49 protein-coding genes, 1 pseudogene and 1 riboswitch (1 of these 51 cut by a window edge) are annotated in these 52,096 nt (G+C 65.3%); of the genes and pseudogenes, 22 read left to right on the plus strand and 28 right to left on the minus strand.

What is annotated here, in order from left to right; genetic code table 11:
- Both CN673_RS17265 and CN673_RS17270 read left to right on the plus strand, forming a co-directional pair.
- A protein-coding gene (locus CN673_RS17265; protein WP_099867628.1) for an indolepyruvate oxidoreductase subunit beta family protein crosses the window boundary here: on the plus strand, window positions 1–486 show its end. Its footprint begins 1,119 nt before the window's first position; only the last 486 of its 1,605 coding nucleotides appear in the window; its start codon lies off the left edge, out of view; the stop codon is at window positions 484–486.
- 64 nt (window positions 487–550) lie between these two features.
- A complete protein-coding gene (locus CN673_RS17270; RefSeq protein WP_099867629.1) occupies window positions 551–1,090 on the plus strand; it encodes a MarR family winged helix-turn-helix transcriptional regulator in 540 nt (179 codons plus the stop codon).
- Here CN673_RS17270 and CN673_RS17275 read toward each other — a convergent pair.
- Both CN673_RS17275 and CN673_RS17280 read right to left on the minus strand, forming a co-directional pair.
- On the minus strand, window positions 1,087–1,596 hold the full coding sequence (locus tag CN673_RS17275) for a MarR family winged helix-turn-helix transcriptional regulator (RefSeq protein WP_099867630.1): 510 nt from the start codon (window positions 1,594–1,596) through the stop codon (window positions 1,087–1,089). The two genes, CN673_RS17270 and CN673_RS17275, sit on opposite strands and share 4 nt — an antisense overlap.
- 118 nt (window positions 1,597–1,714) lie before the next feature.
- Window positions 1,715–2,875, minus strand: coding sequence for a mandelate racemase/muconate lactonizing enzyme family protein (locus tag CN673_RS17280; protein ID WP_198586032.1), 1,161 nt, complete (start codon window positions 2,873–2,875; stop codon window positions 1,715–1,717).
- Window positions 2,876–3,037: 162 nt separating this feature from the next.
- Between CN673_RS17280 and CN673_RS17285 the strand changes: the two genes are divergently transcribed.
- The 4 genes from CN673_RS17285 (at window position 3,038) to CN673_RS17300 (ending at window position 7,267) form a co-directional block, all read left to right on the plus strand.
- Window positions 3,038–3,997, plus strand: a complete 960-nt coding sequence (locus tag CN673_RS17285; protein WP_099867632.1) for a tripartite tricarboxylate transporter substrate binding protein — start codon at window positions 3,038–3,040, stop codon at window positions 3,995–3,997.
- 72 nt (window positions 3,998–4,069) lie between these two features.
- A complete protein-coding gene (locus CN673_RS17290; RefSeq protein ID WP_099867633.1) occupies window positions 4,070–4,549 on the plus strand; it encodes a tripartite tricarboxylate transporter TctB family protein in 480 nt (159 codons plus the stop codon).
- 55 nt (window positions 4,550–4,604) lie between these two features.
- On the plus strand, window positions 4,605–6,104 hold the full coding sequence (locus tag CN673_RS17295; protein WP_099867634.1) for a tripartite tricarboxylate transporter permease: 1,500 nt from the start codon (window positions 4,605–4,607) through the stop codon (window positions 6,102–6,104).
- Window positions 6,101–7,267: an alpha-hydroxy acid oxidase gene (locus tag CN673_RS17300; RefSeq protein WP_099867635.1), complete on the plus strand. Its 1,167-nt coding sequence runs from the start codon at window positions 6,101–6,103 to the stop codon at window positions 7,265–7,267. The genes CN673_RS17295 and CN673_RS17300 overlap by 4 nt, the downstream gene beginning before the upstream one ends.
- Window positions 7,268–7,273: 6 nt before the next feature.
- Here the strand turns inward: CN673_RS17300 and CN673_RS17305 are convergent, their stop codons facing one another.
- The 4 genes from CN673_RS17305 to CN673_RS17320 are packed head-to-tail and all read right to left on the minus strand — an operon-like array spanning window position 7,274 to window position 11,045.
- Window positions 7,274–8,041: an IclR family transcriptional regulator gene (locus CN673_RS17305; protein ID WP_099867636.1), complete on the minus strand. Its 768-nt coding sequence runs from the start codon at window positions 8,039–8,041 to the stop codon at window positions 7,274–7,276.
- Window positions 8,042–8,060: 19 nt separating this feature from the next.
- Window positions 8,061–9,383, minus strand: coding sequence for a TRAP transporter large permease (locus tag CN673_RS17310; protein ID WP_099867637.1), 1,323 nt, complete (start codon window positions 9,381–9,383; stop codon window positions 8,061–8,063).
- Window positions 9,384–9,404: 21 nt separating this feature from the next.
- The gene (locus CN673_RS17315) at window positions 9,405–9,929 is read right to left on the minus strand and encodes a TRAP transporter small permease (RefSeq protein WP_099867638.1); all 525 of its coding nucleotides are present in this window, start codon (window positions 9,927–9,929) and stop codon (window positions 9,405–9,407) included.
- Window positions 9,930–9,941: 12 nt separating this feature from the next.
- The gene (locus CN673_RS17320; RefSeq protein ID WP_099867639.1) at window positions 9,942–11,045 is read right to left on the minus strand and encodes a TRAP transporter substrate-binding protein; all 1,104 of its coding nucleotides are present in this window, start codon (window positions 11,043–11,045) and stop codon (window positions 9,942–9,944) included.
- Between the two features lie 177 nt (window positions 11,046–11,222).
- On the opposite strand from CN673_RS17320, the gene CN673_RS17325 reads away from it, so the two are divergent.
- From CN673_RS17325 to CN673_RS17335, 3 genes are all read left to right on the plus strand, one after another.
- Entirely contained in the window at window positions 11,223–12,974 is a 1,752-nt protein-coding gene (locus CN673_RS17325) for a thiamine pyrophosphate-requiring protein (RefSeq protein WP_099867640.1), read from the plus strand.
- A 297-nt stretch (window positions 12,975–13,271) separates the two neighbouring features.
- Complete coding sequence (locus CN673_RS17330) at window positions 13,272–13,805, plus strand: fasciclin domain-containing protein (RefSeq protein ID WP_370853070.1); 534 nt, start codon at window positions 13,272–13,274, stop codon at window positions 13,803–13,805.
- Between the two features lie 103 nt (window positions 13,806–13,908).
- The gene (locus CN673_RS17335; protein ID WP_099867693.1) at window positions 13,909–15,987 is read left to right on the plus strand and encodes an ATP-dependent helicase; all 2,079 of its coding nucleotides are present in this window, start codon (window positions 13,909–13,911) and stop codon (window positions 15,985–15,987) included.
- A gap of 3 nt (window positions 15,988–15,990) precedes the next feature.
- On the opposite strand, the gene fhuB is transcribed toward CN673_RS17335, so the two are convergent.
- From fhuB to CN673_RS17355, 4 genes are all read right to left on the minus strand, one after another.
- Window positions 15,991–18,030, minus strand: a complete 2,040-nt coding sequence (gene fhuB, locus CN673_RS17340; RefSeq protein ID WP_198586033.1) for a Fe(3+)-hydroxamate ABC transporter permease FhuB — start codon at window positions 18,028–18,030, stop codon at window positions 15,991–15,993.
- Window positions 18,031–18,960, minus strand: coding sequence for an ABC transporter substrate-binding protein (locus CN673_RS17345; protein ID WP_198586034.1), 930 nt, complete (start codon window positions 18,958–18,960; stop codon window positions 18,031–18,033).
- Between the two features lie 9 nt (window positions 18,961–18,969).
- A complete protein-coding gene (locus CN673_RS17350) occupies window positions 18,970–19,746 on the minus strand; it encodes an ABC transporter ATP-binding protein (protein ID WP_210200120.1) in 777 nt (258 codons plus the stop codon).
- Window positions 19,747–19,859: 113 nt separating this feature from the next.
- Window positions 19,860–21,950: a TonB-dependent siderophore receptor gene (locus CN673_RS17355; RefSeq protein ID WP_099867641.1), complete on the minus strand. Its 2,091-nt coding sequence runs from the start codon at window positions 21,948–21,950 to the stop codon at window positions 19,860–19,862.
- 199 nt (window positions 21,951–22,149) lie between these two features.
- Between CN673_RS17355 and coxB the strand changes: the two genes are divergently transcribed.
- From coxB to CN673_RS17390, 7 genes and pseudogenes are all read left to right on the plus strand, one after another.
- The gene (gene coxB, locus CN673_RS17360) at window positions 22,150–23,175 is read left to right on the plus strand and encodes a cytochrome c oxidase subunit II (protein WP_099867642.1); all 1,026 of its coding nucleotides are present in this window, start codon (window positions 22,150–22,152) and stop codon (window positions 23,173–23,175) included.
- Window positions 23,172–25,703: a cytochrome c oxidase subunit I gene (gene ctaD, locus CN673_RS17365; RefSeq protein ID WP_099867643.1), complete on the plus strand. Its 2,532-nt coding sequence runs from the start codon at window positions 23,172–23,174 to the stop codon at window positions 25,701–25,703. Before coxB ends, ctaD begins: the two co-directional genes overlap by 4 nt.
- Window positions 25,704–25,710: 7 nt before the next feature.
- A complete protein-coding gene (locus CN673_RS17370) occupies window positions 25,711–26,091 on the plus strand; it encodes a hypothetical protein (RefSeq protein ID WP_099867697.1) in 381 nt (126 codons plus the stop codon).
- Entirely contained in the window at window positions 26,088–26,723 is a 636-nt protein-coding gene (locus CN673_RS17375; RefSeq protein ID WP_099867644.1) for a cytochrome c oxidase assembly protein, read from the plus strand. The genes CN673_RS17370 and CN673_RS17375 overlap by 4 nt, the downstream gene beginning before the upstream one ends.
- Window positions 26,723–27,805 carry a c-type cytochrome gene (locus CN673_RS17380; protein WP_245409972.1) on the plus strand — a complete coding sequence of 361 codons (1,083 nt, stop codon included), beginning with the start codon at window positions 26,723–26,725 and terminating at the stop codon, window positions 27,803–27,805. Before CN673_RS17375 ends, CN673_RS17380 begins: the two co-directional genes overlap by 1 nt.
- Before the next feature lie 111 nt (window positions 27,806–27,916).
- Window positions 27,917–28,105, plus strand: a pseudogene (locus CN673_RS21590) (Uma2 family endonuclease); the annotation flags it as partial.
- Between the two features lie 16 nt (window positions 28,106–28,121).
- On the plus strand, window positions 28,122–28,493 hold the full coding sequence (locus CN673_RS17390) for a Uma2 family endonuclease (protein ID WP_157928936.1): 372 nt from the start codon (window positions 28,122–28,124) through the stop codon (window positions 28,491–28,493).
- 72 nt (window positions 28,494–28,565) lie between these two features.
- Here CN673_RS17390 and CN673_RS17395 read toward each other — a convergent pair whose 3' ends face one another.
- The gene (locus CN673_RS17395; RefSeq protein WP_099867647.1) at window positions 28,566–30,017 is read right to left on the minus strand and encodes an aldehyde dehydrogenase; all 1,452 of its coding nucleotides are present in this window, start codon (window positions 30,015–30,017) and stop codon (window positions 28,566–28,568) included.
- 137 nt (window positions 30,018–30,154) lie between these two features.
- On the opposite strand from CN673_RS17395, the gene CN673_RS17400 reads away from it, so the two are divergent.
- A complete protein-coding gene (locus CN673_RS17400) occupies window positions 30,155–31,024 on the plus strand; it encodes a helix-turn-helix domain-containing protein (RefSeq protein ID WP_099867648.1) in 870 nt (289 codons plus the stop codon).
- A gap of 4 nt (window positions 31,025–31,028) precedes the next feature.
- Here CN673_RS17400 and CN673_RS17405 read toward each other — a convergent pair whose 3' ends face one another.
- From CN673_RS17405 to CN673_RS17455, 11 genes are all read right to left on the minus strand, one after another.
- Window positions 31,029–32,159, minus strand: a complete 1,131-nt coding sequence (locus CN673_RS17405) for a M20/M25/M40 family metallo-hydrolase (RefSeq protein WP_099867649.1) — start codon at window positions 32,157–32,159, stop codon at window positions 31,029–31,031.
- A gap of 18 nt (window positions 32,160–32,177) precedes the next feature.
- The gene (locus tag CN673_RS17410; protein WP_099867650.1) at window positions 32,178–32,621 is read right to left on the minus strand and encodes a GNAT family N-acetyltransferase; all 444 of its coding nucleotides are present in this window, start codon (window positions 32,619–32,621) and stop codon (window positions 32,178–32,180) included.
- The gene (locus CN673_RS17415; protein ID WP_099867651.1) at window positions 32,618–33,979 is read right to left on the minus strand and encodes an aspartate aminotransferase family protein; all 1,362 of its coding nucleotides are present in this window, start codon (window positions 33,977–33,979) and stop codon (window positions 32,618–32,620) included. Before CN673_RS17415 ends, CN673_RS17410 begins: the two co-directional genes overlap by 4 nt.
- Window positions 33,976–35,028, minus strand: a complete 1,053-nt coding sequence (locus CN673_RS17420) for a histone deacetylase family protein (protein ID WP_099867652.1) — start codon at window positions 35,026–35,028, stop codon at window positions 33,976–33,978. The genes CN673_RS17415 and CN673_RS17420 overlap by 4 nt, the downstream gene beginning before the upstream one ends.
- A gap of 8 nt (window positions 35,029–35,036) precedes the next feature.
- Window positions 35,037–36,005, minus strand: a complete 969-nt coding sequence (locus CN673_RS17425; RefSeq protein WP_099867699.1) for an NAD(P)-dependent oxidoreductase — start codon at window positions 36,003–36,005, stop codon at window positions 35,037–35,039.
- The gene (locus CN673_RS17430; protein WP_099867653.1) at window positions 35,998–37,305 is read right to left on the minus strand and encodes an ArgE/DapE family deacylase; all 1,308 of its coding nucleotides are present in this window, start codon (window positions 37,303–37,305) and stop codon (window positions 35,998–36,000) included. The genes CN673_RS17425 and CN673_RS17430 overlap by 8 nt, the downstream gene beginning before the upstream one ends.
- Window positions 37,306–37,349: 44 nt before the next feature.
- Window positions 37,350–38,972 (minus strand): ABC transporter ATP-binding protein, encoded by a 1,623-nt coding sequence (locus CN673_RS17435; protein ID WP_370853067.1) that lies wholly within the window; start codon window positions 38,970–38,972, stop codon window positions 37,350–37,352.
- Window positions 38,973–38,979: 7 nt separating this feature from the next.
- Window positions 38,980–39,819 (minus strand): ABC transporter permease, encoded by an 840-nt coding sequence (locus CN673_RS17440; protein ID WP_099867701.1) that lies wholly within the window; start codon window positions 39,817–39,819, stop codon window positions 38,980–38,982.
- A complete protein-coding gene (locus CN673_RS17445; RefSeq protein ID WP_099867654.1) occupies window positions 39,819–40,787 on the minus strand; it encodes an ABC transporter permease in 969 nt (322 codons plus the stop codon). The genes CN673_RS17440 and CN673_RS17445 overlap by 1 nt, the downstream gene beginning before the upstream one ends.
- A 93-nt stretch (window positions 40,788–40,880) precedes the next feature.
- Window positions 40,881–42,434, minus strand: a complete 1,554-nt coding sequence (locus CN673_RS17450; RefSeq protein WP_099867702.1) for an ABC transporter substrate-binding protein — start codon at window positions 42,432–42,434, stop codon at window positions 40,881–40,883.
- 71 nt (window positions 42,435–42,505) lie between these two features.
- On the minus strand, window positions 42,506–43,285 hold the full coding sequence (locus CN673_RS17455; protein WP_099867703.1) for a class II aldolase/adducin family protein: 780 nt from the start codon (window positions 43,283–43,285) through the stop codon (window positions 42,506–42,508).
- 196 nt (window positions 43,286–43,481) lie between these two features.
- Between CN673_RS17455 and CN673_RS17460 the strand changes: the two genes are divergently transcribed.
- On the plus strand, window positions 43,482–44,207 hold the full coding sequence (locus CN673_RS17460) for a GntR family transcriptional regulator (protein WP_245409973.1): 726 nt from the start codon (window positions 43,482–43,484) through the stop codon (window positions 44,205–44,207).
- Between the two features lie 4 nt (window positions 44,208–44,211).
- On the opposite strand, the gene CN673_RS17465 is transcribed toward CN673_RS17460, so the two are convergent.
- The 6 genes from CN673_RS17465 to thiC are packed head-to-tail and all read right to left on the minus strand — an operon-like array spanning window position 44,212 to window position 49,334.
- Window positions 44,212–44,958: a hydroxymethylpyrimidine/phosphomethylpyrimidine kinase gene (locus CN673_RS17465; protein ID WP_245409974.1), complete on the minus strand. Its 747-nt coding sequence runs from the start codon at window positions 44,956–44,958 to the stop codon at window positions 44,212–44,214.
- The gene (locus CN673_RS17470) at window positions 44,955–45,560 is read right to left on the minus strand and encodes a thiamine phosphate synthase (protein ID WP_099867656.1); all 606 of its coding nucleotides are present in this window, start codon (window positions 45,558–45,560) and stop codon (window positions 44,955–44,957) included. Before CN673_RS17470 ends, CN673_RS17465 begins: the two co-directional genes overlap by 4 nt.
- Window positions 45,557–46,324 carry a thiazole synthase gene (locus tag CN673_RS17475; protein WP_099867657.1) on the minus strand — a complete coding sequence of 256 codons (768 nt, stop codon included), beginning with the start codon at window positions 46,322–46,324 and terminating at the stop codon, window positions 45,557–45,559. The genes CN673_RS17470 and CN673_RS17475 overlap by 4 nt, the downstream gene beginning before the upstream one ends.
- A gap of 3 nt (window positions 46,325–46,327) precedes the next feature.
- Complete coding sequence (gene thiS / locus CN673_RS17480; protein ID WP_099867658.1) at window positions 46,328–46,525, minus strand: sulfur carrier protein ThiS; 198 nt, start codon at window positions 46,523–46,525, stop codon at window positions 46,328–46,330.
- A complete protein-coding gene (gene thiO / locus CN673_RS17485) occupies window positions 46,494–47,489 on the minus strand; it encodes a glycine oxidase ThiO (RefSeq protein ID WP_099867659.1) in 996 nt (331 codons plus the stop codon). Before thiO ends, thiS begins: the two co-directional genes overlap by 32 nt.
- A 3-nt stretch (window positions 47,490–47,492) precedes the next feature.
- Complete coding sequence (thiC, locus tag CN673_RS17490) at window positions 47,493–49,334, minus strand: phosphomethylpyrimidine synthase ThiC (RefSeq protein ID WP_099867660.1); 1,842 nt, start codon at window positions 49,332–49,334, stop codon at window positions 47,493–47,495.
- A 101-nt stretch (window positions 49,335–49,435) separates the two neighbouring features.
- Window positions 49,436–49,555, minus strand: a riboswitch (TPP riboswitch).
- Between the two features lie 233 nt (window positions 49,556–49,788).
- Here thiC and CN673_RS17495 point away from each other — a divergent pair.
- The 4 genes from CN673_RS17495 to CN673_RS17510 all read left to right on the plus strand — a co-directional run.
- Window positions 49,789–50,658: an STAS domain-containing protein gene (locus CN673_RS17495; RefSeq protein ID WP_198586036.1), complete on the plus strand. Its 870-nt coding sequence runs from the start codon at window positions 49,789–49,791 to the stop codon at window positions 50,656–50,658.
- Window positions 50,655–51,044: an STAS domain-containing protein gene (locus CN673_RS17500; protein WP_099867662.1), complete on the plus strand. Its 390-nt coding sequence runs from the start codon at window positions 50,655–50,657 to the stop codon at window positions 51,042–51,044. The genes CN673_RS17495 and CN673_RS17500 overlap by 4 nt, the downstream gene beginning before the upstream one ends.
- Window positions 51,037–51,441, plus strand: coding sequence for an ATP-binding protein (locus CN673_RS17505; protein WP_198586037.1), 405 nt, complete (start codon window positions 51,037–51,039; stop codon window positions 51,439–51,441). The genes CN673_RS17500 and CN673_RS17505 overlap by 8 nt, the downstream gene beginning before the upstream one ends.
- Window positions 51,438–52,096 (plus strand): ATP-binding protein (locus CN673_RS17510; RefSeq protein WP_198586038.1); only part of this gene is annotated, 659 nt, incomplete at its 3' end. The genes CN673_RS17505 and CN673_RS17510, both read left to right, overlap by 4 nt.

The raw sequence follows: 52,096 nt of genomic DNA on the forward strand, positions 1-52,096 counted from the left end.
CGCCTCGGGCGCCGCGTCGAGGCCAGCCCGCGCGTCTTCGGCTTGATCGACCGGCTGTTCAATCGCGGAAGACGGGTGCGCACCGACGCCCCCCTTCCCTTCCTCATGCTATACGGGCTTGCCGGCATGCGCCGCTTTCGCCGCTCGTTGCTGCGTCACGAGATGGAATGCGACCACCGCGCACGCTGGCTGGCACGCGCCTATGAGGCGCTCGACCACGATTATGCGCTGGCGGTCGAACTGATCAATTGCCGGCGGCTGGTGAAGGGCTATAGCGACACCCATGCGCGCGGTCTTTCGAAATTCGACCGGGTGCTGGATGCAGCCCGCCTGGTCGAGGACCGCGTCGATGCCGCCGACTGGGTCCGCCGGCTGCGCGATGCGGCACTGAAGGACGAGAAGGGCACGGAACTCGACGGTGCGGTTGCGACCATCCGTTCCTTCGTGGGGGACGACGCCGATCGGACCACTTCCGCGCAGAGCTGAAGCGTTCTAAGGAAAGAGTTGGAAACAATGCCTTTTCGCGGCCCCTGCATCGATCGAGACAAGCATGAGCAGTCATCCCGAACACAACCGTTCCGCGCAGCAGGACTCCCAAGCGCGCGGTACGCGGCATGTCGAGGTCGAGGGCACCGGCGTGGTGCTGGAACGGATTCTGCCGTATCTGGCCAACCGGCTTACCTTCCGCATGAACCAGCTGCTCAACAAGGATTTGCGCAGACATGGTCTGACCATCGCGAACTGGCGCGTTCTTGCGGTGCTCGATTTCAACGAGAAGGCCTCGGTCAACGAGCTGGCGAACTATGCCATGATCGAGCAGTCGACGCTCAGCCGGCTGATCATGCGCATGGAAGCCGACGGTCTGTTGCGGCGCGAACGCGTGGATGCCGACGGGCGGGTGCGCTCCATCTCGATGACGCCGGCCGGGCGGCGCAAATACGAAACGGTCAGGGCGCTCACCCTCGCCCACGCCGAGCGCGCCACGATCGGATTGAGCGCGGAGGAGAAGGCCGTCTTCGAGCGTGTCATCTCGGTCATGCGCGCCAATCTGGAAAAGCATCCCCTGCCGCGCACCATCGAGCCGACCTAGCGCTCGCGCTGGCGCAGCGACACGATCAGCGTCTTGAGGACGCGCAGCAGCGCATTCTTGTCGTCGGCGCCGACGATGGTCTCCAGGCGGTCGGAATGGATCTTCGCCTTGGCGGCGATCCGGCCATAGACGGCCTGGCCCTTGGCCGTCACCTCGCTGGCGTAGGACCGACGGTCGTCGGGCAGCCGCCGGCGTTCGATCAGACCGTCGTCTTCCAGAAGGCGCAGCGCTGTCGTCACGCTGGACTTGTCGCGGCCGGCCGCGCGGCTCAGTTCGGTCTGCGTTATGCCGGGGTTTTCGACGATGAGCGAGAGAAGCGCGAAACTGCCCGGTTTCAGCGAATCGGCGCCGAGTTCCTGGGTGAAGTCCTGAAAGGCTTCCTCATAGGCGAGCCGAAGGTAATAGCCGATGAAATCGTCGAGCAGGCCGAGCTTGATCGCCTCGTTCTCCACCACGCGCAGTGATGGTGATGCCGTGTCCGCTACTCCCGGTCCGCTTCGCTCCATCCGGTCTCGTCCTTCCTGCTCGTGCCTGGTTCATCCGCATAGCACTGACGATCGGGGTCGTGCCACCGTTTCGGCACGTCATGCGTGTGCGGCGCGCGAAACGCGCCGCACGGATTGCTTACCCCTTGCCCGCGCCACGCGAGGTTTCGCGGCTCGCGAAATCCTTGAGGGCATCGCGATTGGCCTCGAAGCCAAGGCCGGGCGTGTCCGGCAGCGCCAGCATCGAGCCGTTGCGCTGCGGCAGGCCCTTGTAGAGTTCCTCGCACATCGCCACCGAAATGAGGTGCCATTCGACCAGGCCGCCATTGGCGAGGCCGGCATGCAGATGCATGTTGTGGAACGGAAAGGCGCCGCCATTGGCGATCTCGACATTGTGCGCCTGGGCCATGCCGGCGATCTTCGTGGCCGCGGTGAAGCCGCCGCAGATAACGACGTTCGGCTGGATGACGTCGACCGCGCCGCCGGCGATGAGATCGCGAAAGCGGAACAGCTGTCCCTCGTTCTGGCCGGCGGCAACGCGCATGCCGGAGCGCTCGCGCAGGTCGCGCATGCGGCCGATATCGTTGTCGCGCACCGGCTCCTCGAAGAAGCTCACGTCATGGTCACGCATCGCGTCGGCGAGCCAACGGGCCGATCCGGCATCGAGGCTGCAATTGGCATCGACATAAAGTTCGCCGTCGCTGCCGATCGCTTCGCGCACGGTCCGCACGCGCTCGACATCCTCCAGGATGACGCTTCTGAGCGAGCGGCCCTGGTCGCGCCGTGCCAGCGCCTGATGCCCGACGACCATCTTGAAGCGCTCGACTCCGTCGGCCTTGAGGTGGCGGGCCGCATCGCCGAGCTGGTCGCGGTCGAAAGCGCCGAAGCCGAAGGTCACATAGAGCGGGACCTCGCGGCGCGCGCCGCCAAGCAGGCGCCAGCAGGGCTGGCCCGTGACCTTGCCGAGGATATCCCAGAGCGCCAGGTCGATGGCCGAGGCGACGTGACTTGCGTATCCGGTCTGTCCGCGCGGCGTCAAAAGCCAGTAGAGCCGCTCGGCGATCAGTTCGCGGTCGAGCGCGTCGAGGCCGACGATATTGGGAGCGGCAACCTCCTTGACGATCGCGGCGGCGACCTCCTCATCGGTAATCGCGGTATAGCCATAGCCGGTGACGCCGTCGGCGGTCTCCACTTCCACGACCATGCAGGAAAGCGCCGTCGAGGCTTCCGCCGCGCCGAGCTTGAGGCTGGCAGGGATGAAGGCCGGATAAGCGGTGATCTGTTTGATTTCGAGGTTCACGCACGTCCCCATTTTCCACGCGTGGCAATGGTTGCCACAAAATCGTCTCGTTCAAGATAGTTGACATTGAGAAAGTTGGATATCAAACTGATTGCTGTTGATCAAGCAAGAGACCGGCAAATTCGGTCTCCGACATGCACAGAGAATTCTGGGAGGAATGACATGAGATTGGTGACAACCGCGCTTCTCGGCGCGATCGTAGGGCTGGCTGGTACGGCGGCTGCCCATGCCGAGTTTCCCGAAAAGCCGATCCGTCTGGTGATCCCGTTCGGGGCCGGCGGCGGCAGCGACGGCCTTGCCCGTGCCGTCCAGGCGGCGATCGAGAAGAACGACCTGCTTCCGGTCCCGCTGGTGGTGGTGAATGCGGAAGGAGCTGCCGGCACCGTCGGCTCGCGCCAGGTTCTCGATGCCGAGCCGGATGGGTACACCATCCTGCAGATCCACCAGGAAATGTTCGCCGTCTCGGCCGTTGGCCGCGTCGAGTACACGCCCGACGATTTCGAGCCGATCATCCAGGCGACGCAGGGCTGCATGTATCTCGCCGTGCCGGTCGATTCGGAGTTCACCTCGCTTGAGGACCTGATCGCGCATGCCAAGGAAAATCCGGGCGCGTTGAAGCAGGCCGACGATATCGGCGGCGTGACCCATTTTCCGTCCGCGCAGCTGATGCGCCAGGCGGACGCGGAATGGACCATCGTGCCGACCGGCGCGACATCGGCGCGCTTCGCCGCGCTCAAGGGTGGCTTTGCCGACATGGCGCTGATGTCCGCTCCGTGGCTCGACCGCGGCAAGGAAGACCTGCGCGCTCTGGCATCGCTCACCGAGGAACGCTTCGAGGCCGCGCCGGACCTTCCGACCGCCAAGGAACTCGGCTACGACGTGACCTCGTGCCTTGCCCGCCGCTACTGGGCGCCGGCCGGTACCCCGCAGGAGAACATCGACATTCTCGCCGATGCGATCGAGGCGGCCGTCCAGACCGACGAGGTTCAGCAGTACATCGCGGAAAGCAATGAAGAGACCGTGCTGCTGCGCGGTGAGGAATTGCGCGAAGCGGTCAAGGCGGACTACCAGAGCTTCGTCGACGTCGCCGACGTCGTGCGCGGCAGCGCCCCGAAGCAATAAGCCATCGTCGATCCGCTGGAGGGATGCCCTTGTGCGGCATCCCTCTTTGCCATTCTTTGAAAGGCTGCAGCGATGAACGCATTGCGTCACCGTCCCGCCGAAGTCATCTTCCTCGTCGTCGCCTTCATCCTCGGCGTCATGGCGCTTCAAGGCGCCTCGACCCTGCCGCCGCCTTTCTACGAAAAGCTCGGGCCGGCGGCCTTTCCCCGCGCGATCGGCGTCATCATCCTGGCTCTTGCGGGCATGAAGCTCATTTCGACCCTCGTTCGTCCGCTGCCCCCGGCGCCGGTTGACCCAGAGGCGGATGCAGCGCCGGCACGGGACTACGGGCGGGCATTCGGCATGTTCGTTCTGATGTGGGTCTATCTCGGCGCCATGTCCTATCGGCTTGCCGATTTCCGGATCACGACGGCGCTGTTCCTGTTCGCGGCGATGTGGCTTGCAGCCGGCCGATCGAAGGTGGTGACGCTGGTCCTGATGCTGGCGGCGTGTATCGCGCTCAGCCTCGGCATGGATTTCTTCTTCCGGAAGTTCTTCTTCCTCGACCTTTGACACCGCGGCGATCCCGATCGCACCAAGCAGCAGCATCGCGGAAGGTTTTCCCCTCATGCTCGACGTCTACGCTCACGTCTTCACAGCCGGTCTCTACTGGGTCTTCCTCGGCGCCGGGATCGGCATCCTGGTCGGCTCCATCCCCGGCCTGTCGGGCGCGATGATCATCGCACTGGCGCTGCCCACCACCTATTTCATGGATGGCGGGGACGCGCTCCTTTTCCTCATCTCGATCTATATCGGCGCAACGACCGGCGGGCTGATCAGCGCGACGCTGATGCGCATGCCCGGTACGGAAGCGGCGATCATGACGACGCTCGACGGCTACCCGATGGCCGCACGCGGCGAGCCGGCACGCGCGCTCGGCATCGGCGTCGCCGCGTCCTTCGTCGGCGGCATGGTGGCCTGGGCGATCCTGGCGCTCTTCTCGCCGCCGCTGTCGCTCATCGCGGTGCGTTTCGGCCCCTATGAGATCTTCGCCATGACGGTCGTGGCGCTGACGCTGATCGCCGCCGTTTCGCGCGGCAGTCTCTTGAATGGGCTCCTTGCTGCAGCCCTCGGGGCGCTGATCTCGATGCCGGGCATCGATCCGATTTCCGGCACGATCCGCCTCACCTTCGGGCAGAACGATCTCGACAGCGGCCTGACGCTGCTGCCGGCGATCCTCGGCATTCTCGTCCTCAGCCAGGTGATCGTCGATTGCGAGGACCTGAAGACGCGGCTGACCGCCAAGGCGGGTCTCGCCTTCGCCGTCATCAAGCTCAAGGATATCACCAACTACGCCTGGGCCTATGTCCGCTCGGCTTTGATCGGCACCTGGATCGGCATCCTGCCGGGCGTTGGCGGGACCACCGCGTCGATCGCCGCCTATTCTGTCGCCAAGGCGACGTCGCGCACACCGGAAAAGTTCGGCCATGGCGCCGAGGAAGGCATCATCGCGTCGGAAACGGCGAACAATGCAGGCACGGTCGGCGCCCTCGTGCCGCTGATCACGCTCGGCATTCCAGGCTCCGTCATCACCGCCATTCTTCTCGGGGCGATGGTGATCCACAATCTCAATCCCGGTCCGCTGCTTTTCGCCGAGAATCCGGAAATCGCCTATACGGTGATCGCCGGGTCGCTTGCCGCCAACATTGCCATGCTGATCATCATGCTGGTCGCGACGCCGTTCCTGGCCAAGCTGATGTATGTCAACAAGGTCTACCTGCTGCCACCGATCGTCGTCTTCTGCTTCATCGGTGCGTTCTCGGTCTCCAGCCGGTTCTTCGACATCGGCGTGATGCTCGCGTTCGCGGCGCTCGGCTACCTGATGGACAAGGCACGCATTCCGCCCGGCCCGTTCATCATCGCCTATGTGCTGACGCCGATGGCGGAGCGAAATCTCAGGTCCGGCCTCGTGACCTATGACGGCAGCTTCATGCCGCTCCTCACCCGCCCGCTCTGCGCCTTCTTCCTCGCCGTCGCCGTCATCTCGGTCGTCTGGTCGGTCTGGGCGGAGATCAAGGCCTTTCGCGCCCGCCGCGCGGCGCAGCAAGCTTCCGGAGCTTCAGCATGAGCACGCTTCTGCCCATTTCCATCGACGATTTTCGTGACCATGCGCGTCGCCGCGTGCCGCGCCTGTTCTTCGACTATTGCGATGGGGGCGCCGGCACGGAGAGCGCGCTGCGTGGCAATGTCGAACGCTTCGGCGCCATCAAGATGATGCCGCGCGGGCCGCGCAACATCGCACACCGCTCGAGCCGGGTGAGCCTGTTCGGCCGCGATTATGCCATGCCGCTCGGCATCGCGCCGATCGGTCTTGCCAACCTCTTCTGGCCGGGCACGGACATCGCGTTCGCCAAGGCCGCGCGCAAGGCGGACATCCCGCATGTGCTGAGCACGGCGGCCAGCACGATGATCGAGGACGTGGCACCCGTCGTCGGCGACAATGGCTGGTATCAGCTCTATACCTCGAAGGACGACGCGGTCACCGAAGACCTGTTGTCGCGCGCGGAAAAGGCCGGCTACCATGTGCTGGTGGTGACGGTCGACGTCGCCCTGCCCGGCAAGCGCCGGCGCGACCTTCGCAATGGCTTCCGCCTGCCGATGCCGATGGGCCCGAAATTCGCCCTCCAGCTGGCGCGCTGCCCGGCATGGTCCTTCGCCTCGCTTGGCAAGCCGATCCCGCGCATCGTCAACCTGGAGCGCTACGCACCGGCATCCAGCGCGCAGTCGCTTGCCGCCTTCATGGCGGCGCAGATCTCGCCGATGGTGGATCTCGACCAGATCTCGCGCATCCGCGAACGCTGGAAGGGGCCCCTCGTCGTCAAGGGAATTCTCGGTCCGGCCGATGCGGCTGCGCTGGCCGAACGCGGCGTTGACGGGGTCATCGTCTCCAATCATGGCGGCCGGCAGCTTGACAGCGCGCCGGCAACGATCGACGCCTTGCCGGCGGTGGTCGCGGCGGCCGGAGAGCGCATGGCCGTGATGGTCGACGGTGGGGTGCGCACCGGCGAGGATGTGGCCAAGGCGCTGGCGCTTGGCGCGCGCTTCGTCTTTGCCGGCCGGCCGTTTCTCTATGGGATGGCAGCGACCGGCAGCGGCGATCCGGCGGTCGAGGTTCTCAAGGACGAATTCGACCGGGTGCTCGGCCATCTGGGATGTCCGAACGTCGCCGACCTCGATGCCAGCTTCATCTGGCGCGACGACAAGGGCCACCGCGAAAGGCAGACCGCCTGACTGGGATCAAAGTCCTTCCTCGCCGTAAAGGTCGCGCTCGGCCGACGAGGCGGCGCATTGAAGGACGCCGAGCGCCGCCATCATCGACGGATCGGTGAACCGGCTGGCCGGCCCGAAGGCCGACAGCCCGGCGATCATCTTGCCAGTACGCGTGAGCACCGGGACGGCGATCGCCTTGATGCCGTCTTCGCGCTCGCAATTGTTGATGGCGTGGCCGCGCGCGCGGACCGCATCGATCTCGCGCTCCAGCGCATCGGGATCGATCAGGGTCGTGTCGGTAAAGCGCTTTCGCTCGATGGCTTGCAGATAGCGCCGCAGATCGTGCTCCGGCATGTGCGCCAGCCACAGTTTTCCATGTGCCGTGCAATAGGCTTCGAGCTGCGTGCCGACGCGAATGTCGACGGAAAGCGAGCGTGTGGAGACGGCACGCGCAATGCAGAACACCATGTCCGAGCGGAACACCGTCGCCATGGTCGCCTCCTTGATCTCGGCGGTCATCGCGTTGAGACGGGGCTGGAAATAATGCGCCAGGGCGTCGTTCTGCAGCACCCTGTCCCCGAGATCGGCAAAGACGTAGCCGAGCCTGTAGACACCCTTCGACACGGCAATGATGGCGCCGACATGCTGCAAGGTTCGCAGGAAGCGGTGCGCTGTCACGCCGTTCATGTGAAGTTCGCTCGCGACCTCGGACGCGGTGATCTCTGTCCTGGCTTCCGAAAAGAGCTTGAGGACCTGGAATGCCTTGACCACCGATCCGTTGATCTGCGCAGCCATGGCGCCTCCCGCCTCCTTGTCAGCCCAGCAGCGCCGGAAGGGCGAGGACGAGCGAGGGGAATGCCACGAGCAGCGCGACGCGGATGAGCTCTACGCCGAAGAACGGCAGCGCGCCCTTGAAGGTCTCGCTCATCGGCACGCCCTTGGCCATCGCGTTGATGACGAAGACGTTCATCCCCACGGGCGGTGTGATCAGCCCGAGTTCCACCACCACCAGCGCAAGGATGCCGAACCAGATCTTGGTCTCGTCCGGCGTCAGGCCGAAATCGAGCCCGGAGATGACGGGCCAGAAGAACGGGATGGCGAGTAGGATCATCGACAGGCTGTCCATCAGGCAGCCGAGGAAGATCAGCGCGATGAGGAGCAGGATCAGGATCATGTGCGGGGAAAGCCCGCTTTCGGCCATCATTTGGGCGGCGGCCTGCGGAACCCCGCCGCGCGACATGAAGATTTCCAGGAGCTCGGCGCCGATCAGGATCATGTAGATCATGCCGGACGTCTTGGCGGTCGAAAGGATCGCCGCGCGCAGCCCGCGCCACGAGATGAGCCGGCGGGCCAGTCCGTAGACAAGGACGAGGAACACGCCGATCGCGGCGGCTGGCGTCGGATTGAAGAAGCCGAGATAGATCCCGCCGATCACCAGGCCGAAAATGGCGACCACGGGCAAGACACCGAGCGATGCGGCGATGAATTCCTCGCGGTCGACCGGATCGGCGCGCGGGCCGGAATTGGGGAAGACGCGGACATAGACCGCGATGGTCAGGATGAAGAGCGCGACCGCCATGAGGCCCGGCAGGAAGGCAGCGGCGAACATGTCGACGATGTTCGCCTCGACGATGACCGAATAGACGACGAGCACGACGGAGGGCGGGATGAGGATGCCGAGTACGCCACCGGCAGCCAGCGTTCCCGTCGCCAGCGCCGGGGAATACTTGTAGCGTCTGAGTTCCGGCAGGGCGACCTGACCCATCGTCGAGGCCGTGGCGAGCGAGGAGCCGCAGACCGCGCCGAAGCCGGCGCAGGCGGCGACAGCCGACATCGCGACACCGCCCTTGAACCGGCCGAGCCAGGCATTGGCGGCGCGAAACAGGCCCTGCGAAAGTTCCGCCTGGGTCGCCAGATGCCCCATCAGGACGAAGAGCGGCACCACGGACAGGTCGTAATTGGAGAAGATGCCGTAGGCGAGCGTCTTCATCTGCGACATCAGGATCGCCGGTCCGAACAGCATCATCGTGCCGGCGCCGCCGACGATGATCATGGAATAGGCGATCGGCATGCGGATCGCGATCAGCACGACCAGCAGCACGAGACCGGACACGCCGAGCGTCAGTTCACTTCCCATGGGTAGCCTTCCGGGCGTTCGTCACAGCAATTCGCCGCTTTCGGAAACGCGCCCCTTGAGCGCGTCGACGAGCGTGATCGCAGCGGCGATCACATAAAGCACGAGCGAGATCAGGATCGGGATGTAGGCGATCCAGAGCGGGAACTGGTAGATCGCGGTGGTCTCGCGATAGGTCCGCATGTCGAGAAATCCGCCATACATGCGCCAGAGCAGGAACGCGGCAAAACCCGTCGCCGCGAGGGAGGCAAGGACGGCGAGCACCTGGAGAACGCGCGGCCCCGCGCCGGCCGTGAAGATGTCGGCCGTGACGTTGGAGCCGGTCAGCTGACAGTAGGGCAGAAACGCAAAGACCGTGATCGCGACACCGACCTCGACGATCTCGAAATCGCCGGGAAACGGGCTCCCGGCGAAGATGAGGCTGACGAGGCTGAAGGCGTTGATGAACACGACGGCGAACAGCACGAGCCCGCCGGCGATCGCCCAGTATTCGATGATCCGGCGGGCCAGCCCCGCCGGATGGTCTTGTGCTTCAGCCTCTGTGCTCATCGGTCCTGCGGCCTATTGCGCGTCTTCTTCTTCGGCATCAGCGCCCGCATCGGCGGCGGCGCCGCTCGAATGCGATTCAATGGCCGCGCGGGCCGCATCGACCAGTGCCTGGCCGTCGATGCCGCTCGCGGTCACTTCCTCGACCCAGCGATCGACGACAGGTTCGAGAACGGTGCGGAAGGCTTCGGTTTCCTCGTCGCTGAGCGTGATGTGCTCGTTGCCGGCTTCGGTTGCGAGCGCGATGCCGCCATTGTCGATCTCGCGCCAGATCTCGCCGACCTCACGCAACCACTCCTCGCCGGAATTGTCTTCGAAGATCTGCTGGATGTCTTCCGGCAGGCCATCCCAGGTGGCCTGGTTCATCGAAACCTGGAAGGTCGTCGTGCCGAAGCGCGTCATGTCGGCGCCTTCGATCTGGTAGTCCGTCAGATCCTGCAGGCTGAGCGCCGGAATGATTTCCCACGGGATCAGCGCGCCGTCCACGACCTGGCGCGAAAGTGCCTGCGGCAGGTCCGGCACGGGCATGGAAACGGGGCTCGCGCCGAGCGCCTCGACCACCCAGGCGCCGGTGCGTGTGGGGATGCGAACCTGCATGCCTTCCATGTCTTCCGGCGTGCGCACTTCGGTGTCGACGGTGTGGATCGCCTGTCCGGCATGGACGTGGGTGAAGAGCACCTTGATGCCCTCATATTCCTCGGCAAGGTACTCGTCGAAGAGGTCGCGCATGGCAAGGTTCGTCGCCACCGGATCGTTGGTGTGGATAAACGGCAGTTCGAACACTTCCGAGCGCGGGAACAGGCCAGCCGTGTAGCCGTTCACCGTCCAGACGATGTCGACGACACCGTCACGTACCTGGCGGATCAGCTCCGGCGGGCGTCCGCCGAGCGACATGGACGGATAAAGCTCGATCTCGACCCGGCCTTCGGAGGCTTCCTCGATGCGCTCGGCCCACGGCTCCAGCATGTCGGTCTGCGCCGGTGCCTGCGGGCCGAGGAAATGGTGAAGGGTCAGCGTGATCGGCTCGTCCTGAGCCGATGCGGCACCTGCGAGCATGATGGTTCCGAGCGCGGCACCTGCACACAGCGCGGCCGACCGGACCTTGAAAGTCTTGTGCATCGTTTTTCCTCCCAGCGATGTTTTGCGCGCGTATCACACTGCGCGATTTCGGTTGACCGTGCAAAGCCATCCCAAAGTCTATTGCCGGCCGACATTGGCAGGGAGATTGACGAGACCGCGTCAGGTTGTCAATAATTGAACTGACGATTTCAAATATAGTAACGAATGGGCGTAAGAATGGCGAAAACGGTAGCGGCGGATCGATCCGGCGAGCGTGACACGGTGGCGGGCGAGACGCAAAGCATGACGGCGGGCGGCGCCCTCCTGGCCCGCATGAAGGCGCTCGGCGTCGACTATATCTTCGCCAATTCCGGCACGGACTTCCCGCCGATCATCGAAGGGCTGGCCGAGGCGGAAGCCAAGGGCATGGAGCTTCCCCAGGCCCTCGTCATGCCGCACGAGGCGGCTGCGATGGGCATGGCGCACGGCTATTATTTCGCTACCGGCCGTGCCCAGGCGGTGATGGCGCACACCAATGTCGGGCTCGCCAATTGTGCGCTCGGCGCGATCAACGCCGCAACCGATCATGTGCCGATGCTGCTTTTTTCCGGCCGCACGCCGACGACGGAGAAGGGCCGGCTCGGCACACGCACCGTGCCGATCGGCTGGGGCCAGGAGATGCGCGATCAGGCGGCGCTGGTGCGCGAGGCCTGCAAATGGGATTATGAACTGCGTTTTCCCGAACAGGTGGTGGACTCGATCGACCGGGCTTATGCGATCGCCGGCGCGGCGCCGCGCGGGCCGGTCTATGTGAGCCTGCCGCGCGAGGTGCTGTGCCAGCCCTGCCCCGCCGACGGGCTCGATGCGCCCGCTTCGATCACGCCGCCGGCGCTCGGCCTGCATCAGCCGAGCATCGAACAGGCGGCGAAGATCCTTGCTGCGTCGAAGAACCCGCTGATCATCGCGCAGCGTGGCGCGGGCTCCGATGCGGGCTTTGCCGCGCTTGCGGCCATCGCCGAGCGCCACGCCATCCCGGTCTGCCAGTACTGGGCGGTCAAGCTCGCCATCGCGCTCGACCATCCGATGGCCGCGCCGTTCGACCCGGCAGCACTGATCGAGAAGGCCGACGCCATTCTGGTCATCGATTCGCTTGCGCCATGGTCCCCGGACATCCACGAACTTCAGCCCGGCTGCAAGGTGATCCATCTCGGCCAGGATCCGCTCTACAGCCGGTTTCCGGTGCGCAATTTCCGCTGCGACCTGGCGATCACGGCAGATGTCGCCGATGGCCTGATGGCGCTCGACACGGCCCTTTCCGCCGCCGATGTCGACAGCGACGTGGTGGAGCAACGCCGCACGCGTGTCGCCTGCGACAACAAGAGCGCTCGCCAGGCGGCGATTGCGCGGGCCAAGGCGGGCAATGGCTCGCCCATGACCAAGGACTGGGTGAGCCTGTGTCTGTCCGATGCGGTCAAGTCCAGGGACGCCTCCATCCTCTCCGAACTCGGTGCACCGATGGCACCGATGGCGCTCGACCATCCCCGCGCCTGGTATCAGGAGCCGCATTCGGGCGGGCTTGGCTGGTCGTTCCCCGCGGCGCTTGGCATGCAGCTTGCCGATCGCGACCGGCTGATCGTCGCGACCATGGGCGACGGCGCCTATATGTTCGCAAATCCGGTCGCCTGCCACCAGATCGCCGAGGCGCTCGACCTGCCCATTCTCATCGTCATCGTCAACAACGCCGAGTGGGGCGCGGTGCGCCACTCCGTCCTCGGCATCTACCCCGATGGCTATGCGTCGAAAACCAACCGGATGCCGCTGACCGCGCTCTCTCCAGTGCCGGATTTCACCAAGGTCGCCGAGGCCAGCCGGGCCTATGCCCGCACCGTGACGGATGGCGCGGACCTTCCGGACGCGCTCAGCGAGGCGATCCGCCACATCGAGGAGAACCGCACGCTGGCGCTGCTCGACGTCAGGGTGCGTCCGTAGCGCGATGACGTCAACGTGATCGGTTTGACAACGCGATTGCACATCGAGGTGAAACTCGCCTTGTGACCGTCCCGTAGCTTCCTCGAACTCTGCCGTTCTGGCGGAGGACAACCGACGGGAGACGTCACAATGATCAAGTCCCTTATCCGCGCTGCTGCAATCGGTACCCTCATGGCCGGCACCAGCCTTGCCACCGTCGCCGTAGCCCAGGAATCCGGGTCATCGACCGGTGCAATGGATGCCCCCGGTGCATCGAACACGATGGAACCGGATTCCGGCATGACGGGCGATTCCGACATGTCGTCCGACGCCGAGATGCCAGCCGAAGGCGATATGGCCGCATCGGGCGATATGCCCATGGTCGGCGGTGCACCGATGGATCCGGCCAAGCCGATCCCCGAAAATGCGTCCGCTGCATCCAACCTGACGACGCTCGTCGCGGCGGTTCAGGCTGCCGGTCTCGTCGAAACGCTCGGCGGCGAAGGCCCATTCACCGTCTTCGCACCGACGAACGAGGCCTTCGAGGCCTTGCCCGAGGGCACGGTCGAGACCCTTCTGGAGCCTGAAAACAAGGACCAGCTGACCAAGATCCTCACCTATCACGTGGTCCCGGCCGAGGCGACCTCCGCAGCCGCCATGCAGATGATCGAGGACGATGGCGGCAAGCACAACGTCACGACTGTGTCGGGTGATACGCTGACGCTTCAGATGGACGGCGACAATCTCGTCGTCTTCGATGAAAGCGGCAACGCGGCCACCGTCACCCAGGCGGACGTCATGCAGTCGAACGGCGTCGTCCACATCATCGACACGGTGCTGATGCCGCAGTAACGCGCGCGATCAAGTGACGAAAATGAGCAATGGGCCGGCGGATCATCCGCCGGCCCATTTGCATGCTGTTGCGAACAAAGCAGAAACGATGCTTCATGCGCCAATGAACATTGCCGTCCGTGATTCGTCTCCCGACTACCTTGCCCGCCTCAACGCGGCGCAGCGCAGCGCCGTTCTCCATGGTGACGGGGCGGTGGCCGGGCCGCTGCTTGTCATCGCCGGGGCCGGTTCGGGCAAGACCAACACGCTTGCCCACCGGGTCGCGCATCTCATCGTTAACGGGGCGGATCCGCGCCGCATCCTGCTGATGACGTTTTCGCGCCGCGCGGCGGACGACATGACCCGGCGGGTCGAGCGCATCGTCGGCGAGGTCATGGGACCACAGGGTCAGACGCTGGCGCAGGGGCTTACCTGGGGCGGTACTTTTCACGCGATCGGCGCGCGCCTTTTGAGAGACTACGCCGCTCATATCGGTCTCGATCCGGCGTTCACCATCCATGACCGCGCCGATTCGGCCGACCTGCTCAATCTGGTGCGCCACGATCAGGGCCTTTCGCGCACCGAGAGCCGTTTTCCCGCCAAGAACACCTGCCTTGCGATCTATTCGCGTGCCGTCAATGCGCAGGCCGAGCTCGCGCAAGTCCTTGCCGCGCATTTTCCGTGGTGTGTCGGCTGGGAAGCGGAGCTCAAGACGCTCTTTTCCGGCTATGTCGAAGCCAAGCAGGCGGCGAACGTTCTCGACTACGACGACCTGCTTCTCTACTGGGCCGAGATGGCGGCCGATCCTTCCTTGAGTGCGGAGATGGGTGACCGCTTCGATCATGTGCTGGTCGACGAGTACCAGGACACCAACCGGCTCCAGGCGCGAATCGTGACGGGGCTGAAGCCGACGGGCGCGGGCGTGACTGTCGTCGGCGACGACGCACAGTCGATCTACGCCTTCCGCGCGGCGGAAGTGCGCAATATCCTCGATTTTCCCGGTCTGTTCGCGCCGCCTGCCCGGCTCGTCACACTGGAGCGGAACTATCGCTCGACCGTGCCGATCCTCAGCGCCGCCAACCGCGTCATCGGCGAGGCGCGCGAGCGCTTCACCAAGAACCTGTGGAGCGATCGGGCGAGCGGATCGAAGCCATCCCTGACCACCGTGCGCGACGAGAACGGACAGGCCGCCCACATCTGCGAAGCGGTGCTGGCTGCACGCGAGGAAGGGATCGCCCTGAAGCAGCAGGCAGTTCTCTTTCGCACGGCTCACCATTCCGGCCCGCTCGAGATCGAGCTGACGCGGCGCAACATCCCTTTCGTCAAGTTCGGCGGTCTGAAATTCCTCGATGCGTCCCATGTCAAGGACATGCTGGCGGTGCTGCGCTTTGCCGAGAACCCGACCGACCGCATCGCAGGCTTTCGCGCCATGCAGCTCATCCCCGGCATCGGCCCGTCCGCGGCCGACCAGGCAATGACGAAAATGAGCGAGGCGCTGGACGTCGGCCTCGGCCTCGATGCCTTCGTTCCGCCCAAGCGTGCGGCCGAAGACTGGCCGGCCTTCGTCACGCTGTTCAATGGACTGCGTGACGGACAATCCGGCTGGCCGGGCGATCTGGAGGCGGCGCGCCTTTGGTACGAGCCGCACCTGGAGCGACTGCACGAGGACGCCGCGATCCGGCGCGGCGATCTGATCCAGCTGGAGCAGATCGCTGCGAGCGCTCCCTCGCGCCAGCGCTTCCTGACGGACCTGACGCTCGACCCGCCCAATGCCACGAGCGACCAGGCCGGGCCACCGCTGAAGGACGAGGACTATCTGATCCTTTCCACCATTCATTCGGCCAAGGGGCAGGAGTGGAAGAGCGTCTTCCTTCTCAACGTGGTCGATGGCTGCATGCCGTCCGACCTTGCGACGGGCAATTCGGAAGAGCTGGAGGAAGAGCGCCGGCTGCTCTATGTCGCGATGACGCGGGCCAAGGACGACCTGACCCTCATGGTGCCGCAGCGCTTCTACACCCACGGCCAGGCGAGGACCGGTGATCGGCACGTCTATGCCCAGCGCACGCGCTTCATCACCGATGCGATGCTCGACGCGTTCGACCGCAAGGTCTGGCCGCCGCTTTCGGCCGGGGCGCAGGAGCCCTCGCCCGTGCCGGCCGTCTCGCGCGATCTGACGGCCCGCATGCGCGGCATGTGGCGATAGCCGTCAGGCCCGGCGGCGGGACGTCATCAGGAGAATGAGGAAATAGGAGCCGCCGACCATCGATGCGATGGCGCCGGCCGGCAGCTGGAAGGGATAGATCATCGTCCGTCCCAGCCAGTCCGCGCCGATCATCAGCGCGGCGCCGATCACCATGGCGGCGGGGACCTGATGGCTGGCATTGCGCGCGCCGATGAGCGCGGCGACCTGCGGCGCGATGAGGCCGACAAAGGCAACGCGACCCATCAGCGTCGTCACCGCCGCCGCAAGGGCGCAGGCGATGACGAGGAGGATGAGGCGAGCCGGCCCGACGGCCAGTCCGCGCGCCGCCGCCATCGCATCGCCGACCGAGATCAGCCCGAGCCAGCGGCGCAGCGCAAGGGTGATCGCCGCGAGTGCCGCGATGACGGCGCAGAGCGTCACCGCGCCGGCCGCATCGACCCGATAGGTCGAGCCGTTCAGCCAGTTGACCAGCTGGTAGGCGCGTTCGTCGCCGACAGAAAGCGCGAACTGGGTGATCGCATCGGCAAGCGCCGCAAGCGATATGCCGACCAGCACCATGAGGCCCGGCGCATAGGCCTGCCGCCTGCCGATGGCGATGAGGATCGCAAGAACGGCCGCGCTGCCGGCGAGCGCCATCAGTGGTCCTGCGGTGCGGATCGTCTCGCCCATGAGGAGGGTGGTTCCGACCAGTGCCAGCACCGCGCCCGAGGTCAGGCCGAGAATATCCGGACTGGCGAGCGGGTTGCGGATGAGCCGCTGGAGGATGACGCCTGCGAGCGCGATCCCTGCGCCGGCGGCGGTGGCGGCGAGGATCCGCGGCCAGCGCAGATCGGCGACGAGCTCCGACGGCGCGGCGATCGTCCATCCGGTTTCGCTGCGTCCTATGAAGAACGCGACGGCGAGGATGGCGAGCAGTATGGCGCCGAGCAAGGCGGCCCTTGAGGCTGGAAGATGGCCGGGGCCTTTCGGCAGGGAGAAGCGCGTGTGATCGGCTGCGCGCATGCGCCGCGCGGTGATCAGGATGAGGGCCGGCGCGCCGATCAGCGCGGCGGCTGCGCCGCTCGGCACGAGGTTGACGGTGAATGTGCTGGCGGCCAGCGCCGCCGCGTCGGTCGCAACGAGAAGGCAGGCGCCCCAGAAGAGGCTGAAGGCCATCTCCGCGCCGGGCGTCGAGGCGCCGGCGATGCGCGCGATGTTGGGCGCGATGAGCGCGATGAACCCGATGATGCCGACGGCGGTGATGGCGCTGGCGCTCATCCAGAGGCTGAGCATGAGCAGCAGGCCGAGAAAGGGCACGACAGGCAGCCCGCGTGCCGCCGCGCTGTCGGCGCCAAGACGCATGAGAGCAAGGCCGCGCGGCGCCACGACGAAGAGCAGGAGCCCGACCGCGAGCTTCGGCCACAGCCACGTCACCCAGCGCCAGTCGGTCTGCGTCAGGTCTCCGGCGCCCCAGATGAAGAGGGTCTGCGTCGCCTGATCGTTGAGCAGGACCAGCGAGCTGGCGATGGAGGATAGGAGGATATGGACCGCCATGCCCGCAAGGATCAACGGCAGGCCGGCGATGCCGGTCAAGCCGGTAACGAACAGCACGAGCATGAGGGCAGAAAGGGCACCGGCCATCGCGATCCAGGCGCCGAATGTATCGCGCGCCTCGGGAAACCAGACCATCGCGACGACAAGCGCCAGCCAGGCGCCCGAGGAGGTGCCGAGCGTCATCGGCGAGACCAGCCGGTTCTGCGTTGCCTGTTGCATGACGCTGCCGCACAGCCCGAACGCGCCGCCGATCATCATGGCGAGAGCAAGCCGCGGCAGTTCCGCATAGAGGAACTGAACGTCGGCAAAGGCTTCCGGCTCGGCGCCGAGAAGAAGGGCGAGATGGCGGCCCGGCATGAAGCCGCTGCCAAGCGTGAGGTGTGTGGCGAGCGACGCGACGAGCACCAGCGTCAAGGCGCCGGCATGCGCCAGCATGCCATTGCCCGTTGCCGCGCCATGCGCGTGCGCCGACCGTGGCACGGCGCTCAGGCCCTCGGCCGCCTGCGTCACCTAGTTGCCTTTCGGTGCGTCGAGATCGATCACCGCATCGGCGATGGCCTCGGCGAGATATCCGACGGAGAGAGGGCCGCCATAGGTCCAGGTCGGCTGGATCGCGGTGAACCGGCCGGACCGCACAAAAGGCATGAACTGCCAGATCGGTTCGGAGAACAACGCCCCTTTCTCGTCGAACGGTTCGATATAGATGACGATGCCATCCTCGATCGCTGCAAGGTCCTCGACCTTCTTCTGCGCAATGCCCCACGCCGTCGCCGGCTGCGGCAAGGGATGCTGAAGGCCGATCGCTTCGGCGGCGTGCACCGCCATGGCGTTGTCGGCATAAAGCCGCACAAGCGCCGTTGTCATGAAACGGATCGTTGCGACCTTGGGAGGATCGTCGCCGAAGGTTTCGGTAATGCGGGCGGCCTCGGCTTTCAGCCCGGCATCGAGCTTTGCGAGCCGCTCTTCGCCGAAGTCCCGCTTGCCCAGGGCAGCGGCCACCTTCAGGAACGCGGCCTTGCCGGCCTCGAAATTATCGTGATCAGCACTGAACAGCTTGAAATAGAGCACCGGCGCGATCTTCTCCAGGCGCGGCACGAGATCGATCTGGTCGTCGGTGGCGATGATGAGGTCGGGTTTCAGTTCCGCGATGCGCTCGATGCTCGGCTCGTTGCGAAGCCCGACATCGGCAACGCCTTCTGGCAGTTCGGGGCGCGCCACCCAGGTGCGGTAACCCTCGACATCGGCGATCGCCAGCGGCTTGACGTTGAGGCCGACAACCTGCTCCACCGCCGCCCAGGACAGCGCGACGACGCGGGATGCGGGACCGTCGAGCTCGACCGTGCCCCTGTCATCCTCGATCGTCAGGGCGTTGGCGGGAACCGCAAGGATCGCGAAAGCAGCCAGCATCAGCACAAGGCGCGGGAAGCGGTGGAGAAACATGCATAAGCCTCAACTGTTGACGACGGCGACCGGCCGGCCGCTCGGTCCGTGATCGACGAGATCGATGGCGACCCCGAAAAGGTCGGAAAGAAGGGCCGGCTGCATCAGGTCCGCGGCCTTGCCATCGAAGGCGACCCGGCCCTTTCTCAGGACGATCAGCCGGTCGGCGAAGCGTGCGGCGAGATTGATGTCGTGCAGGACGACCACGACGCTGCGGCCGGCCGTCTCGTCGAGCCGTTTGAGGAGCGCCACGAGTTCGTATTGGTGGGCGAGATCGAGGGCCGATGTCGGCTCGTCCAGAAGCAGTCGCGGCGCCGCCTGGGCCAGGAGCATGGCGACCCAGGCGCGCTGCCTCTCGCCGCCTGACAGGCTGTCGGCCTGGCGATCTGCAAATCGCGCCATCCCGGTAAGCTCAATGGCTTCGTCGACGGCCGCGATGTCCTCAGGCGTCCAGCGCCGGATCGCGCCGCGCCACGCAAAGCGTCCGAGCTTGACGAGTTCGGCCACAGACATGCCGGCTGCCTCCGGCAATTGCTGCGGCAGATAGGCGATGCGCCGTGCCAGTTCGCGCTGGGTGAAACCGGAAAGCGGCGCCTCGTCGAGCGTGATCTGGCCCCGGCCGGGCTTCAGTTGCCTGGCCATGACCTTCATCAGCGTCGACTTGCCCGAGCCGTTGTGGCCGAGGATCGCCGTCAGCCCCGCGTCGGGAAAACTGAGATGATCGACGGAAAGCACCGTGCATCCGGTATGGGTGACGGCGATGTCGCGCACGTCGAGCATCGTCATGTCCTCCCGAGACGTGATCGAACCCGGATGCTTTCGCATCCGGGTCCGTCGGTCCGCCGGCAAGTGGCTGGTCGTGGCGTCAAGGTGCGTTGGCTCCCCTCGTCGACCTTCGTTCAAAAACGCGTGGCGAGACGGAAATTGACCGTCCGGCCCTGCCCGTAGAAGCAGTCGCCGCGCGCCAGGCATGTCGTCAGATAGTCTTCGTCCGTGATGTTCTGCACGTTGAGCTGAGCGGACCACGTCTCGGTCTCGTACCCGACCAGCGCATCGGCAAGCACGTAGGACGGCGTTTCGAAATTGTCGGCGCCGTCGAGGCTGTCGCCGACATAGCGCACGCCGCCGCCGAACACCCAGCCTTCCAGCTGGCCCTGCGGGCGCCAGGTCAGCCATGCCGAAGCCTGATGGCTCGGCACGGACGCCAGCTGGAAGCCGGTGGTCTCGTCCTCTGTGTCGAGATAGGTGTAGCCGGCCAGAAGCTCGAAGTCGTTGACCCTCGTCTGCGCCTCCAGCTCGATGCCGCGAATGGTCGTCTCGCCGGTCTGCACCGAGTCGGGAAGTCCCGGTCCGCCGTTCGGGTTCGGCTGCAGGCGGTTGGTCTGCAGGATGTCGAAGACGGCTGCGGTGAAGAGGTGCGGCGTGCCCGGCGGCTGGTACTTGACGCCCGCTTCGATCTGGCGTCCCTCGACAGGATCATAGGTGAAGCCGGACGTGTCCGCCGCGACCGGGGTGAAACCGGTGGCGTAGCTGACATAAGGCGCGATGCCGTTGTCGAAACGGTAGAGCGCGCCGGCATTGCCGCTCCACGCCGTCGTCTTGGTGTCGGCGGCGTCGTTGTACCAGTCGTGGCGCAGGCCGAGCGAAACGAACAGCCGGTCGTCGAAAGAGATCCGGTCATAGGCATAGATGCCCGTCTGGTCGGTCTTCTGATCGGTGCCGGCGACGCGCTCGAAGTCGGGGATCGGCGTGCCGTAGACGGGATTGATCAGATCGAACACGTCGAAGTTCGGGATCGAGATGCTGTCGTTGCGGGTGGTGGCGTTCTGGTAGTCCAGACCGACAGCCGCATTGTGCGTCAGCGCGCCGGTGTCGAAATCGGCGTTCACCCGTGCATCGGAGACGAAATAATCGAGATAGGCGCGCGAGGAATAGAGCAGGCGCGGAACGCTGTCGCCCGTCACGTTCCACGGATAGGGATAGATCTGGTCGTATTCGACGTTGCTGTCGGAGTAGCGCGCCGCGACGTCGACACTGAAGACATCGTTGAAGCGGTGTTCGAAGAGCGCGGTGATCGAGGCCTTTTCGGTGTCGTAAGTGTCGAACCCGCGCTCACCGACGAAGGTGTCGTAGCCGACGAAGTTGCCGTTGTCCGTCGGCAGCAGCGAGCCTTCGATCGGGATGAAGCGCGAGGTCGGCTCGCCGTCGTCCTTCTGGTAATAGCCGAGAACGGTCAGCTTGGTGTCGTCGGTCGGCTGCCAGGTCAGCGAAGGCATCACGAAGAAGCCGTTGTCGTCCACCGTGTCGATCTGCGTTCCGGCATCCTGCACGGCGCCGGTGAAGCGATAAAGCCAGGTGCCGTTCTGATCGAGCGCGCCGGTGACGTCGATACCCGTGCGCTTGCGCTGGTCGGTGCCGATTTCGACGAAGGCTTCGCGGTGGGTTTCGGCCTGCGGCATCTTGCTCGTCAGGTTGACAAGGCCGCCAAGCGCGCCGCCGCCATAAAGCGCACCGACCGGGCCCTTGATGACCTCGACGGATGTCAGCGCGTAAGGATCGATGCGGCTGTTGTTGTAGAAGCCGAAATTGTGCGGCAGCCCGTCCAGGAAATGCGGTGCGGAGACGCCGCGGATATATTTGGAATCGACACGCGTGTCGGGACCGAACGTCTCGCTGTAGACGCCCGGCACATAGAACAACGCGTCGGAGATGTCGTCGACACCCTGATCGGAGAGGCGCTGCTCGCTGACAACGGAGACGGAACGCGGCGTTTCGGCGATCACCCGGTCGCCCTTGCCGATGGTCGCCTGGCGCACGATGGTCTCGCCCTTCGGCCCGCCCGTTTCCTGGTCGGCGGAAACCGACTGGTCCTCGACCGTCAGAACCTCAAGATCGGTCGCCTCCTGGGCGGCGGCCGGCGCGAGCGCAAGCGGCACCAGGCAGGTCGTAAAGAGCGCATGACGGCGCAGCGAAAGCGAAAAAAGCACCACGGAATATCCCCCGACTGAAACTGTCGAGAAGGGACTTACAAAACATGATAATTGGAATCAAGTTATGAATCCCGCGGAACGTCAAAAAACATTCCGATATTTGTCAGGATAATTCAAGATTTTGCCAAAGCGACAATTTTGCGTCGGGTGCCTTGCCGTCTCTTGCCGATGCCACAAGTTGTGGTGCACTTTACGGCTCATGAGTATCGGCGTCGCTTCGGACGCACGCGGCAGGCGGGAGAGGCGTCCACTGAAACAACTTTTCCTCATCGCCTTCGCAGTGCTCTTGAGCGGGTGCGCCGGGGTCCAGTCGGCGCTTGACCCGGCTGGCACGGAGGCCGAAGCGGTCGCGACGCTGTTCTGGGTCATGGTCGCCGGCGGCACACTGATCTGGATCGCCGTCATGGGCGGCTTTTACTATGCAACGCGGATCAAGCGGGAACCCCACTCCGAGCGGGCGGCCGGGCGGCTGATCCTGTGGGGCGGCGCCGTCTTTCCCGTCGTGGTCCTCACGCTGCTTCTCGCCTACGGCCTGTCGCTCATGCCGAAGCTGCGGCCGTGGACGGCCGTCGCCGAGGAACCGGCGCTGAGGATCGAGGTCACCGGCGAGCAGTTCTGGTGGCGCGTGACCTATCACCGCGCGGGCGAGGACCCTGTCGTCGCTGCCAACGAGATCCGCCTGCCCGTCGGCGAGCGGGTCGTGTTCACGCTCAAGAGCGCGGATGTGGTCCACTCCTTCTGGATCCCCTCGCTCGGCGGCAAGATGGACATGATCCCCGGCCGCGACAACACGCTGACGCTGGAGGCGACACGCACCGGTATCTATCGCAGCCCCTGCGCGGAATTTTGCGGATCCTCGCACGCGCTCATGGTGTTCTCGACCGTCGTGATGGAGCCGGACGCCTTCGACGACTGGCTGGCCCGCGAGGCCCGGCCGTCGCCGGGCGCGAAGGCCGATGGTCTCGACGCCTTCCTGCGCAATGGCTGCCAGGCATGCCACGCCATCACTGGCACCGAGGCTAACGGTGTCATCGGCCCGGACCTCAGCCATGTCGGCTCGCGCGATACCCTCGGCGCCGGCATCCTGCAAAACGAGATCGATTCCTACGTCGCCCTGATCCGCCGTCCCGATGTCATCAAGCCCGGCATCCGCATGCCCGGCTTCCACGGCTTGCCGGACGAAGAGATCGAGACGATCGCCCGATACCTGAAAGGCCTTGAATGAGCGTTCTGCCCGACGTCCTGCCCGAAGACACGCGCAGCGACGGCGAGCGCGAGGCGCAGGCCGAGCGCCTGCGCGCGGTATGGAAGACGCCGACGGGCTGGCGCTACTGGACGGCCGTCAACAATACGGAGGTCGGCGTCTGGTACACCGGCGCGGCGTTCCTGTTCATGTTGTTCGCCGGCGTCCTGGCACTGATCGTGCGTGTCCAGCTGAGCGTGCCGGACAACGATTTCGTGTCGGCCGAGTTCTTCAACCAGGCCTTCACCCTGCACGGCACGGTGATGATGTTTCTGTTTGCCGTGCCGATCTTCGAGGCGGTCGCCGTCATCATCCTGCCGCAGATGCTCGGCGCGCGCGACCTGCCCTTCCCGCGCCTTTCCGCCTTCGGCTTCTGGAGTTTCATCCTTGGCGGCGTTTTCGTCTGCGGTTCGATCTTCTTCGGCGCCGCGCCCAATTCGGGCTGGTTCATGTATCCGCCGCTGGCAACGTCGGAGGAAGCGGGAATCGGCGCCGATATCTGGCTGCTCGGGCTGTCCTTCATCGAGGTCGCCTCGATCGCCGCGGCGGTCGAACTGATCGTCGGCGTCCTGAAGTGCCGGCCGCCCGGCATGAAGATCAACCTCATGCCGCTTTACGCCTGGTATATCCTCATCGTCGCCGGCATGATCCTCTTTGCCTTCCCGCCGCTGATCGCCGGCGACATCCTCTTTGAAATGCAGCGGATGTTCGACTGGCCGTTCTTCGAGCCGGAGCGCGGCGGCGATCCGCTGCTGTGGCAACATCTCTTCTGGATTTTCGGGCACCCCGAAGTCTACATCATCTTCCTGCCCGCGATCGCCCTTCTCGCGATGATCGTGCCGACCTTCGCCCAGCGGCCGATCGTCGGCTATTCCTGGATCGTGCTTGCCGCGGTCGGCACCGGATTCCTGTCGTTCGGCCTGTGGGTGCATCACATGTTCACCACCGGCCTGCCGTCGATCTCGCTCGCCTTCTTCTCCGCGGCGTCCGAGGCGGTGGCGATTCCGACAGGCGTGCAGATCTTCGTCTTCATCGCGACGCTTCTGGCCGGACGGGTGATCTTCTCCGTGCCGATGCTGTTTGCGGCGGGCGCGCTGGCGATCTTCATCATCGGCGGGCTGACGGGCGTGATGGTGGCGCTGGCGCCGTTCGACTGGCAGGCGCACGACACCTATTTCATCGTCGCCCACCTGCATTACGTGCTGATCGGCGGGGTGATGTTTCCGATCATCGCCGGCATCTATTACTTCTTCCCGATGATCGCGTTCCGCAAACTGTCCGACAGGCTCGGCAAGATCGCGTTCTGGCTGATGTTCGTCGGCTTCAACGTCGCCTTCTTCCCGATGCATCTGTCCGGCCTGCGCGGCATGCCGCGCCGGATCTTCACCTATCCCGACGAACTCGGCCTCAACCTCTTGAACCTCGTTTCCACCGTCGGCGCCTTCATCTTCGCCGCCGGCGTCCTCGTCATCGCCTACGACATGCTGCGGCCGAAGAAGAAGCAGCCCTATGCCCCGCGCAATCCGTGGAACGCCGGCACGCTGGAATGGCTGACGGAGATGCCGGGGGAGGACTGGGGTGTGCGCTCGGTGCCGATCATCCGCAGCCGCTATCCGCTCTGGGACCAGCCGACACTGATGGCCGATGTCGATGCCGGGCGATACTATCTCGCCGATGCCGAGGAAGGGCAGCGCGAGACGATGGTGACCAGCGTGCTCTCGGCCGAGCCGATCCAGTGCCTGCGCGTGTCCGGACCCGCCTATGTGACGATCTTCTCGGCCTTTGCGCTCGGCGGCGTCTTCATCTTCCTCACGTTTCACTGGTGGTGGCTGACGCTGGGCAGTGGCATCCTGGCCGGCGGCGGCATCCTCTACTGGCTCTGGACGGGCACGGCGATCATTCCGGAAAAGCGCGAGAAGGACGTCGGGCTCGGGCTCAAGCTGCCGATTTACGTGTCTGGACCGAAATCGGTGGGATGGTGGGCGATGTTCATCACCATGGTCGGCGACGGCACGGCCTTTGGCAGCCTGATGTTCGGCTATTTCTTCTACTGGACGATCCATGACGACTTCACCAACGGCCTTGCCGGGCCTGGTGTCCTCTGGCCGCTCGTGGCGGCCGCGTGTTTCGCGGCAGCCTGGGCCGCCATGCTGCTTTCGCGCGCCGCCAACGGCGCCGACCGGCCGCAAGGCTTGCGGCTCTGGCTCTGCGTGTCGCTGGTCCTGACCGTGGCCGGCAGTTGCGCCGGACTCTACGGACCCTATGCGCACGGGATGGACCCGACCGCCCACGTCTATCCGGCGATCGTCTGGATCGTCATCTTGTGGACGGTCTGCCACGGCGCCATCGGCCTCGTCATGCAGGCCTATTGCTTGGCGGGCAGCTTTGCCGGCCGCCTGACGGCCGAGTACGACATCGATATCCACAACGTCGTTCTCTATTGGCATTTCATGCTGGTGACGGCGCTGGCGACATTCCTCGTCGTCGGCCTGTTCCCCCTGGCGGTGTGAGGCGATGATGCGGCTGATACCGAAGGAAGTGGAAAGCCTCTGGACGCTCTTCACCGCGCCGACGATCTGGGCGGTGCATTTTCTCGTCTGCTATGTCGGTGCCGCGGTCTTCTGTGCCAAGCGCAATGCGCTAGGGCTGGATTTCATCACCGTGCGCTCGGGGATCGGCATTGTCACGGTGATCGCGCTGCTGGCCATTCTAGGTTCGGGCTGGCTTGCCTGGCGGCAATGGGGGTTCGGCACGCACGAGCCGCCCCATGACGAGCCGAGCCATCACGACCGCAACCGATTCCAGGGATTTGCGACGCTGCTCCTGTGCGCGCTGAGTTTCGTCGCCGTCATCTTCACGGCGATGCCGGCGGCCATCATCACGGAGTGCAATCCGTGAACCGTCCGGCACTCATCGCTGGGCTTCTCGCGCTCGCCATCGCATGGAGCCTGCCGCTTGCGCAGGAGACCAGCTTCACCAGCCACATGCTGACGCATATGGGCGTCGTCGCGATTGCCGCCCCGCTCATCGGGCTTGGCCTTGCCGGCACGCGGCTCGATCTGTCCGATCGGGTTCCAATGCTCTTTTCCCCCGTCGTCGCGTCCGTCATCGATCTTGTCGTCGTGTGGGCGTGGCACGTTCCCGCGTTGAGAAACCTTGCCGATACGAGCGCGCCGGCCGCGATCGTCGAACAGGCGACCTTTCTGGCGGCCGGCCTCCTTCTCTGGCTCGCCTGTCTCGGCGGACAAACGGCCGGCGATCGCACCGCCCGTGACGGCGCCGGCGCCTTCGGCCTGCTCCTGACATCCGTGCACATGACCTTGCTCGGCGCGCTGCTGGCGCTTGCGCCGCGCGCCCTCTACGGCAGCGGCGAAGTGACATGCTTCGGCGTGACGCTCACGGCCGAGACCGACCAGCAGCTTGGCGGAACGGTCATGCTGCTTCTCGGCGCGGCGGTTTATCTGGCGGGCGGTGTCGCGCTGCTCGCCAGGGTCGTGAAGCTGACACCGCACGAAGGAGGCGCGCGCTGATGCATATCCGCTGGAAGCATGTGGCGATCGCGCTGGCGATCTTGCCGTTCGCAGCTGTCTTCGCGGTCTGGACGGGGCTCTTCAATGTCGGCGCGGCGTCCGGGCACTGGAAGATCACGGACTGGTTCCTGCATTTCGCCATGCAGTCTTCCGTCAGGACCTATGCCCTGCCGGTGGAGGTGCCGGAACCGCTGCCGCGTGAGGGCCTGGCCGCCGCCGCCGGGCACTTCGAGACGGGCTGTGCGGTCTGCCATTCATCGCCGGACGTGCCGCGCGATGCCTGGGCCCGCCAGATGCTGCCGGAGCCGCCCGCGCTGTCCGACGTTCTGGCGAGCGACAAATGGACCGACGCGGAGCTTTTCCGCATCGTCAAGCATGGCGTGCGTTTCACCGGCATGCCGGCCTGGCCGACCCAGGACCGTGACGACGAGATCTGGGCGATGGTCGCGTTCCTGCGTGAGATGCCCGATCTTGATGCAAAGGCGTATCGCGATCTCGCCTACGGTCCCAGTTCGGCGAATGCGGTCGCGCCGGCGGTCAACGATCTTGAGACGCTCGTTGCCGATTGTGCGCGCTGTCATGGCGAGGATGGGATGGGGCGCGGCGATGCGGTGCCCGTTCTTGCCGGGCAGCAACGGACCTATCTGGAGGAAAGCCTGGTCGCCTATGCGGCGAACCGGCGGGAAAGCGGCGTGATGACCCAGGCCGCGCTCGATGCGGACGCCGATCTTTTCGCCGACCTTGCGGCCTATTACGCGGACCTTCCCCGCGCGGACATGGAGACGCGGACGGCGCCCGGCGCCGAGCTGGTCGAGCGCGGCCGCGCCATCGCCATGGAAGGATTGCCTGACGACGACATCCCGAGTTGCGACAGCTGCCACGCTCGTCTTGATCGCAATCCCGCCTATCCCGCGATCGACGGACAAAAGCACCACTATCTCCAGACCCAGCTAGAGCTTTTCGCAGAGGAAAAGCGCGGCGGCACGTCGCTCGCCGAGACGATGCACGAATTCTCCCGCCACCTGAAGCCCGAGGACATTGAAGCGCTGGCCGCCTATTATTCGACCCTTGAACCGCAATAAGCCGCCGGGCAGCGCTGGGAGCGCCGGACTTGCGCTCCTGCGTCAGTGCCTCATGATGGAACAAATCTGCGGCAACAGGAGACAACGATGGGGATTGTCGATCCCGAGCCGATGACGGCAGAGCTCTTTCTCTCCTGGCTCGACCGCCAGAGCGAGCGTCATGAGCTGGTTGATGGCGTACCGATCCGCATGATGGCGGGTGCCAGGCAAAGCCACAACGTGGTGACAAGCAATATTGTCGTGGCGCTGTCGCCGGATGCGAAACGCCGGGGTTGCCGTACCACCTCGAGCGATACCGCTGTGCGCACCGGCCCTTATGGGGTGCGCTATCCTGACGTGGTGGTTGATTGCGGTCCCGCCGACGCGCGCGCGGGCGGCTGTTCTGCCCGCCATTGTCGTCGAGGTCTCTTCGCCCGGCACACTTGCCGTCGACGTCACAGATAAACTGGATGAGTATCAGCGTCATGGCGACATTCGCATCATCATGCTGGTCGAGCCGGACGTCCTTTCCGTCAAGGTCTACCGGCGTGGTCCGGAAGGCCGGTGGGACGTCGAGAAATATGACGCGCTGGATCAGCTGGTCGCGCTGCCGGAAATCGGCACCACGATCGCGCTTGCCGTCATCTACGATACGCTCGAACCAGCGCCGCGACCAAGTTTGCGGGTCGTTGACGAAGCGCCGGACTGACGCGACTGGTGCGACGGCCTGTTGGTGCCGTTTCATCCGGGCGGCGTGATCGCCGCCCGGCGTATGATCTGGTCAGAACGGGTAGTGCATCGGGCCGTCCTGGACCGTGATCCAGCGCAGCTCGGTGAATTCGTGGATGCCGGCCTTGCCGCCGAAGCGGCCATAGCCGGAGTCCTTGACGCCTCCGAACGGCATCTGCGCCTCGTCGTGAACGGTCGGGCCGTTGACATGGCAGATGCCGGATTCGATACGACGGGCAACGCCCATCGCGCGGTTGACGTCCTTGCCGAAAACGGCAGCCGAGAGCCCGTATTCGGTGTCGTTGGCCACGCGCACGGCCTCGTCGTCTCCTGAAACGCGGACGACGGTCACGACCGGACCGAAGCTTTCCTCGCCATAGATGCGCATGGCCGGCGTCACCTTGTCGAGGAGCGTCGCTTCCATCACCGAGCCATCGACGCCGCCGCCGGCGCTCAGCACCGCGCCCTTGCCGACGGCATCGTCGACCAGTTCCTTGATGCGGCTGGCGGCGCTGGCGTCGACCAGCGAACCGAGCGGCGTGTTGCCCTCGCGGGGATCGCCCGCCTTGAGGCTTCCGGCTTTTGCGGCGAAGGCTTCGACGAAGCGGTCGGCGATCTTTTCGTCGACGACGATGCGCTCCGTCGACATGCAGATCTGGCCCTGGTTCATGTATGAGCCGAAGGCGGCTGCCGCGACGGCTGCGTCGATGTCGGCATCGTCGAGCACCACCATCGGTGCCTTGCCGCCAAGCTCCAGCAGCGCCGGCTTGAGATGGCGGCCGGCGGTTTCGGCGATGATCCGCCCGACGCGCGTCGAGCCTGTGAAATTCACACGCCGAACCGCCGGGTGGGCGATCAGCGCCTCGACGATCTCCGGTGCGTCCTCAGGGGCATTGGACAGCGCGTTGAGCGCGCCCTTCGGCACGCCGCCCTCGTGCAGGGCATCGATGATCAGGCGGTGCGTGCGCGGGCAGATTTCGGAGGTCTTCATGACGACCGTGTTGCCGCAGGCGAGCGGCAGGGCAAGCGCGCGCACGCCGAGAATGACCGGCGCATTCCACGGCGCCATGGACACCACGACGCCTGCCGGTTGGCGCACGGCCATCGCCATCGAGCCGGGGCGGTTGGAGGGAATGATCTCGCCGGTGATCTGGGTCGTCATCGCGGCGGCCTCGCGCAGCATGTCGGACGCCAGCATCACGTTGAACTGCGCCCATCCCGCGGTTGCGCCGATCTCGCTCGCCATGGCCTCGACGAAAGCGTCGGCCTTGGCCTGAAGCGCATCTGCGGCGGCCAGGAGAATCTTGCGGCGGGCGCCGGGCGCGGTCTTCGACCAGTCCGGAAAGGCCGCCGCGGCTGCGTCGCAGGCGGCATTCGCGTTTTCCACGCTGGCCGCGGCGGCGCGCGTCGCGACATCGCCCGTCATCGGATTGCGACGCTCGAAGGTGCGCCCGTCGGAAGCGTCCGTTTCGGCCTCGCCGATGCTCAATCCCAGTTGTTCCATGTCTCGTTTCCTCCTGCTTTGTCGGCCCGCAGCTCGGGCGAGGCTACGATAGCGATCGCCGCCCTGGAAAAAATGGACGCAGCGCACAAAGAATTGTACTTCTGAGTGGTCAACGTTCTACCATTCGGAGGAACCCGATGGCCCGGATCAAGATCGCCCGCAACGTGGTGGGGATGGACGCGCAGGCCATCCGCCCGGCGCTGACCACGGGCGCGTTCACGCTCGACGGCGGCCGGCATCATGCGATCGTCCTTCTGTCCGGCGGCGGGTCACTGCGATCGGACACGACAAGCGTCACGTTTGCCGCGCCCTGCGCCCTGTGGTTGCCGATCGGCGGCGCGGCCCGGCTGACATTGAATGCGGGCACGCGCGGTGCACGGATTGCGACGGACGAACTGGCGCTCGGCCAGGCGCTGCCGGCCGGTCCGCTCGGCGCGGAAATCAAGGAAACGCTGAGGCGCCCCATCCCTGGGCGAGCGGTTGCCGGACCTGCCGCGCAGGAGCTGGCGCAAGCGATCGGGGCGATCGGCCGTGAAAGCGCGACGCTCGCACGCGCCTTCGAAGCCGTGTGTCGCCACCATCTGGCGGTGCTGCTGATCGGGCTGTGGCGCGCCGCGGCGCCGGCGACGCTTTCGGCCAAGGCGGCACCGTCGGCCATCGTCCGGCGCTTCCTCGACCTCGCGGAACTGCGACTGCGCGACCATTGGCGCGTCGAGGACTATGCCGGCGAACTTGGCATTTCGCGGGCGCGGCTGACGAGCGCCGTCAGGCGTGCCACGGGTCAGACCCCGCAAGGGCTGCTTCATGCCCGGCTCGTCCAGGAAGCCGAGACGCTGCTTTTCGGATCCAACCTGCAGACGGCCGAGATCGCCGAGGCGCTGGGCTTCAAGGATCCCGGCTATTTCAACCGATTCTTCAAGCGCCAGACAGGAATCGCCCCCGGCCGGCGCCGCCGCCTTGCGGGCGATCGGCCAGCCCGCGACCAGTCCTTCGCCGCCTGGCCCTAGCGTGTCACGTCAAGCGCGCGATCAGGCCCGCCATCAGCCGGGCACGCTCGGGCAGGCTGTCGATCTCGATGTGCTCGGTGAGGGTGTGCAGCCCGCGACCGCGTACGCCGATGGAGTCGAGCGTCGGGATGCCGAGCGCGCCGGTGAAGTTGCCGTCGGAGCCGCCGCCGGCGCTTTCATGGGTGAGATCGAATCCGAGTTCGCGGCCGATGTCGCGTGCGACCTCGAAGAGCGCGAGCGTGCCGTCATCGGGCTCCCAGACCGGACGGGTGACACCGCGCGTCACGGTGAAGGTGACCCCACCGCTCTCGCCCGAAAGCGCGAGCATCCGTGCCACGGCATCGTTCAGGTCGTCCTGGCGCTTAGCCATGCAAAGGGCCTCCGCCGTACACAGCGAAGAGACGCAGTTGACCCATTGCCCGCCATGGATCACACCGACCGAATAGGTGCAGTCCTCGCCGGTCATCGCCTCGATATCGAGAAGCCGCCGTGCCATCTCGGCAATCGCCGAGCGTCCATCCGCCAGCGCCCAGCTCGCGTGGCTCGGCCTGCCCTCGGTTTTCAGGTCGAACCGGGCTATGGCATAGCGTCCGGTCACCGCGCCGCCGTCGGCCCGCGCCGGTTCGGGCACGAGCACGTAGCGGTTCTTTTGCGCCTCCGCTTCGATGAGGTCGCGCGTGCTCGGCGTGCCGACTTCCTCGTCCGGGGTCCAAAGGAACGTCACCGGCAAGGGCGTCTCGATGCCGTGGCGCGCCAGTTGGCGCATCGCGGCCAGGCTGGCATAGTTGCCGCCCTTCATGTCCATGATGCCGGGGCCGGTACAGGTGCCGTTCTCGACCCTGAACGGCAGCACGTCCAGCGTGCCGACCGGATGCACCGTGTCGAGATGGCCGGAGAAAAGGATGCCCGGCTTGCCGTGGTCGCGATGGGGAAATTTCGCGCGCAACGAGCCGCCGAACCCCATGCGGCCGGGGATGCGCTCGACGCTGGCGCCGGCCACGGCAAAGTCATGGGCGGCCAGGTCCATCATCCGGTCGACGGCGGCCGCATCGAATGTCGGGCTTTCGCACTCCACCCACGGCTTCAGTTCCTTCAGCATCGCCGGGGTGTCGAATGACAGGGCCTCAAGCTGCATCGGGCCGTTCCTTCCTTGTCAAAGCGCCTTTCGATAAACGATGAAGGACGAGCGCGGCACCATGGTGTCGTAGAGCGAGCGGGCCGGGGCGTTGTACTCCTGGGTGTTCCAGTAGAGACGGAACGCGCCCTTCTCGCGCGCCGCCGCCTCCACCCCTTCGATCAGCGCCCTGGCTGCGCCGGCGCCGCGCGCATCGGGATCGACGAACAGGTCCTCCATGTAGCAGGACGGCTTGGTGTTCCAGGTCGAGGAATGGAAGAGGTAGTTGGCAAAGCCGATCACCGTGCCATCCACCTCGGCGACGAGCGCTCCGATATCGGGCGCGTCGTCGAGGATCTTGGCAAAGGTGGCGCCGGCAACGTCGTCGGGCACGCGCGCGCGATAGAAGCGATTGTAGGCCGCGAAGAGTTCGCGCCAGCGCGTCTCGTCCTTCGCTTCCGCGTTTCGGATGACAAGGCTCATGCCGCCACCTTCTCGCCGGCCACGGCGTCAAGCGCGGCGGCGGCGATGTCGAAGATCTCGTCGATCTGGCTTTCGGTGACGATCAGCGGCGGGCAGAAGGCCATGGCATCGCCCATGTTGCGGCTGATGAGCCCGCGCTGGTGCATCGCGGCGTTGACCGTGCCGCCGAGCGCGCCCACGGGCGCCTGCGGATCTGGGTTCTTCAGTTCAAGCGCCCCGATGAGGCCGATCCCGCGCGCTTCCACGGCAAGATCGTGGCTTTCCAGAGCCTTGAGCCGTGCCTGAAAATGCGGCGCCAGGGCGCGGGCATTGCCGACAAGGTCGCGCTCCTCGATGATCTTGAGATTTTCCAGCGCCACGGCAGCCGCGACCGGATGGCCCGAGCCGGTATAGCCATGGCCGAAGACGCCGATCCTGTGCGATTCATCGGCGATCGGCGCGTAGACGCGCTCGTTCACCATCAGCGCCGAGATCGGCATGTAGGACGAGGAGAGCTGCTTCGACAGCGTCATCATGTCGGGCTCGAGATTATAGGTCTCGGTGCCGAACATGTTGCCGGTGCGTCCGAAGCCGCAAATGACCTCGTCGGCGACGAACAGGATGTCGTATTTCTTCAGGATCGGCTGGATGGCGTCCCAATAGCCGTCCGGGGGCACGATGACGCCGCCCGCGCCCATCACCGGCTCGGCGAAGAAGGCGGCGATCGTGTCGGGGCCTTCCGAAAGGATCAACGCTTCGAGGTCCTCGGCGCAGCGTGCGGAAAATGCCCGCTCATCCTCGCCCGCCTTGGCGAAGCCGCGATGATGCGGGCAGGTCGTGTGCAGCACCCCGTCCATCGGCAGGTCGAAGGAGCGGTGATTGTTCGGCAGCCCCGTCAGGCTGGCGCTCGCCAGCGTTACGCCGTGATAGCCCTTGATGCGCGAGATGATCTTCTTCTTTTCCGGCTTGCCGAGCGCGTTGGAGCGGTAGCGGATCATCTTGATCGCGGTGTCGTTGGCTTCCGAGCCGGAGTTGGTGAAATAGACCTTCGACATGGGCAGGGGCGCCATGCCGATCAGCTTCTCGGCCAGTTCGATGGAGGGTGTGTGCGATTTGTGGGTGAAGGTGTGATAGTAGGGCAGCTTCTCCATCTGCGCCGTCGCCGCCTCGACCAGCCGCTTCTCGCCGAAGCCGACCGCGACGGACCAGAGCCCGGCCATGCCTTCGATGTAGCGCTTGCCGGAATTGTCGAAGACATGGATGCCTTCGCCGCGTTCGATCACGAGCGGGCCTTGCGCCTCGTGCTTGCGCTGGTCGGTGTAGGAATGCAGGTGATAGGCGATGTCGCGCGCTTCGATGGAATTCGGCTGGTGGGTCATGCGGCACCTCGATCGGGTTGGCCCTGCGCGAGCTCGTCGCGGCAGGATGTGAGGAAACGTTCGGCATTCTTGGCGAGCGAGGGGCCGAGATAGCCGCCCTCCTGCACCAGAGCGGTCGGCAGGCCGAGGCGGACGATCGCGCGTGCCATGGTCTCAAAGCCCCGCCCCGTCAGCTTCACTTCCGAAAGCGGATCGTCGGCCGCCATATCGAAGCCCAGCGAGACGACCAGCGCCCTGGCACCGAACCGTGTGATCGCCGAAAGCGCTTCGTCGAAGCGCGACAGGATCAGCGCTTCGTCGGCGCCCGACGGCAGCGTGAGGTTCAGCGTCGCGCCCTCGCCGGCGCCTTCCCCGCACTCGTCCTCGTAGCCGAGATAGAAGGTCGGATAGTCGGAAGGATCGACATGTATGGAACACATGAAGACATCGGCGCGATCGTAGAAGATGTCGAGCGAGCCGTTGCCGGTGTGGGTGTCGATATCGAGCAGCGCGACCTTGCCGAAGCGCTCGCTCAGCCGGTTGGCGGCGATCGCGGCGTTGTTGAAGACGCAGAAGCCGTTGGCACCGTCCTTCAGCGCGTGATGTCCGGGCGGGCGCGACAGAGCATAGACCATCCGCTCGCCGGCGCAGACCCGTTCGGCGGCCTCGAGCGCGGTCTGGGCCGACCAGTAGATCGCCTCGTACATGCCCTCCGACAGCGGTACCGACGTGTCGGTCACATAGTAGCCGAGCTCACCGTAGATGGAGCGCGATGGCCGGCCGGCGCGGCGGCCGGGATGGTAGGTCGGGATCGGTTCGGCCTCGCCCGCCGCTTCCACCCAGCGGCGGTGCGCGGTCTTGAAAAAGTCGACATAGGCCGGGTCGTGCACCGCCTTGATCGGGGCGTCGCCGAAATCGCGGGGACTGTCGATCGCAAAGCCATTGGCGATCAGCATGTCGCGAATGAGGATCGCACGTTCGGCCTGCTCGGGATGGGTGATATAGGCGCCGCGCCGAAAATAGCGCGCGGGCCGGTGGTTGAGCTGGCGTTCGTCGAAGATCGCGCGCATCGTTCCTCTCAGTATCCCAGCTTGCGATCGACCGCGGTTGCCGGACGGCGCCCGGCAACGACGTCCCGCGCCGCGCGGCTCACCTGTTCGGCGACCATCGCGCTGGAACAGTCGCTCGCCTGGTGCGGTGTGATCAGGATGCGCGGATCGGACCACCAAGGGTGGCCGCCCGGCAGTGGTTCGTCGCGGAAGACATCCAGCGAGGCGCCGGCCAGTTGCCCGCTTGCAAGCGCCTTGTCGAGATCGGCGTCGACGAGATGTTCGCCGCGCCCAAGCTGGATCAGCACCGACCCTTGCGGCATGATGGCGAAGAGATCGCTGTTGAGAATATCGCGCGTCTCCGACGTCAGCGGCAGGACGTTGACGAGGATGCGCGAAGCCGCCGCCACCTTCCTTGCGGCATCGGCTCCCGCTTCCAGCGTGACGCCGGGGATGTCCGGCGCGCTGCGCGCATTGCGCACCGAGGCCCTGACGGGAAAGCCCATCGCCGCGATGGCGCGGGCGATCGCCTGCCCCATCAGGCCGAAGCCGAGTACACCGACGGTGCACGCGCGCGGCGGGATGAACGATCCGAGGTCGCGCCGGGCCCACGCGCCTTTCGCCTGGTGCTCTATATGGAAGCCGATGTTGCGGTGATGCCAGATGACGTGCCAGGCCGCGAAGCCCGCCATCATGTCGGCCTGGTGTTCGTCGCGCACCCGTGTGACAACGGCGTCTTCCGGCAGGCTCGGGCAGGTAACGATATTGTCGACCCCGGCGGCGATGGACGCGGCGAGCGACAGGTTGGGATAGGCGTCGAAGGCGTCGTCGGCGGGATGCCAGCACAGCGCGAAGCGCACCGCCGCGGGGTCTTCCACGGCCTCCGGGCGGCGCAGGCGAATCTCCTCGCCGCGCGGCGCGAAGGCATCGGCGAACAGCTTTTCGAGATTGAGCGCAGTGCTGAGATAGACGCCCTCGATCGGTCCCTGGCTAGGCATCATCCGCGCGCTCCGCATCGATCGGTTCCAGTCCGCACCACTCGGCGATAAACAGCGCGATCGCCCCTGTCACCCGCTTCATCGAGGCGAGGCTGACGCGCTCGTCGAAGCCGTGGATGTTTTCGGTGATCGGCCCGTAGACGAGGCACGGCATGCCGGCATAGATGACGAAGACGCGGGCGTCGAGATAGCCGGGCGTGACGATCGTCTCCAGTTCGGATCCGGCGGCGCGGCGATGCGTTTCGGCCAGCAGCGTTTCGGCGTCGCTGCCTTCTTCCAGGACGTAGCCCTTTGCCATGAAGCCGTTCCATTCCACGCGCGGCAGGCGGTTGCCGAGGAAGGGGTCGTCCGCGAGTTCGCGCGCCAGATGCGCCTCGATCTCGTCGGCCCGCTGACGCGGTTCGTCGCCGGGATAGATCGCGATCCGGCAGGACAGCTTGCACCAGGCGGCGACGGTGGACGCCCAGTCGCCGCCCTCGATCTTGCCGACATTGAAATTGATCGGATGATCGAAATCCTCGAAATGGGGATGCTGGCTCTTCTCCGCATTCCATTTTTCCGTCAGCCGCTTGAGGCTTTCGATGACGCGGTAGCTGGCCTCGATGGCGTTGGCGCCGGTGCCCGCCTCGCGCACATGGACCGGGTGGCCGGAGACGTGCACGTTGAACCACAACACGCCGCAATTGGCGCGCACCAGCGCTTCGTCTTCCGGCTCGGGAATGATCGCAGCGTCCGCCTCGTAGCCCTCGACCAGGCAGGCGAGCGCGCCGTTGCCGGTGCATTCCTCCTCGACGACCGACTGGACATGCACGCGCGCCGCCGGCTGATAGCCAAGGCGCTTCAGTGCATCGAGCGCAAAGACATTGGCGGCGATGCCCGCCTTCATGTCGCCGCCGCCGCGGCCATAGAGCCAGTCGCCCTGAACCTTCGGCTCGTAGGGCGGGCTCACTTCCCACATGTCATGCGGGCCCTCGGGCACCACGTCCATATGGCCGTTGAGAATGAGCGATCGCCCCTTCGCCTCGCGCGGCTCGTGGGTCGCCACGACGTTGACGGCGTCGGTGTAGTCCACCGTCACCGGCGAGAATCCAGGATGGTCCTTGATCCGATCGACATCGATCGCGAAGGTCTCGACCTTCATGCCGCGCTCGGCCAGCGCGCGATGCATGAAGTCCTGCGCCGGCTTTTCCTTGCCGCGCAGCGAAGGAAAACGGATCAGTTCCGAGGTGAACGCGATCTGCTCGGAAAAGCCGTCCTCCACGGATTGGAGGATGGCGCGGGATAGGTCCTGGTCGATCATGTTGGGCGGTCCGTTGTTCAAGGAGGGGCGAAAGGGCAAGCGGCTCAGCCTGTCATCGCCGCCAGTTCCTTTTCCCGTCCGGGAATCGCTTCGATCAGGGAGCGCGTATAGGCGTCCCTGGGATCGTTGAAGATGTCGTAGGCCGGCCCCAGCTCGACGATCCGGCCCTTCTGCATCACCGCGATGCGGTCGCAGACCTGGGCGGCCACCCGCAGGTCGTGGGTGATGAAGACCAGCGCCAGATTGAGCCGCGCCTTGAGGTCGGCGAGCAGGTCGAGAACCTGCGCCTGGATCGAGACGTCGAGCGCGGAGACCGCCTCGTCGGCGATGATGACTTCAGGCTCCAGCGCGAGCGCGCGGGCGATGCCGATGCGCTGGCGCTGGCCGCCGGAGAATTCGTGCGGATAGCGGTCGATCGCCGAAGCGTCGAGGCCGACCAGTTCCAGCAGCTCACTGGCGCGCTGGTAGGCTTCGTCCTTCGGCTTGCCGTGGGCCATCGGGCCTTCCGACAGGATGCGCCCGACGCGCGATCTGGGATTGAGCGAGGCATAGGGATCCTGGAAAATCATCTGGATGCGCTTGCGCTCGCGGCGTAGCTCCTCGCCCTTCATGTACGCCATGTCGACGCCGCCGAGCTTGACGACGCCGCTGTCGGGATCGAGCAGGCGCACCAGGCAGCGCCCGACGCTCGACTTGCCCGAGCCGCTTTCGCCAACGATGCCCAGCGTCTCGCCGTCGGCAAGCACGAAGGAAACGTCGTTGACGGCATGGACGACGCGCCCCTTGGCGAACATCGAACCGCCGGTGTGGTAGGTCTTGTTCAGCCCCTCGACGGCGAGGATCGGCGCTTTCTCGATCGCCGCGCGCCGGTCGGCGGAAAGCCGCGGGATCGCCGCGATGAGCTTCCTGGTGTAGTCGTGCTGGGGATGGTCGAGCACGTCGTCGACGCTGCCTTCCTCCACGATCTTGCCGAACTGCATCACCGCGACGCGATCGGCGATCTCTGCAACGACGCCGAAATCGTGGGTGATGAACATGACCGCCATGTCGCGCTCGCGCTGGAGATGGCGAATGAGGTCGAGGATCTGCGCCTGCGTCGTCACGTCGAGCGCGGTCGTCGGTTCGTCGGCGATGAGGATCTTCGGCTCAAGCGCCAGCGCCATGGCGATCATCACTCGTTGGCGCTGTCCACCGGACAGCTGGAATGGATAGGCGCGCGCCGCCTTTTCAGGCTCGGGAATGCCGACCTCGGTCAGCAGTTGCACCGCCCGGTCCTTGCGCTCGCGTGGTGTCAGAAGTCCGTGCGCCTCATAGACCTCGGCGATCTGGTCGGCGACTTTCATCAGCGGGTTGAGCGCCGACATCGGCTCCTGGAAGATCATCGCCATCGCCCGCCCGCGCATGTCGCGGCGCTCCTTGTCGGAAAGCGTGAGGATGTCCTTGTCGCCAACGAGGATGCGTCCGCCGACCGGCCGCACCAGGTCGGGCAAAAGCCCCATCATGGCATTGGCCGACATCGACTTGCCGGAACCGGACTCCCCGACGATGCACAGGATCTCGCCCGGGACCAGATCGAAGCTGACGTCGTCGACCGCGAGCGCACGATCGGCGCCTTCGGGAAGGGCGATCTTGAGATGTTCGATACGCGCTGCCGGCGTTGCCATCATCGTCCCCTTACTTGCCCTTGCGCGCAAGGCGCGGATTGAGTGCATCGTTGAGGCCCTCGCCGATCAGGTTCAGCGCAAGCACGGTGAGGAGAATGGCGACGCCGGGGAAGAAGGACAGCCACCACGCCTGCCGGATGACGGTGCGCGCGGCGCCGATCATGTAGCCCCAGGACATCAGGTTTGGATCACCAAGCCCGAGAAAGGACAGCGAGGATTCCAGAAGGATCGCGGTCGCCACCATTAGGGAAGCGAGCACGATGATCGGCGACAGCGTGTTGGGCAGGATCTGACGCCAGATGATCGCCGCATGCGATTGCCCGGAAAGCGTTGCCGCCTCGACATATTCGCGCTGGCGCAACGACAGGAACTCGCCACGCACCAGGCGCGCGACCGGTGGCCACGACACGATCGCGATCGCCGCGATGATCGAATAGATCGACGGCTCGAAGATCGCCACCAGGACGATCGCCAGCGCGAAGTTGGGGACCGTCTGGAACAATTCGGTGAAGCGCATCAACGCATCGTCGACGAAGCCGCCGAAATAGCCGGCGAGCGCGCCGATCGGAATGCCGATGAGGAGCGACACGACAGTGGAGACGAGGCCGACGAGAAGCGAGACCTGCGCGCCATAAGCGAGACCCGAGATGACGTTGCGCCCGATCGTGTCCGTGCCGAGCGGATATTCGCTCATTTCAAAAGGTGGCAGGAAGGGCCGCTGCACCATGCGCCAGGGCGAGTCGGGAAAGAGGAGCGGCGCGATCGCGGCGACCACGACGACGAGCAGCAGGATGAAGAGGCCTATGACGGCGCCGCGGTTTCGGCTGAAACGTTTCCAGAAATCGCCCATCATGCCACCCGTATGCGCGGATCGACGACACGGTAGAGAATGTCGGTGATCAGGTTGAACAGCAGCACCATGGCGGCGGACACGAAGAAGACGCCAAGCAGCAGATTGTAGTCGCGCTGCTGCAACGCCTCGAACATCAGCCGGCCGATGCCGGGCCAGGCGAAGACGGTCTCCGTCAGGACCGCGCCGCCGACGAGCTGGCCCGCCTGAAGGCCAGCGAGCGTGACGACCGGCAGCATGGCGTTGCGGAAGATGTGGCGGCGCTGGATGATGCTGTTCTTCAGCCCCTTGGCGCGGGCGGTCTTGACGAAATCGAGCTGGCTGACTTCGAGCATCGAGGCGCGTGTCATGCGCATGTAGACCGCCATGAAGAACAGCCCGAGCGTGACGGCGGGCAGCACGAGGTGCCGGGCGACATCGAGCGCCCGGTCAAACCCGGTATAGCCCGACCCGACGGTCTCGAAGCCGAACGCCGGCAGCCAGTTGAGATGGACGGAAAAGACCAGAACGGCCATCAGCGCCACCCAGAAGAGCGGTGTCGCGTAGAAGAGCAGCGCTGCCGTCGAGATGAACGTGTCGGACCATTTGCCGACGCGGGCCGAGGCGAGGACGCCTGCGAGTGTGCCGAGCGTCAGGGCGATGACGAACGCCGTCATGGTGAGCAGAAGCGTCGCCGGCAGCCTGTCGAAGATGAGGTCCGCGACCGGCACCTGCTGGCGATAGGAAAAGCCGAGGTCGCCCTGCAGCACGCCGCCGAGATAGATGCCGAGCTGTGTGATGAGCGGCTTGTCGAGGCCGAACCGCTCGCGCAGCTGGCGGATGAACTCCTCATCCGCGGCCCCGGCCTCGCCCGCCATGACGGCGGCCGGGTCGCCCGGTGCGGCGTGGATGAGCAGGAAGTTCAGCGTCAGGATCGCCAGAAGCAGGATGGCGGCCTTGATCAGACGCGAGATGATGAAGCGAACCATGGGGCGATCGGAACCATCGGCTTTCGACCGGCGCGCCGGTCAAGGATGGGATGCGCGCGGCTTGTGAAAGCCGCGCGCGACGATAGCGGCGGGCTATTCGGCCTCTTCGATATAGGCGTTCTTGAACCCGTCATTGAGGCCGATCGCGCTTGTCACGAGATCCTTGATGTTGCAGCGGTGGATCGTCGGGAAGCCGAGTTCCAGCATCCACGCGACAGGCACCTCGTCAACGAGGATCTTCTGAACCTCGGTGTAAAGCTCCTGACGCTCTTCCGGCGTCACCGCGACGGCCGCTTCGTCGAAGATCCGGTCGACTTCCTCGTTCTCGTAGCCTTCGACGTTGTTCCACTGCGAACCCTTGGCAATGTTCGTCGACACGTAGTTGCGCGAAACGCCGAGTGCCGGGTCGCCATACTGGTAGACGTAGGTGAAGGCCATGTCGTAGTCCCACTCGGCCAGCCGCTGGTTCCAGCCGGCGACGTCGGTGGAAACGATCTCGACGGGGATGCCGACCTCTTCGAGGTTCTGCTTCACCGCTTCGGCCCAGCGTTGCCAGGTTTCGCCATAGGGCAGCGGCAGCAGGCGCACCGGCTCGCCGTCATAGCCCATCTCCTCGAGCAGCGCTTCGGCCTTGGCCGGATCGTAGGTGTATTGCGTCACATCGTCGGTGTAGAAGCGTGTCGAGGAGGCGACTGGCCCGGTCGCGACCTGGCCGAGGCCGGCCCAAAGGGCGTCACGGGCGAACTCCCGGTCCATCGCATACATCACCGCCTGGCGGAACCGCGCGTCGTCGAACGGCGCTTCGCGGTTGTTCAGCCACATCCAGGAATGCGGTGCGAAGTACTCCCAGCCCTTTTCCGTGATGCAGCTGTTTTCCAGATTGGCGATGCGCTCGACGTCGAAGTTCTCGACCGAGCCGCCGGGCAGGATATCGACGACGCCGTTTTCATAGGCGACGGCGCGCGCGGCGGCATCGGGGATCACATGCCAGTAGATCTCGTCGAGATAGGGCTTGCCCTCCTCGTAATAGTCCTCGTTCTTGGTCAGGAGGATGTGCGAGCCGCGCTCCCACTCCTCGAACTTGAACGGACCGGTGCCGATCGGCGTGTTGTTCATCTCGTTGTTGGCGAAATCGGTGCCTTCGTAGATGTGCTTCGGGATCATCGGCATGGTGCCGGCCTCGAAGATGCCGATGAACGGGCCGAATGGCTGCTTCAGCGTGAAGACGACCGTGTGATCGTCGGGCGCCTCGACCGATTCGACGTGCTCCAGCGACTGGCGCAGACGCGCGTGTGTTTCGCGCAGGAAGACATCGACGGAGAACACGACGTCCTCAGAAGTGAAATCCTCGCCGTCATGCCATTTGACACCCTCGGCCAGATGGAACGTGTAGGTCAGCCCGTCCTCGGAGATTTCCCAGTCGGTGGCGAGCTGCGGCATCGGCTCCAGGTTCTCGTCGTAGCGCAGCAGGCTTTCATAGATGTTGCCGGCGACCATCTGGGTCGGTCCGTTCTGCACCAGGCCCATCATCAGGCTCGGCGGCTCGGGCTGGATGACCACATTGGCGCGCCCGCCCTCGACGGGCTGCGCGAAGGCTGAGGTCGACAGCATCAGTGCTGCCGCAAGAAGTGCGAGTCTGGTCTTCATGTCGTTGTGTTCCCCTGTTTCGGAGCGGACCGGGCATTCGCCTCTTTGTCCCGCGATGGCTTGCAATGAAGTCAGTTGACGAGGTCTGGATATTCCTTGATCGCCAGACGCTGGAAGGCGTCCCATTCCGGGTTGCGGCTCTCCGGGCTGTGGCCCGCGCCCCAGCTTTCGTATTGCCGCGCGGTCTTCTCGGCGAGCTGGCCGTTGACGGCGCGTCGTGTGCCGCCGGACGACATGATGGCGAGCTGGGCGCGGCAGGCGCGCTCCATGTTGAACATCAGCTGAAAGGCCTCGCCGACCGAGCGCCCGCAGGTGAGCAGGCCGTGGTTGCGCAGGATCATCACATTGCGTTCGCCAAGATCGGCGACCAGCCGCTCGCGTTCGGCCAGGTCGAGCGCGATGCCTTCGTAATCATGGAAGGCGACGCGGTTGTGGAACTGCAGCGACCATTGGTTGAGCGGCAGCAGCCCCTCCTCCATGGAGGATATGGCGACGCCTGCCACAGTGTGCGTATGAAGCACGCAATGCACTTCGGGCCGCGCCGCATGCACGGCGCTGTGGATGGTGAACCCGGCCTTGTTGATGCCGGCGCCATAGGCATCCTTGAGGATGTTCCCGTCAAGATCGACGGCGACCAGATTGCTCGCCGTCACCTCGTCGAAGCGCAGGCCATACGGGTTGATCAGGAAGGCGTGTTCGCCCTCGCCGCTCGGCGCACGGCTGGAGATGTGCGTGAAGATGCTGTCGTCCATCTTGAAGTGGGCAACCAGTCGATAGGCGGCGGCGAGCTGGATGCGTTCGATCGGCTGGTCGAAGCCGGCCTCGTCCTCACGAAGGGATTGAACGGTCATCGCTGCCCTTTCCTTTATGTTCGATCCATCACGCCACGCCATGGCGATGGATCGAAAGGCAACCACAGCGTCGTATCGATGTCAATTGTCGACAATCCGCAAAGTTCGGTTGTAGGATGCCTGTGGCTCTCGACAGGGTTTCATTGCTGTGATGATCTCGCCATCGCGGCGGTGCGTGTTCTCAAGGATGCGCGAAATGCATAACGAGGAACGTGGCATGGACCAGATCAACCCGGATGGCGGCCGTGCGGCACGCACGTTCTCGGCCATCAGAACCACCGATCTGGTGACGCAGATATCGCGCCAGATGACGGATGCGATCGTGACCGGCCGCTTGAAGCCCGGCGAGCGGGTGACCGAGCTTCAACTCTCCAAGGAATTCGGTACCAGCCGTGCGCCTGTGCGCGAAGCGGCGCGTCTTCTGGAAAACCAAGGACTGATCGTCTCCAGCCCGCGGCGCGGGTTCTTCGTGCGCAAGTTGACCGGCGACGAGATGCGCGACATCTACGATCTGAGGATCTGTCTCGAACTCCATGCCGCCGGGATCGCGGTCGACCGCATGTCCGAGAGCGAGGTGACTGCGCTGGAAAAGCAGGTCGAGCGCCTTCACGAACTGGCCGATGCCGGATCGATCGAGGACCAGATTTTTGCAGATTTCACGTTCCATCGCATGCTGTGCGAGGCCAGCGGCAACAAGCGCCTGATGAAGGTCTATAACGAGCTTGCCGCCGAGATGAGCATCGGCATCACGCTGATCGGCAAGCTCTACGACGATCCGCATCGCATTGCCGAGACCCATGAGCCGATCGTTGCCGCAGCGCGCCGGCGTGACCGGGAAGACCTCTTCGAAGCGCTGCGCTATCACATCGGCGTCGCGCAGGATCACGTCGTCAGCCTTTTCCGCAATCTGGAGCGCGAGTGAGTCTTCAGTCCGGCCACGATTCGCCAACATACCGCTTCGCCGCCACGATCGCTTCGGTCAGCGGCGCGCCCATCGCAAGCGATGCGGCAATGGCGCTGGAGAGCATGCAGCCCGTGCCACGCATCGTGCCGGACCGCCGTGGCGCGGTGAATGTCGCCGTGAGCCCTTGTCCCTCATAGAGCAGATCGCGTGCGTCCTGCGTTGCGCCATGTCCGCCCTTGGCGAGCAATGCGGGAAGGCCCGTGGCCGAAAGCACCATGCGTGCCTGTTCATCCGCCATCGCCTCGTCTTCCGCCTCGGCGCGCCCCGACAGTTCGGCGAGTTCATGGCGATTGGGCGTTGCGAGACGGCAGAGCGGAAACAGGCGCTGGCGCAGCGCTTCGACAGTTTCCGCGCTGGCAAGGCGCCGGCCGGATGAGGAAAGAAGCACCGGATCGACGACCACGGGGATCGTGCGCACGCTGGCCAGAACATCGGCGACCGCGGCAATGCTTGCCGCATCGCGCAACAGCCCGATCTTGATCGCGCCGACGTCGTTGGCTTCAAGCGCCGCGCGCATCTGTGCGGCGATCAGCGGCGCATCGATGGTTTCGATCGAACCGGCCCGATCGTGGGTCTGTTCGCTCACCGCCGTCACCGCGACGCATGCCTTCACCGCGAAGGCGGCGAGCGTCTCGACGTCGCGCACGATGCCCGCCCCGCCGGAGGAGTCCGAGCCGGCGACGACAAGCACCTGCGGCGCGCCGCTCACCGCCACGGCGCCGTGGCCGCAAGCCATTCGCGCGTGCGCGATTCGGGATCGGCGTTGCGCGTGATGTCGGTGACGACGGCGGCGCTGTCGGCGCCATGATCGAAGACGCCGGCAAGACGTGCGGGGGTCAACCCGCCGATCGCCACGAGCGGCAGTCCGCCGATTGCCGCCTTCCATTCGGTGATGCGCTCAACGCCCTGCGGCGCCCACTTCATCTTCTTCAGGATCGTCGGGTAGACGGGACCGAGCGCGATGTAGTCGGGCTTTGCCTTGAGCGCGACCAGGCGCTCGGTCTCGTCATGCGTCGAGAGGCCGAGCCCAAGCCCGGCATCGGCGATCGCCGCACGGTTCGCACCGACAAGATCTTCCTGTCCGAGATGAACGAAATCGCAGCCTTCCTCGATCGCCAGTCGCCAATGGTCGTTGACGATCAGTTGGCAGCCGCAGGCAGCGCATGTTTCGCGTGCCCGGCGAATGTGCGCGCGCAGGGCGTTATCCGGCGCGTTCTTGATGCGCAGTTGCACGAGTTTGACGCCAAGCGGTACGAGCCGGTCGATCCACTCGGCGCTGTCGACGATCAGATAGAACGGATCGAGCTTCATGCGAACACCGCCCGGCCGATCACCGGCGTGGAGGGCACCGCCATGTCCCGCGGCTCCAGTGGAACGGCGTGATGGGCGGTGCGGCCGGCCGTGACGGCGCTGGCGAAGGCTGCGGCCATTGCCGCGGGATCGCCAGCCCTGGCGACGGCGGTGTTGAGCAGCACCCCGTCGAAGCCGAGTTCCATCACCGCGGCGGCGTGAGACGGGCGGCCGAGGCCGGCATCGACGATCAGCGGGATCTCGGGGAAGGCGGCGCGCAACGCGCGGAGCGCATGAAGGTCGCGCGGCCCGCGCGCAGAACCGATCGGCGCGCACCAGGGCATCAGCACCTTGCACCCGGCCTCGACGAGCCGTTCGCCGACCACGAGATCGTCTGTCGTATAGGGGTAGACCTTGAAGCCTCGGGCGGTGAGCTCGCCGGCCGCCTCGACCAGCGCGAAGACGTCGGGCTGCAGCGTGTCGTGATGGCCGATGACTTCGAGCTTGATGCGATCGGTCTGAAAGAGCTCGCGCGCCATCTCGGCCGTCGTCACCGCTTCGCGCACGCTGTGGCAGCCCGCCGTATTGGGCAGCACCATGACGCCGAGATCGCGGATCAATTGCCAGAACGCGTCGCCGCCGCCGCTTTCACGCCGAAGCGAAACGGTGACGAGCGCCGTGCCGGAGCGCTTCACCGCATCGGCGAGCACCGCCGGCGAGGGATACTGCGCGGTGCCGAGGATGAGCCGCGATGCGAAGACGTCGTCGTAGATCGTAAAGGCCATCGTCTATCCCCCTTGCATCGGTGAAAGGATCTCGATCCGGTCGCCCTGGCGGATGGGCACGTCAGGCCGGGCGGGGCCGGGCACGAAATCGCCGTTGATTGCGGTCGCGAACCAGGCGCCGGAATAGCCAAGCTCATCGACGAGCGCGGCCAGCGTCGCCGCGCGCGCCTCAAGCGATCTGCCGTTGACGATAACCTGCATTGTCGCTCTCCCTGTTCGTGAGAATACGGTCGGCGAGCCTGCCGGCCATGGCCGGTGCCAGCAGGAAGCCATGGCGAAAAAGGCCGTTGAGGTGGTGCGTGCCGCCGCTTCTTTCGATGCGCGGCAGGTTGTCGGCAAAGGCCGGGCGCACGCCAGCGCCCGTCTCGAGGATGCGGGCCTCGCCGAAGGCAGGGTTCACGGCGTAGGCTGCATTCAGCAGTTCCATCACTGAGCGCGCGGAAGGCGGGCCGTCATCGTCGCTCTCGATCATCGTCGCGCCCACCATGAAGCGTCCCTGCCCGCGTGGCACCACGTAGAGCGGAAAGCGCGGATGGATGAGACGCACCGGGCGGGCGAACTCGACCTCGTTCGTTTGAAGGCAAACCATCTCGCCCCGCACGCCGCGCAGGGCAGGCAAGGCAGAGGCGGCAGCCATGCCGGTGCAATCGATAACAGCGTCGAACCGGCCATCTGCCGTGGTGGCACCGAAGGAAAACGTAACGCCCGAGCGAGCGAGTTTTTCGTGCAGCCGGTAGAGCGCGGTACGCGGATCGAGATGGGCTTCCGACGGGAAGAACAGACCGGACGAGAACCGGCCGGAAAGGTGCGGTTCCAGGCGTGCGATCTCTTCGGCGCCGACTTGTCGGTAACCGCGCGTGCGGCGGGCGAACCGGTCGATTTCGGCGGCATCGCGCGGCGGCGCGACGACCAGCGTTCCGTTGCGAAGGACAAGCCCCGGCACCGCATTGTCCCACCAGTCGGCGGCGATGCTGCCGAGCGTGATCACCGCTTCTTCCGCGCTCTCGCGCTCGCACCAGGGTGCCAGCATGCCGCCGGCCATGAACGATGCCCCGCCGCCGAGCGAGGGCGCGGCATCGACGACGGTTACGGCCGCGCCGCGCCGCAATAATTCATGTGCCGTGACGAGGCCGGCAACGCCGGCCCCCTTTACGAGGATGTGCATCGCTCAGTCCTGCCTTCCGATCGCCTCGGCCTGCGGCAACGGCATGTAGAGATCCCCGCCCTCGCGGTATTTCTCCGCCATCTTTGCCATGCCCTCCTTCTGTGCTTCGGCGCGGATGTCGTGGGAGATGCGCATGGAGCAGAATTTCGGTCCGCACATCGAACAGAAATGCGCGACCTTGTGCGCCTCCTTCGGCAGCGTCTCGTCATGGAAGGACCGGGCGGTTTCCGGATCGAGCGAAAGGTTGAACTGGTCCTCCCAGCGGAACTCGAAACGGGCGCGAGACAAGGCGTCGTCGCGCAGCTTCGCCGCCGGATGGCCCTTGGCGAGGTCGGCGGCGTGGGCGGCGATCTTGTAGGTGATGACGCCGGTCTTCACGTCGTCGCGGTCGGGCAGGCCGAGATGCTCCTTCGGCGTGACGTAGCAGAGCATCGCCGTGCCGAACCAGCCGATCATCGCCGCGCCGATGCCGCTGGTGATGTGGTCATAACCGGGCGCGATGTCGGTGGCTAGCGGTCCGAGCGTATAGAACGGCGCCTCGCCGCAGACGGCGAGCTGCTTGTCCATGTTGGCCTTGATCTTGTGCATGGGCACATGGCCCGGCCCTTCGATCATCACCTGGCAATCCTTCGCCCAGGCGATCCGGGTGAGTTCGCCCAGCGTTTCCAGTTCGGCGAACTGCGCCGCGTCGTTGGCGTCGGCGATCGAGCCGGGGCGCAGGCCGTCGCCCAGCGAGAACGATACGTCGTAGGCGCGGGCGATATCGCAGATTTCCTCGAAGTGCTCGTAGAGGAAGCTCTCCTTGTGGTGATGCAGGCACCACTTGGCCATGATCGAACCACCGCGGCTGACGATGCCGGTCACCCGCTTTACGGTGAGTGGAATCATGTGAAGGCGAACCCCGGCATGTATGGTGAAATAGTCGACGCCCTGCTCGGCCTGTTCGATCAGCGTGTCGCGGTAGACCTCCCATGTCAGGTCCTCGGCGATGCCACCGACCTTCTCCAGCGCCTGGTAGAGCGGCACGGTGCCGATCGGCACGGGCGCGTTGCGGATGATCCAGTCGCGGATGTTGTGGATGTTGCGGCCGGTGGAAAGGTCCATCACGGTGTCGGCGCCCCAGCGGATCGCCCAGACCATCTTTTCCACTTCCTCGGCCATGGAGGAGGTGACGGCGGAGTTGCCGATATTGGCGTTGATCTTGACGAGGAAGTTGCGGCCGATCGCCATCGGCTCCAACTCAGGATGGTTGATGTTGGCCGGAATGATCGCCCGGCCCCGCGCCACCTCCTCGCGCACGAATTCGGGCGTGACGAAATCCGGGATCGCGGCGCCGAAATCCTCGCCGTCGCGTTCCAGCCGGGTTTTCAGTTCGGCGCGACCGAGGTTCTCGCGGATCGCCACGAATTCCATCTCCGGCGTGACGATGCCGGCGCGGGCATAGGTGATCTGCGTCACGGCGTTTGCGCCGATCGCGCGCAGCGGCCGGTGCTGCGCGGGAAATTCCGCAACGCGCGTCTCGCCTCTGGCAAAGCCGTTGTCTTCTGGCCGCACCACCCGTCCGTCCAAGGCTTCGGTGTCGCCGCGCGCCGCGATCCATTCGCTCCTCAGCCGCATCAGGCCTTTGTCGATCGCGATCTCGGCGGCCGGATCGCTATAGGGTCCGGAGGAATCATAGACCGTCACCGGGGGCTCGCCGGCGCTGGGGTGCACGGCAATCTGGCGCATCGGGACGCGGATCGCGGGATGGATCGTGCCGGGCTTGAACACTTTCGTGGATGCGGGCAGCGGACCGGTCGTGACCGTCGGCGTTGCGTCGGAAAACTTTGAGTCGTGAATCGTCATCGGGGTTGCTCCCTTGCCTCTCTGCAATGGAGACCCAGTTCCGAAACGTGAGAGATGAGGTGACCTTGCCGGATGGTCCTTGAGCCTCGAAAGGCTGCCGCCGCGCAACGTCCGCACCGTCCCTACGCCAGTATGAACTGGATCAGGTTCAACGGGTCACTGCGCTGCCTTGCGGCGAAGCAGAATCTCAGCCCCTTGTCGGGACCCCCCTGGTGAATGGCCGCAATCCTGCGCGTCGCGGGGCCGGCTTGTCAAGCAGAGGGGACGAAGGCCGGTAAGGATGCCAATGCATCACGTGTGAAGCGAGCCTGTCTCCGATGAATCGAGGATTGGAAACAATAAGGCTTCATTCCTGAATAGAATGTCGATAGTGAGGGGGCAGCAACTGGGGCATCCAGCATCGGGACAATGCCGGCGTTCCGCATTTTCAATCGGATGAGAACAAGAGACCATCATGGCATCGGACACCATCGACATTGCCAGCATTCTGAAATCGGATTTCGAGAAGATCCTGTCGGCCTGGCTGCGCGTTCAGGCGCGCGAAGGCATCAAGCGCACCGACATCATCTCGGCCGAGGAAACGGCCAAGCAGAGCCGCGACCTTCTATCGGCCATCGCCCGTGCCGCCGAAGACGCGCGCGTCGACCGCGAATTTGATTTCGGCAATCCCGCCTGGGACGGCGTGCGCCAGACGCTCGGCGAAATCAGCAAGAACCGCACCGAGCGCGGCGTCTCGCCGACCGAGATGGCGTGGTTCGTCTCCTCGCTCAAGCAGGCCTTCTTCACCCCGCTGCGCGAACTCCTATCGGAAGAGCCCTCCAAGCTTGTCGAACAGATCACCGACGCGACGCGCGTGGTCGACAATTTCGCGCTGCATGCCTTCGATTGCTACGTCCAGGAGCGCGAGGCGATCATCGAGCGCCAGCAGAGCGAGATGACCGAAGTGTCGGCCCCGGTCGTCAAGATCTGGGACCGGATCGTCACCGTGCCGCTGCTCGGTACGCTTGATTCCTTCCGTGCACAGACCGTGATGGAAAACCTTCTCCAGGCGATCGTCGAGCGCGAGGCCGAAGTTGCCATCATCGACATCACCGGCGTTTCGACCGTCGACACCATGGTGGCCCAGCATCTGTTGAAGACCGCGGCGGCCGTTCGCCTGATGGGCGCGGAATGCGTGATTTCGGGCATCAGCCCCAAGATCGCGCAGACGATCGTCCATCTCGGCGTCGAACTGCCCAACGTCGTCACCCGCGTCGATCTTCAGAGCGGCCTTGCCTATGCGTTCGAGCGCATCGGCGTTTCGACGAGGCTCAACGGGCTATGAGTTTTTCCGCCGATCTCGGGTCCTCGCCGATCGTCACGATCACCGGCTGCGTCATCGTCGCCATCCGCGACGACCTCGACGACAGCGCCGTGATGACGCTGCAGAACCAGCTGGTTGACGAGATCGCCCGCAAGAACGCCCACGGCGTCATCATCGACATTTCGGCGCTCGAGATCGTCGATACCTTCACCGGGCGCATGCTCGCGGCGATGGCGGAGATGTCCAAGGTGCTCAACGCGCGCACGATCCTCGTCGGCATGCGGCCTGCCGTCGCCATGACGCTGGTCGAGCTCGGCATGACCTTGAGCGAGATCGAAACCGCGCTGAATGCCGACAAGGCGATGATGATGATTTCCGCCGAACGAGACAGAGCACGACGTGAATGACGAGACGTGGACAATCTCGCTGCGCAAGCCTGCCGATGTCGCCCACGCCCGCAAGATTGCCATGCAGGCGCTTGACGCGGCCGGCGCGTCGGCCATCGTGAAGACGCGGTTCGTGACGGCCGTCTCGGAGATCGCGCGCAACGCGATCGTCCATGCGTCGAGCGGCGTGATGGTTATCGGCATGGGCCGGTTGAACGGCAACCGCTCGATCATCGCGCGCTGCGAGGATCGCGGACCGGGGATCGTCGACACGAACGCGGCATTGAAGGACGGTTTTTCCACGGGCCGCGGCATGGGCCTTGGCCTTGGCGGATCGAAGCGGCTGGTCGACCGTTTCGAGCTTGAAACGCGTGTTGGAGAAGGAACGACCGTGGTGTTGGAGACGCGCCTGCGATGATTTCCCAGCCGATCGAGGAGCCGAGCCAGATCGGATCGGCCAGGCGCGCCGCGATCCGTTTCGCGCAGGATCTCGGCTTTCCGGACGAAGTCGTCGACCGTGTCGGGCTCGTTGTCACCGAGGCCGGCACCAATCTGACGCGCCATGCCAAGGGCGGGCGCATCTTCATCCTCGAGGCGCATCCTCCGGCCAGCCGCGCGATCAAGGTCGTGGCCGTCGATTCCGGTCCCGGCATCGCTTCGGTTGAGAAGGCGATGGCGGACGGATATTCGACCGCCGCCGAGGCCGATGGCGGCATGGGCGTGGGTCTGGGCTCGATCCGGCGCCAATCGGACGATCTCGACATCTACTCCGACAACGAAGGCACCGTGCTGATCGCGACTTTCCTGGCGCGCGCTTCCACGGCCCTGCCCTTGCCCAACCTTGCCGGCCTGATCGCGCCGAAGCCGGGCTTTTCCGTCGGCGGCGATGCGTTCGCAACGCGTCCTACCGCAAACGGCCATCTCGTGATGCTGGTCGATGTCCTCGGTCACGGTCCTGTTGCCCAGGACGAGGCGCAGAAGGCCATTGCGGGGTTCCTGAAGCCGGAAAGCGACACGCTCGAGGCTGCCGAACTGGCGGTCTCCGACGCATTGGCCGGCGAGCGCGGCGCGGC

Origin of the sequence: Neopararhizobium haloflavum, assembly GCF_002750855.1 — a bacterium.
GTDB classification, from domain to species: Bacteria; Pseudomonadota; Alphaproteobacteria; order Rhizobiales; family Rhizobiaceae; genus Georhizobium; species Georhizobium haloflavum.

Excerpts from the sequence above, each read along its gene's own strand:
- CN673_RS17315 (WP_099867638.1), bottom strand. The coding sequence starts at position 9,929 with ATGAGCACAGAGGCTGAAGCACAAGACCATCCGGCGGGGCTGGCCCGC.
- CN673_RS17285 (WP_099867632.1), top strand. The coding sequence starts at position 3,038 with ATGAGATTGGTGACAACCGCGCTTCTCGGCGCGATCGTAGGGCTGGCT.
- CN673_RS17410 (WP_099867650.1), bottom strand. The coding sequence starts at position 32,621 with ATGAGCCTTGTCATCCGAAACGCGGAAGCGAAGGACGAGACGCGCTGG.
- CN673_RS17440 (WP_099867701.1), bottom strand. The coding sequence starts at position 39,819 with ATGGGCGATTTCTGGAAACGTTTCAGCCGAAACCGCGGCGCCGTCATA.
- CN673_RS17425 (WP_099867699.1), bottom strand. The coding sequence starts at position 36,005 with ATGCCTAGCCAGGGACCGATCGAGGGCGTCTATCTCAGCACTGCGCTC.
- CN673_RS17275 (WP_099867630.1), bottom strand. The coding sequence starts at position 1,596 with ATGGAGCGAAGCGGACCGGGAGTAGCGGACACGGCATCACCATCACTG.
- CN673_RS17460 (WP_245409973.1), top strand. The coding sequence starts at position 43,482 with ATGCATAACGAGGAACGTGGCATGGACCAGATCAACCCGGATGGCGGC.
- CN673_RS17295 (WP_099867634.1), top strand. The coding sequence starts at position 4,605 with ATGCTCGACGTCTACGCTCACGTCTTCACAGCCGGTCTCTACTGGGTC.
- thiC (WP_099867660.1), bottom strand. The coding sequence starts at position 49,334 with ATGACGATTCACGACTCAAAGTTTTCCGACGCAACGCCGACGGTCACG.
- CN673_RS17300 (WP_099867635.1), top strand. The coding sequence starts at position 6,101 with ATGAGCACGCTTCTGCCCATTTCCATCGACGATTTTCGTGACCATGCG.
- CN673_RS17395 (WP_099867647.1), bottom strand. The coding sequence starts at position 30,017 with ATGGAACAACTGGGATTGAGCATCGGCGAGGCCGAAACGGACGCTTCC.
- CN673_RS17455 (WP_099867703.1), bottom strand. The coding sequence starts at position 43,285 with ATGACCGTTCAATCCCTTCGTGAGGACGAGGCCGGCTTCGACCAGCCG.
- CN673_RS17435 (WP_370853067.1), bottom strand. The coding sequence starts at position 38,972 with ATGATGGCAACGCCGGCAGCGCGTATCGAACATCTCAAGATCGCCCTT.
- thiO (WP_099867659.1), bottom strand. The coding sequence starts at position 47,489 with ATGCACATCCTCGTAAAGGGGGCCGGCGTTGCCGGCCTCGTCACGGCA.
- CN673_RS17335 (WP_099867693.1), top strand. The coding sequence starts at position 13,909 with ATGAACATTGCCGTCCGTGATTCGTCTCCCGACTACCTTGCCCGCCTC.
- CN673_RS17415 (WP_099867651.1), bottom strand. The coding sequence starts at position 33,979 with ATGACCCACCAGCCGAATTCCATCGAAGCGCGCGACATCGCCTATCAC.
- ctaD (WP_099867643.1), top strand. The coding sequence starts at position 23,172 with ATGAGCGTTCTGCCCGACGTCCTGCCCGAAGACACGCGCAGCGACGGC.
- CN673_RS17330 (WP_370853070.1), top strand. The coding sequence starts at position 13,272 with ATGTCGTCCGACGCCGAGATGCCAGCCGAAGGCGATATGGCCGCATCG.
- CN673_RS17420 (WP_099867652.1), bottom strand. The coding sequence starts at position 35,028 with ATGCGCGCGATCTTCGACGAACGCCAGCTCAACCACCGGCCCGCGCGC.
- CN673_RS17400 (WP_099867648.1), top strand. The coding sequence starts at position 30,155 with ATGGCCCGGATCAAGATCGCCCGCAACGTGGTGGGGATGGACGCGCAG.
- CN673_RS17325 (WP_099867640.1), top strand. The coding sequence starts at position 11,223 with ATGGCGAAAACGGTAGCGGCGGATCGATCCGGCGAGCGTGACACGGTG.
- CN673_RS17290 (WP_099867633.1), top strand. The coding sequence starts at position 4,070 with ATGAACGCATTGCGTCACCGTCCCGCCGAAGTCATCTTCCTCGTCGTC.
- CN673_RS17345 (WP_198586034.1), bottom strand. The coding sequence starts at position 18,960 with ATGTTTCTCCACCGCTTCCCGCGCCTTGTGCTGATGCTGGCTGCTTTC.
- CN673_RS17380 (WP_245409972.1), top strand. The coding sequence starts at position 26,723 with ATGCATATCCGCTGGAAGCATGTGGCGATCGCGCTGGCGATCTTGCCG.
- CN673_RS17270 (WP_099867629.1), top strand. The coding sequence starts at position 551 with ATGAGCAGTCATCCCGAACACAACCGTTCCGCGCAGCAGGACTCCCAA.
- CN673_RS17470 (WP_099867656.1), bottom strand. The coding sequence starts at position 45,560 with ATGAAGCTCGATCCGTTCTATCTGATCGTCGACAGCGCCGAGTGGATC.
- CN673_RS17310 (WP_099867637.1), bottom strand. The coding sequence starts at position 9,383 with ATGGGAAGTGAACTGACGCTCGGCGTGTCCGGTCTCGTGCTGCTGGTC.
- CN673_RS17500 (WP_099867662.1), top strand. The coding sequence starts at position 50,655 with ATGAGTTTTTCCGCCGATCTCGGGTCCTCGCCGATCGTCACGATCACC.
- CN673_RS17370 (WP_099867697.1), top strand. The coding sequence starts at position 25,711 with ATGCGGCTGATACCGAAGGAAGTGGAAAGCCTCTGGACGCTCTTCACC.
- CN673_RS17450 (WP_099867702.1), bottom strand. The coding sequence starts at position 42,434 with ATGAAGACCAGACTCGCACTTCTTGCGGCAGCACTGATGCTGTCGACC.
- CN673_RS17430 (WP_099867653.1), bottom strand. The coding sequence starts at position 37,305 with ATGATCGACCAGGACCTATCCCGCGCCATCCTCCAATCCGTGGAGGAC.
- CN673_RS17475 (WP_099867657.1), bottom strand. The coding sequence starts at position 46,324 with ATGGCCTTTACGATCTACGACGACGTCTTCGCATCGCGGCTCATCCTC.
- CN673_RS17305 (WP_099867636.1), bottom strand. The coding sequence starts at position 8,041 with ATGGCTGCGCAGATCAACGGATCGGTGGTCAAGGCATTCCAGGTCCTC.
- thiS (WP_099867658.1), bottom strand. The coding sequence starts at position 46,525 with ATGCAGGTTATCGTCAACGGCAGATCGCTTGAGGCGCGCGCGGCGACG.
- CN673_RS17320 (WP_099867639.1), bottom strand. The coding sequence starts at position 11,045 with ATGCACAAGACTTTCAAGGTCCGGTCGGCCGCGCTGTGTGCAGGTGCC.
- CN673_RS17390 (WP_157928936.1), top strand. The coding sequence starts at position 28,122 with ATGGGGTGCGCTATCCTGACGTGGTGGTTGATTGCGGTCCCGCCGACG.
- CN673_RS17445 (WP_099867654.1), bottom strand. The coding sequence starts at position 40,787 with ATGGTTCGCTTCATCATCTCGCGTCTGATCAAGGCCGCCATCCTGCTT.
- CN673_RS17405 (WP_099867649.1), bottom strand. The coding sequence starts at position 32,159 with ATGCAGCTTGAGGCCCTGTCATTCGACACCCCGGCGATGCTGAAGGAA.
- CN673_RS17350 (WP_210200120.1), bottom strand. The coding sequence starts at position 19,746 with ATGACGATGCTCGACGTGCGCGACATCGCCGTCACCCATACCGGATGC.
- coxB (WP_099867642.1), top strand. The coding sequence starts at position 22,150 with ATGAGTATCGGCGTCGCTTCGGACGCACGCGGCAGGCGGGAGAGGCGT.
- CN673_RS17495 (WP_198586036.1), top strand. The coding sequence starts at position 49,789 with ATGGCATCGGACACCATCGACATTGCCAGCATTCTGAAATCGGATTTC.